The following is a 57,186-nucleotide window of genomic DNA, read 5'->3' on the forward strand; positions in this document are numbered from 1 at the left end:
GACGTCCTGTGGGCGATGCTGCGTGACAAAAGGCTGTTCACCTCCGCCCCGCCCGTCACGCAAGCAGCTTGACACGATCATTGAGATTCCTCCTGCTCACCGGCTGGGTGGTTCGTCGGCTGCGGGCCGGCGGGCGCCGGTCGCGCCCCGCGGCGGAGCCGCACATCGATACAGTCCCGCGCCCCTCCAGGGCGCGTCGGTCGGTCGGTGTTCTCCCGCTCGGACCCTGACATCAGCTGGGCGTACTCCGTGTTCGTCCGCAGGAGTTCCTGGTGGGTGCCGACCGCCGTGATGCGGCCGTCCGACAGGAGGGCCACGCGGTCGGCCAGGAGGACCGTGGACGGGCGGTGGGCCACGATCAGCGCCGTCGTGTCGGCGAGGACGTGACGCAGGGCGGCCTCGACCGCCGCCTCGGTGTGGACGTCCAGTGCGGAGAGCGGGTCGTCGAGGATCAGGAAGCGGGGCCTGCCCACCACCGCTCGGGCCAGGGCGAGGCGTTGGCGCTGGCCACCGGAGAGGCTGAGGCCCTGTTCGCCGACCTGGGTGTCCGTGCCCTGGGGGAGCGTGTGCACGAAGTCGGCCTGTGCGACGGCCAGTGCTCGCTCCAACTCCGCTTTCCCCGCGGCTTCTTCGGCTCCCATGAGGACGTTCTCCCCGACGGTGGCCGAGAACAACGTGGGTTCCTCGAAAGCCACGGCCACGAGGGCGCGCAGCGATTCCCTCGGCATGGCGGTGATGTCCTCGCCGTCCAGGGTGATCCGTCCCGACGTGACCTCGTGGAGGCGCGGGACAAGGGCGGTGAGGGTGGTCTTGCCGGTGCCGGTGGCGCCCACCAGGGCCATGGACTCGCCGGGTCTGATGTGCAGGTTGATGTCGTCGAGGGTGGGCGGGGAGTCCGGTGGGGCGTCCGGGTAGCGGAAGGTGACTTCGGTGAAGCGGATGCCGTCGTCGCCGGGGTCGGACCGGTGGGGGCCGCTCGCGCTGGTCGCGTCCCCGCAGGGCGTCTCCGCCTCCGGGGATTCGTCCATCACCTCGAAGTAGCGCTCCGTCGCCGTGGCCGCCTCCTGGCTCATGGCGAGGAGGAAGCCGATCGACTCGACCGGCCAGCGCAGGGCCAGGGCGGTGGAGAGGAAGGCCACCAGGGTGCCTGCCGACAGGTCGCCGTCCGCCACCTGGACCGTGCCCAGGACCAGGGTGGCTCCCAGCGCCAGTTCGGGGAGGGTGACGATGACGCCCCAGATGGTGGCGAGGAGTTGGGCCTTGTGGAGTTCCGTGCCGCGCAGGGTGCGGGAGAGCTCGCGGAAGGCCCGTGCCTGGGTGCGGTGGCGGCCGAAGCCCTTGATGATGCGGATGCCGAGGACGCTCTCCTCGACGACCGTCGTGAGGTCGCCGACCTGGTCCTGCGCGAGGCGGGCCACGCGCGCGTACCGCTGCTCGAAGATCACGCAGGTGACGACCACCGGGATCGCGGGACCCAGGATCACCAGCCCGAGCGTCCAGTCCTGGAGCAGCATGATGATCACGCCCGCCAGGATCGTCACCGCGTTGACCAGCAGGAACGTCAGCGGGAAGGCGAGGAACATGCGGAGCAGCATGAGGTCCGTGGTGCCCCGGGAGAGGAGCTGGCCCGAGGCCCATCTGTCGTGGAAGGAGACCGGCAGGCGTTGCAGATGGCGGTACAGGTCCGCCCGCATCTCCGCCTCGACATGGGACAGCGGCCGGGCGACCAGCCATCGGCGCAGCCCGAACAGGCCCGCCTCCGCGATGCCGAGCAGCAGCAGGTACAGCGCCCCGAGCCACACGCCCGCCGCGTCCCGGTCGGCCACCGGGCCGTCCACCATCCACTTCAGGACGAGCGGGAACACCAGTCCCGTACAGGACGCGACGACGGCGACACCGGCCGCGCCGAACAGGCGCACCCGCACCGGCCGGACGTAGGGCCAGAGCCGGGCGAGGGTACGCAGGGCGGATCGGTTCTCGGTGGTTGCACGCGTCGTGGACATCACGGGCGAGCCTACGGACCGGCACTGACAGTGCCCACCGGGTTTTGGCCGGACCCGGATCGGCCGCTGGTCCTACGACCTGGGTGTCCTGGGGTCGTAGCGGCGTGGCCGGGGGAGTCGTAGGCGCGCATCAACCGATCGGTTGATGTCCCTTCGAGCGCGATGGCCGATGTGGCGGACCCCGCCCCGGCGGGACCCTCGGTACATGCCAGCCACACCAGTCATCGAAGTCAGCGCACTACGGAAGTCCTACGGCGGCCGGGCCGTCGTGGACGGGGTGTCCTTCGCCGTCGAGGAGGGCGAGATCTTCGGCATCCTCGGCCCGAACGGCGCCGGCAAGACCACCACCGTCGAGTGCGTCGAGGGTCTGCGGGTCCCCGACGCGGGCCGGGTCCGGGTCACCGGACTCGATCCGGTGGCCGACCACGAAGAGGTCGCCCGGGTCCTCGGCGCCCAGTTGCAGGAGAGCGAACTCCAGGCCAAGCTCACCGTCCGTGAGGCGCTGGAGCTGTACGCGTCGTTCTATCCGCACCCCGCCGACTGGCGACCGCTGGCCGAACGCCTGGGCCTGACCGCGAAGTTGACCACCCGCTTCGCGAAGTTGTCCGGCGGCCAGAAGCAGCGTCTGTTCATCGCGCTCGCGCTGATCGGCAACCCCCGGGTCGTCGTCCTCGACGAACTGACCACCGGCCTCGACCCGCGTGCCCGCCGTGACACCTGGCAGCTGATCGAGGACGTGCGGGCGAGCGGGGTGACCGTGCTGCTGGTCACGCACTTCATGGAAGAGGCGCAGCGGCTGTGCGACCGGATCGCCGTGATCGACAAGGGGCGGGTGGCCGCCCTGGACACCCCGGACGGGCTGATCCGGCGCTCGGCGGGCTCCACCGTCATCAGTTTCACGCCCTCCGCGCCGCTGGACGACGGTGATCTGAACGCGCTTCCCGCGCTCACCTCCGTGGCCCGCAAGGACGGCCGGATCACGCTCTCCGGCTCGGACGAGACCGTCAACGCGGTCATCACGCTGCTCGCCCGCAACCACATCACCGCCCACCAACTCCGCGTGTCCGACGCCACGCTGGACGACGCGTTCCTGGACCTGACGGAGGTCTCCGCATGAACACCGCCGTGCTGCGCGCCGAGTTGAGGCTCTTCCGCCGTGAACCCGGCGCGCTCTTCTGGATCTTGTTGTTCCCCACCCTGCTGCTGGTGATCCTGGGGTCCATCCCGGGCTTCCGGCACCATGAGGCGGACCTCGGAGGGCTGCGCACGGTCGACGTGTACGTCCCGGTCGCCGTCCTGCTCGGCATGATCGTCGGCGCGCTCCAGTCGATGCCGCAGAACCTCACCGGCTACCGCGAACGCGGCATCCTCCGCCGCATGTCCGCCACCCCGGTCCGCCCGACCGCCCTGCTCGCCGCCCAGATGGTCGTCTACGGCGCGGCGGCCCTGGCCTCCGCCCTGTGCGCGCTGATCGTCGGCCGGCTCGCCTTCGGTGTACGGCTGCCGCAGCAGCCCGGCGGCTATCTCCTCGCCCTGCTCCTCGCGGTCCTGGCCGCGCTCGCGCTCGGCGCGGTGGTCTCGGCGCTGTCCCGGACCACGAAGATCGCCGGCGCCATCGGGTCGGCGGTGTTCTTCCCGATGATGTTCTGCGCGGGCGTGTGGATCCCGGTGAACTCCATGCCGGACGTCATGGCACGCATCGTCGGGTACACCCCGTTCGGCGCCGCCGCCGAGGCCCTGAACCGGGCCGCGGCCGGCGACTGGCCGGGCTGGACGCACCTCGGCGTGATGGTGGCCTGGACCGTCCTGCTGACCGCCGGCGCCTCGCGCTGGTTCCGCTGGGAGTAGGGCGAGCGGCCGTGCAGACTGGTGAGATGACCACGAGGGACAGGCAGATCGACCGGCGCTGGGAGCAGCTGCACACCTGGGGACCGTACGGACTGCTCGGTATCAGTGTCGTCCTCGCGGTCGCCTCCTCGGGGCTGTTCGACCACACCTCCGCCCAGTGGTGGACCGGCTGGTCCCTGGCCGGTGCCGGGCTCGTCCTCCAGTTGTGGTGGCACGGCACCCGTTCCCGCCGCCCCGGCCGCGGCCGGGTCCCGTCGCGGGCGGGGGCCGTGTACTACGTCGTCCGCTGGGCCCTCGCCTTCGCCCTCACCTGGATCGACCCGTTCTTCGCGTTCTACGCCGCCAGCGGCTTCATGGACGCCGACGAGCTGATCCCGGGCAAGGCGGGGCAGCGCATCGGACTGTTGGCGAGCGCCGTCACCGTGGCCGGTGCGCAGGCGGGCGGGATGCCGTTCGGGAGCGCGGTCCAGTGGATTCTGTTCGCGGCGCTGGTGGCCGCCAACTCCGGTCTTCAGCTGGCCATCGCGCACCTCACCGAGCAGGAGACGCTGCGCTCCCACGAGCGCGGCGAGACCATCACCGAACTCGAACGCACCAACACCGCCCTGCAACAGGCCCTCGACGAGAACGCCGCCCTGCACGCCCAACTCCTCGTCCAGGCAAGGGAAGCAGGGGTCGCCGACGAACGCCGGCGACTCGCCGCCGAGATCCACGACACCATCGCCCAGGGCCTCACCGGCATCATCGCCCAGCTTCAAGTCGTGGCCGGCGCACCCGACTTGACGACCGCCCGCACCCACCTCGAACGCGCCTCCACCCTCGCCCGGCACAGCCTCGGCGAGGCCCGCCGCTCCGTGCAGAACCTCGCCCCCGTCGCCCTGGAGCACGACGGACTCCCCGAGGCGCTGAAGAACACGGTCGCGGAGTGGGGCGAACGCACCGCTGTCCGGGCCGAGTTCACCGTCACCGGCGTCACCGAGCAGCTCCACGACGAGGTCTCCGCGACCCTGCTGCGCATCGCCCAGGAGGCCCTGTCGAACGCGGCCCGGCACGCCCGCGCCACCCGTGTCGGCGTGACCCTCTCCTTCCTCGGCGAGGAGGTCATCCTCGACATCCGCGACGACGGCCGGGGCTTCGACCCGCTGGCCCTTCCCGAACGCACCCGCACCGGCGGCTTCGGCCTCGACGGCATGCGCGCCCGCGCCGAACGCATCGCGGGCTCGCTGGCGATCGAGTCCGAGCCCGGCCAGGGCACGGCCCTGTCGGCTCGCGTACCGTTGGTCCGCCATGAGTGACCAGTTGCTGATCTCCCTGTTGATCGTCGACGACCATCCCGTCGTACGGGACGGTCTGCGCGGCATGTTCGAGTCCGCGCCCGGCTTCCGAGTCCTGGGGGAGGCGGCCAGCGGGGTCGAGGCCGTGGAACGGGCCGCCGACCTCGACCCGGACGTGATCCTGATGGACCTGCGCATGCCGGGCGGCGCGGGCGTCGACGCCATCCGCGAGCTGACCCGCCGCGCCGCCCGCGCGAAGGTGCTCGTCCTGACGACGTACGACACCGACTCCGACACGCTCCCCGCGATCGAGGCGGGCGCGACCGGCTATCTGCTGAAGGACGCCCCGCGCGACGAACTCTTCACCGCCGTCCGCGCGGCGGCGGAAGGCCGCACGGTCCTCTCGCCCGCCGTCGCCTCCCGCCTGGTCTCCGCCGTCCGCGCCCCGCAGACCCCCGGCAACGAACCGCTCTCCGCCCGCGAACGCGAGGTCCTCGCCCTGGTCGCCAAGGGCACCTCCAACCGCGAGATCGCCCGCGAGCTGTTCATCAGCGAGGCCACCGTCAAGACCCATCTCACCCACCTGTACGGCAAGTTGGGCGTCAAGGACCGCGCGGCGGCCGTCGCCGTCGCCTACGACCGGGGCATCCTCGGCTAGGACGGGCAGGGGAGAAGGCCGGAGGCGGTCCGCTCCCGGGCCACCCAAGTCCAGCCATTCGCCCGGGAGTTCACGGACCCGGAACGTCGTCCCTCAGCCGATCACCTTCAGCAACAGCACCGCCCGCGCCGGCACCGTGATCGCCGCCCCCGCCCGGTGCACGACCCCCGGCGCCTCCCCCTGCTCCTCCCGCGACGTGTCGACGACCACCTCGTACCGCTCCGCCCACGGCGGCCCCGGCAGCACGAAGCCCACCGGCCGGTCACCGGCGTGCAGCACGGCGAGGAAGCTGTCGTCGAGGATCGGGGCGCCGCGTTCGTCGCGGCCGGGGATGTCCCGGCCCGAGAGGTACATGCCGAGGGTGGCGGCGGGCGCGTACCAGTCCCTTTCCGTCATCTCCGTGCCGCGCGCGGTGAACCACGCCAAGTCCCTTATGCCGTCCGCCGAACGGGCCCGCCCGGAGAAGAACGCCCGGCGGCGCAGCACCGGGTGGCGGTGGCGCAGGTCGATCAGGCGGGCGGTGAGGTCGGTCAGCGCCCGCCAGCCGGGGTCCTCCTGGAGACCCCAGTCCACCCAACTGATCTCGTTGTCCTGGCAGTAGGCGTTGTTGCTGCCGCGCTGCGTCCGCCCCAGCTCGTCACCGGCGACCAGCATCGGCACGCCGGTGGACAGCAGCAGCGTGGTGAGGAGGTTCCTCAACTGCCGTCGCCGCAGCGCCTTCACCCGCTCGTCGTCCGTCTCGCCCTCGACCCCGCAGTTCCAGGAGCGGTTGTCGTCGGTCCCGTCCCGATTGCCCTCGCCGTTGGCCTCGTTGTGCTTGCGCTCGTACGACACCAGGTCCCGCAGGGTGAAACCGTCGTGCGCCGTGATGAAGTTGACCGAGGCGTAGGGACGGCGCCCTCCCCACGCGTACAGGTCGCTCGACCCCGACAGCCGGTACCCGAGGTCCCGTACGTCCGGCAGCGCACCCCGCCAGAAGTCCCGGACGGCGTTGCGATAGCGGTCGTTCCACTCCGTCCACAGGGGCGGGAACGCGCCCACCTGGTAGCCGCCCGAGCCCACGTCCCACGGCTCGGCGATCAGCTTCACCCGTCGTAGCACCGGGTCCTGGGCGATCACCGCGAGGAACGGGGAGAGCATGTCGACGTCGTGCATCGAGCGGGCCAGCGCCGCCGCGAGGTCGAAGCGGAAGCCGTCGACGCCCATCTCGGTGACCCAGTAGCGCAGGGAGTCGGTGATGAGCCGGAGCACGTGCGGCTGGACGACGTGCAGGGTGTTGCCGCAGCCGGTGTAGTCCGTGTAGCGGCGGGCGTCGCTCTGGAGGCGGTAGTAGCCGCGGTTGTCGATGCCCTTCAGCGACAGCATCGGCCCCAACTCACCCGCTTCGGCGGTGTGGTTGTAGACGACGTCGAGGATGACCTCGATCCCGGCCTCGTGCAGCGCCCGCACCATCCGCTTGAACTCGCCGACCTGCTGGCCGGCCGTGCCGGTCGCCGCGTAGCCCGCGTGCGGGGCGAAGTAGCCGATCGAGTTGTAGCCCCAGTAGTTCTTCAGGCCCCGGCGCAGCAGATGGTCCTCGTGCGCGAACTGATGGACGGGCAGCAGCTCCACGGCCGTCACGCCCAGCTTCACCAGGTGCTCGATCGCCGCCGGGTGCGCCAACCCGGCGTAGGTGCCCCGGAGTTCCTCCGGTATCCCGGGGTGCAGCTTGGTGAAGCCGCCGACGTGGAGCTCGTAGATCACCGAGTCCGCCCACGGTGTCTTCGGGCGGCGGTCGTCCATCCACTCGTCGTCGGTGGTGTCGTCGTGCACGACGACACCCTTCGGGACGTGGGGCGCGGAGTCGCGGTCGTCGCGCACGGTGTCCGCGACCTGCTGCTGCGGCCAGTCACGGACGTGCGCGTACACCTCGGGCGGCAGCCCGAACTCGCCGTCCACCGCCCGCGCGTACGGGTCGAGGAGCAGCTTCGCCGGGTTCCAGCGGGCGCCGGTCCACGGGTCCCAGCGGCCGTGCACCCGGAAGCCGTAGCGCTGTCCCGGCATGACGCCCGGCAGGAAGCCGTGCCAGATCTCGTGCGTCAGCTCGGTCAGCGGGGCGCGCGTCTCCACGCCCTCCGGGTCGAACAGACACAGCTCGACCGCCTCCGCACCCCCCGCCCACAGCGCGAAGTTGGTGCCCGCCACCCCGTCGGGGCCGACCCGGTACCGCGCCCCCAACGGCATCGGCGCCCCCGGCCACACCGGCAGGGGCGGTCCCGTGTGCGGGGCGCCGTTCAGCACGGGTGCGGCACGCGGCGCCGGTATGGCCGCCTCGTCGACGGATCGCTCCACCGGCACGTCGTCGTCGACGCGCTCCTCCTGCACGGCCTCCTGCTCGGCTGCGCTCGACACCGTCCGGCCTCCCGCGGCTCGTGGAACGACGTGGTGAAGGGCAGTTGGCGTCCCGGCCGCGTGTGCCTGTCATGTCGTTCTCCCCACTGTTCTGCCCAGAGCTTGGGTCGCACTCACGTTTCCCCGGAGCGTGCCCGCTCGTTGGGCACCCCGTGAGGCATGCACAAGGGCGCGCGCGGCGCGCAGGGGTCGCTCTGGCCGCCGTACTGACGTGGGCAGGACTGCTGGCCGGAGCCACCGGCTGTACTTCGGACGGCTCGGGCGGGGGCGGTATCGGCGAGATCTTCGGCAAGGCACCGGCGCCCGAGGATGTGATCCGGATCTCGCCCGAAGACGCCAGCAAAGGCGTCAGACCCGGCCGCCGGCTCGAAGTCCGGGTGCCCGACGGACGTTTGGAGTCCGTGCAGGTGGTGAAGTCGCAGGACGCCCAGGACACCCCCGTCCCCGGCCGTATCTCCGACGACGGACTGCGCTGGGAACCCGAGGACCCGCGGCTCGCGCTCGCCGCCGAGTACACCGTCGACGCGGTCGCCCTCGACGGCGACGGCCACCGCTCCGCCCGGCACACCACGTTCACGACCCTCGTCCCCGACGAACGGTTCATCGGCTACGTCACCCCCGAGAACCGCGCCACCGTCGGCACCGGGATGATCGTCTCCCTCGGCTTCAGCCGGGACATCGTGAACCGGGCCGCCGTCGAGCGCGCGATCCACATCACCGCGAAACCGGCCGTCGAGATCCGCCCGCACTGGTTCGGGAAAACCCGCCTCGACTTCCGCCCCGAGACCTACTGGAAACCCGGCACCCAGGTCACCGTCTCCCTCCGCCTGCGCGACGTGGAAGGCGCCCCCGGCGTCTACGGCCTCCAGTACAGGACGTTCTCCTTCACCGTCGGCCGCAGCCAGGTCTCCCTCGTCGACGCCGCCAGACACACCATGGAAGTGCGGCGCGACGGCGACCTGCTGGCCACCGTCCCGATCACCGCGGGCGCCCCCGGGAAGACCACGTACAACGGGAAGATGGTGGTCATGGAGATGCTGGAGGTGACCCGCATGAACAGCCGCACGGTCGGCTTCGGCGGCGAGTACGACATCCCCGACGTCCCGCACGCCATGAAGCTCACCGACTCCGGCACCTTCCTGCACGGCAACTACTGGGCGCCGGACGCCCCCGGGCACGTCAATGTCAGCCACGGGTGCGTGGGACTGCGGGATGTGAAGGGCGGCGGATCGGACACCCCGGCCGGGTGGTTCTTCGACCGCAGCCTCGTCGGGGACGTCGTCGAGGTCGTGCACAGCGACGACAAACAGGTCGCTCCGGACAATGGCCTCGGCGGATGGAACATGGGTTGGAAGGAGTGGAAGGCGGGCAGTGCCCTCCCGTGACCGGAGAGCGGTGCCCCGACGTGAGCGGAGACGGTTCGCGGAGCCTGTGTCAGGCGGCAGTTGAAGTTGCGACCGAATGGTGACATTCGGCTGACATGAAGCTCAAAACCTGGCGGTTAATATGCGCGGACGTGCACGTCAGATGCGCGAAGGGGTGCGGGCCTGACCGGGCCCGGCGAGGGGAGAAAGTCTTGAACGTGCGACCGATATCGGGGGCGTCGGTTGACGCGCGCGGCCGGAGAAACAAGGGGTTGCTGGCGCTGATCCTGGGCGTGCTGCTGCTCGCCGTCACCGCCTGCGGAGGCGGCGGCTCGGACTCCGGGTCCGGCTCCGGCGACAGCAAGGCCAAGGGGGCGGACACGGCCGAGACCAAGCAGTCGCAGGCGGTCGTCACCATCGCCCCGAAGAACGGCTCGAAGGCCGTCGACACCAGCGGCGCCCTCAAGATCAGTGCCGCGAAGGGCACGTTGACCGAGGTCGAGGTCAAGGACGCCGACGGCGCGAAGGTCTCCGGCGCCATCACCGGCGGCGGCACCGGCTGGACGCCGGCCACGCACCTGGCCGCCGCCACCAAGTACACCGTCCACGCGGTCGCCAAGGACTCCGACGGCCGGGTCGCCGCCGAGGACTCCAGCTTCACCACGCTGACCCCGAAGAACACGTTCATCGGCGACTTCACCCCGGAGAACGGTGCCACGGTCGGCGTCGGAATGCCGTTCTCGGTCAACTTCACCCGGGGCATCACGCACCCGGACGACGTGAAGAAGGCCATCACCATCACGACCGTGCCGCCCGTCGACGTCGAGGGCCACTGGTTCGGCAACGACCGCCTCGACTTCCGCCCCGAGAACTACTGGAAGTCCGGCACCAAGGTCACCGTCAAGCTCAACCTCGACGGCGTGGAGGGCCGCCCGGGCGTCTACGGCAAGCAGGCCAAGACGATCTCCTTCACCATCGGCCGCAACCAGGTCTCCGTGGTCGACGCCAAGAAGCACACCATGAAGGTCACCCAGGACGGCAAGACCATCAAGACCATCCCGGTCACCACCGGCAAGCCCGGCTACGACACGTGGAACGGCCAGATGGTCATGAGCGAGAAGCTCGAAGTGACCCGGATGAACGGTGAAACGGTCGGCTACGGCGGCGAGTACGACATCAAGGACGTCCCGCACGCCATCCGCCTCACCAGCTCCGGCACCTTCATCCACGGCAACTACTGGGGCGGCGGTGCCTTCGGCAACTACAACGCCAGCCACGGCTGCGTCGGCCTCCAGGACGTCAAGGGCGGCTACAGCAGCAGCGTGCCGGCCGCGTGGTTCTACAACCACTCGATGATCGGCGACGTGGTCGTCGTCAAGCACTCCGACGACCAGACGGTCGCGCCGGACAACGGACTCAACGGCTGGAACATGTCGTGGGCCAAGTGGAAGGCGTAGCGGGCTAGTCGACCCTCGGGCCCGGTGCTGTGACACACGGCACCAGGCCCGTTGTCGTTAGCGGCGGTTAACCTTCCGGCATGACCGTGAATCTCGAAGTCGCCGAGGGCGTCGGCACGATCCGCCTCGACCGCCCGCCGATGAACGCGCTGGACGTCGCCACCCAGGACCGCCTCAAGGAACTCGCCGAGGAGGCGGCGCGGCGCGAGGACGTGCGCGCCGTGGTGGTCTACGGCGGGGAGAAGGTGTTCGCGGCGGGTGCGGACATCAAGGAGATGCAGCGGATGGACCACGCGGCGATGGTCGTGCGGTCGCGGGCGTTGCAGGAGTCGTTCAGCGCGGTGGCGCGTATCCCGAAGCCGGTCGTGGCCGCCATCACGGGCTATGCGCTGGGCGGGGGGTGTGAGTTGGCGTTGTGCGCGGACTTCCGTATCGCGGCGGACAACGCGAAGTTGGGGCAGCCGGAGATTCTGCTCGGGTTGATTCCGGGGGCCGGCGGGACGCAGCGGCTGGCCCGTCTGATCGGCCCGTCGAAGGCGAAGGACCTGATCTTCACCGGCCGTATGGTCAAGGCCGACGAGGCACTCGCGCTGGGGCTCGTCGACCGGCTCGTCCCCGCTGCCGATGTGTACACGGAGGCGTTCGCGTGGGCGGCGAAGTTGGCTCAGGGGCCGGCGATCGCGTTGCGTGCGGCGAAGGAGTCGATCGACACCGGGCTGGAAACGGACATCGAGACGGGTCTCGCGGTCGAACGGAACTGGTTCGCGGGGCTGTTCGCGACCGAGGACCGTGAGCGGGGGATGCGGAGCTTCGTCGAAGAGGGTCCCGGGAAGGCGAAGTTCCGCTGAACCGGAGAGTCAAATACCGCTCAACCACTTGCAATTGACGTGATGTCTCATACGGGTCCCTCGGCGGGTCGGTTTATGGGAACCTTAACTCGACCTTAAGCCTGCCTTGTCGAGGGAGCCTGTCGATTGCCTCCAACAGAGCCTTCACCGCAGGTCGGAGGGGTTGTCGCCGACCCTGAAATGACCCTGGCATATGTCGATCGGATGTCGCGGAACGAGGGCTTCCGGGGGGCGTATTCCTCCGGAACCGCCACGGAGGCCGGTCGGGGCGGCCATGATGGACGCATGGCGGGGCTGGAAGGTATCGGACAGCCGCGGGGACAAGGCCGTGCGACCGCGGCGCGCTGGTCGCCTGCGGTCGAGGACGAGCGGGCGCTCAAGGCGATCGAGTTGTTCGGCAATCCCACGGAGGCGGAGGTTCCGCTGCCGTCCCGGCCGGAGTCCGCGGCGGCGGCCCGCCGACTCACCCAGATCGTGGTGCTGCGGCACTGGGGGCTCAGTCCGAAGCTGACCGAGGACGCCGTCCTGCTTGTCTCCGAGCTGGTCGGGAATGCCGTGCGGCACACCGGGGCGCGGGTGTTCGGGCTGCGGATGAAGCGGCGGCGGGGATGGATTCGGGTCGAGGTCCGTGATCCCTCGCGTGGGTTGCCGTGTCTGATGCCGGTTCAGGAGATGGATCTGAGCGGGCGGGGGCTGTTCCTCGTCGACAAGCTCTCCGATCGGTGGGGTGTGGATTTGTTGCCGCGTGGCAAGACCACCTGGTTCGAGATGCGTGTCTCTGATCGTTGAGCGGGCTGTTGTTGACGCCGGGTCAGGTTGTCCGTTGTCTGCGGGCCCGCTGTGGCTGGTCGCGCAGTTCCCCGCGCCCCTAGGGGGTGCCCCTCGGCCGGAGTCGGTTGCGTCCCGCCGGCGCGACCCGGGCTCGTCGCTCATACGGGTTAATGCCCCGGTTTCTTACCCGACGCCCCTTAAATGGGACGGGTGACCACGACCGACCGCCGTACGGCGTTGCTTGCGGGTGCCGGGCTCGTCGCCGGGGGTGCGCTCGCCGCCGGGTGTGCCACGACCGGCTCCGCCACAGCCCCCGCCGCCACCCATGCCTCCGCCGGTGGACCGGCGCCCGCCGCCAGGCCGACGCCGCTCACCGCACCCGCCCCCCGCGCCTTCCCCCGGCAGCCCGCGCAGATCACCCACGGGCCCCGCGACCACCCCCGCGTCGCGCTCACCTTCCACGGCCAGGGCGACCCCAAGATCGCCACCGCCCTCCTCGCCGAGGCGGAGAAGCGCGGCGCCCACGTCACCGTCCTCGCCGTCGGGACCTGGCTCGACACCCACCCCGAGATGGCCCGCCGCATCCTCGACGGCGGCCACGACCTCGGTAACCACACCCAGCGGCACATCGCCGTCAACACCCTCTCCGAGGCCGACGCGCTCGCCGAGATCACCGGCTGTGCCGACCGCCTCAAGCGGCTCACCGGGTCGATCGGCACCTGGTTCAGGCCCTCGCGCGCCCCGGCCGCGTCCCCGCTCGTCCAGCGCCTGGCCCACCGCGTGGGCTACCCGCACGTGCTGTCCTACGACGTCGACTCCCTCGACTTCACCTCGCCCGGCGCCCCCGCCGTCACCCGCAAGGTGCTCGCCGAGGTCCGCAACGGGTCGGTCGTCAGCATGCACTTCGGGTACGCCGACACGGTCGCCGCGCTCCCCGCCGTACTGGAAGAACTCGACCGCCGCGGACTGCGCGCGGTGACGACCACGGAGCTGCTGAGCTGATGCGACACATCCCCCTCACCCGTGCCCTCGTCGCCGGGACCGCACTCGCCGCGCTGGCCGCCCTCGCCGGCTGCGGATCGCAGGACCACGCCGACGAGGCCCTAGGCACCAAGGCCGCCCTCCATCCGCAGCAGGAGAAGAAGGCGCAGACGGAGCGGGCGCTGCCCGGTATGCCGCCGGTGCTGAACCCGTCGGACCTGTACGCGGCCGACCGGCCCGGCCAACTCTCCCCGGTGGTCCGGGACTTCCCCTCCCGGGTCTACGTCCCCAACACCACCTCCAACACGGTTTCGGTGATCGACCCGAAGACGTACAAGGTCATCGAGACCATCCCCGTCGGGGTGCAGCCCCAACACGTCGTCCCCTCCTGGGACTTGAAGACGCTGTGGGTCAACAACGACCGGGGCAACACCCTCACCCCGATCGACCCGCGAACGGGCCGGGCCGGCAAGCCCGTCGACGTGCACGACCCGTACAACCTGTACTTCACGCCCAACGGCAAGTACGCGATCGTGATGGCCTCGCTCGACCGGCAGCTGGTGTTCCGGGACGCGCACACGATGAAGACGGCGAAGGCGGTCCACGTCGGCTGCTACGGCGTCAACCACGCCGACTTCTCGCCGGACGGGCGGTACTTCATCGTCTCCTGCGAGTTCAGCGGTGAGCTGCTGAAGGTCGACACCGAGAAGATGAAGGTCGTCGGGCAGCAGAAACTGCCGTTCCACGGCTCGATGCCGCAGGACGTCAAGATCTCGCCGGACGGCAAGAAGTTCTACATCGCCGACATGATGGCCAACGGCATGTGGGTCCTGAACGGCGACACCTTCGCCAAGCCGGACTTCCTGCCCACCGGCAAGGGCTGCCACGGCCTGTACATCAGCCGGGACTCGCGCGAGATGTACATCTCCAACCGGGGCGAAGGCACCATCTCCATCTTCGACTTCACCAAGAACAAGCTCACCAAGAAGTGGCACCTCCCGAACGGCGGCAGCCCCGACATGGGCGGCGTCTCGGCCGACGGCAAGGTCCTGTGGCTCTCCGGCCGCTACAACTCCGAGGTCTACGCCATCGACACCCGCACCGGCACCCAGCTCGCCCGCATCAAGGTGGGCGGCGGCCCGCACGGCCTCGCGGTGTACCCGCAGCCGGGCCGCTACTCGCTGGGCCACACGGGCATCTTCCGCTGACCGGCCCCAAAAACGACTGAAATCCAGTCAGTTGGACACGCCCCCGTACGAGTGATGATCCACAGCCCGCCGCCGCGGAACCGGAATCGTGCCCCGCATGATCACCCTGCATCTGCGGCGGCGGACCGCTGCCGCCGTCCTGTCCTTCGCGGCCGTCCTCGCCACGACCGCCGCGACCGTCCCCGCCCACACCCTCACGCACGCCCCGGCCAGGGCCGCCGCGCCCGCCTGTCCCGTGGTCGCCGACCCGGCGATGGCCGCCGTCGACCAGCGCGTGGACGTCAGCCGCATCACCCCGGACCCGGTCTGGCGCACGAGCTGCGGCACCCTCTACCGCAGCGACAGCCGGGGCCCCGCGATCGTCTTCGACCAGGGCTTCGCCCCCAAGGACGTCGTCGACGCCAGTACGACATCGAGAAGTACGTCCTGGTCAACCAGCCCTCGCCGTACGTCTCGACGACGTATGACCACGACCTGTACAAGACCTGGTACAAGTCGGGCTACAACTACTACATCGATGCCCCGGGCGGTGTGGACGTCAACAAGACCATCGGCGACACCCACAAGTGGGCCGATCAGGTCGAGGTCGCCTTCCCGGGCGGTATCCAGCGGCAGTACGTCATCGGCGTCTGCCCGGTCGACAAGAAGACCAAGACCGAGATCATGAGCGACTGCGAGAGCAACCCGAACTACCGCCCGTGGCACTGACGTTCAGCGCGCGCTGAGCAGTACCGCCTCCGACCCCACCGGACGGTAGCCCGCCGCCAGGAACGCCCGCATGGAGCGGGCGTTCCCCGGCGCGACCTGCGCCCACAGCGGCTCGGCGGTGAGACGGCGGGCCGCCGCCACCAGAGCCCGCCCCAGCCCCCGGTGCCGTACGTCCTCGTCGATCTCGACGGAGACCTCCATCCGGCCGCCGACGCCGCGGCCCAGCACCACCACACCGCCCTCCGTCGTCCACGCGCGCACGTCGTCGCGGCGGCCGCGGGCGTACACGATCCGCGGATGGCCGCCGTCGGTGATCTCCCGCAGGGGGAGCGGGGGTTCGCCCGGCAGCGGGGTGCCCACGAGCATCGCGTCGATCGTCTCCGCCCTGCGGCCCGTGCGGTCGAGCAGGGCTGTCAGGAAGTACGGGTTCATCGGCGCCGCGAGCGCGTCGCACGGGACGGCGGCGAGGGTGTCATGGACCCACCGCGGGTCCTCGTCGGTGAAGACGACGGCGTGCGCGGTGAAGGCGAGGACCCCCGCGTCCCGTTCGCACTGCTGCGGTACGACTCTCACGCGGCCGTCCGCCGGAGGGAGGTCGTCCCGGGCCACCGCGTCGAGAATGTCCCGCAGAGTCTCCATCACCGTGCTCCTCGCGCCGCTTGAGTCTCCACCCACTGGAAGGCCCACACTCACGACATGATCGACGACGGCACCGGACTTCTCACCATCGGGGAACTGGCCAGAGCCACCGGACTGACCGTGCGCACCATCCGCTACTGGTCCGACGAGGGCGTCCTCACCCCGGTGACCCGCTCCGCGGGCGGCTACCGGCTCTACGACGCCGAGTCCGCGGCCCGGCTCGAACTGATCCGCACCCTGCGGGAGTTGGGCCTCGGCCTGGACGACGTACGCAAGGTGCTGGCCGGTGAGACGACCATCGCGGAGGTGGCCGCCGCGCATGTGGTGGCACTGGACGCCCAGATCCTCCCCCAGAGGGGGGACCCCCATCTGAGGGTGACCCGGGCGGTGCTGTCGACCGTCGCGAGACGCGGTTCGACCGCGGAGGAGATGACGTTCATTCTGAACCTTCTGGGGGATACCCCCAGACCCCCGCACTGGCACGGCTGTCGGCGGCCGAACGCAGGCGGATCATGGAGGAGTTCGTGGAGGAGCTGTTCCACGGCCTCGACACGGTGGACCCGTGCATCAAGGAGCGGATGCGGTCCCTGGCGGTGGACCTGCCGGACGACCCGACGCCCGAACAGGTCGACGCCTGGGTGGAGTTGGCGGAGTTGGTGCAGGACCCGGGGTTCCGGGCGCAGATGCGCAGAGCCGTTGAGTTCAACGCCTCGGACCAGGAGCGCGCCGCCGTCCGTGGGCGCTCCACCTGGTTTCCCATGCGGCTGGTGCAACTGGGCGCGGAGGCCAGGGAGCGGGGGGTCGACCCCGGGTCGCCGGAGGCCGAGGGGATTCTGCGGGAGGTGCTCGGCGAGGGCGGCGACCCGGCCGTCGTACTCGAACGGATGGTGTCCGCGTCCAACGACCGGCTCGCCCGCTACCGGGAGTTGCTGGCCACGGTGAAGGGCGGTGGGCCCGCGGCGGCGCACCGGGAGGAGTTCGCGTGGGTGGTCGCCGCACTGCGCGCTCGCCTGGCCGGTTAATCTGACCTCCGTCAACAGGCAGTAAAGCGTTACGAAGGGGCGGATCCGGTGGCGGACATCGAGGAAGCACGTAAGCAGTTCGAGCGGATCGACACGGACGGTGACGGCTTCATCACCGCGGCCGAGTTCAAGACCGCCCTGGCCCAGGGAGGCGACTGGAACGTGACCGAGACGGTCGCCGAGGCCATCATCAAGAGCCGGGACCTCAACGGGGACAAGGTCCTCTCGTTCGACGAGTTCTGGGCCCACCTGAACAAGTGACCCGGAAGTGATCTCCGCCTGAGCGGAAGGGGCGCCCGTCCTGTGCCGGACGGGCGCCCCTTCCGTCCGGGTCCTGCGCGAGCGGGCGGTCGCCGAGTGCCGGCGGACCCGTTCGGGGAGTAGGCGGCGCGGCGCGGGGTCACTCGTACGGCGGAGGGTCCGGAATAGGTGACGGGCGGTGGAGGTTGAGCCCCCAGGCGCATGCGCGTGCATGGAAGAAGCGCGGAACAGGCGTGGATCGCGCAGGCGTCGGATCATGGTTCCGGATCATGAATTTCCGATCGAAGGGTCTGTCATGAAGATCGGCATCATCGGCGCGGGCAACATCGGCGGCAACCTCACCCGGCGGCTCACCGCTATCGGGCACGACGTCTCCGTCGCCAACTCGCGCGGCCCGCAGACACTCAGCGCGCTGGCCGAGGAGACGGGAGCGACTCCCGTACCGGTCGAGGAGGCGGCACGCGGGGCCGACGTGGTCGTCGTCACCGTGCCGTTGAAGGCGGTACCGGACCTGCCCAAGGGCTTCCTGGACGGCGCGGCGGAGAACGTCGCGGTCATCGACACCGGGAACTACTACCCCGGGCGGGACGGCCGGATCGACGCCATCCTCGACGACGGTCTCACCGAGAGCCGCTGGACGGCGCAGCAGATCGGCCACACCGTCATCAAGGCCTTCAACGGCACCTTCGCCCAGGACATCGTGGACCGCCCCCGCCCGGCCGGCGACCCCGACCGCCTGGCCCTCCCGGTGGCCGGCGACGACGAGGCCGCGAAGCGTGTGGTCAGGGCCCTGATCGACGACCTCGGCTTCGACACGGTCGACTCCGGCAGCCTCGACGACTCCTGGCGCCAGCAGCCGGGGACGCCGGTGTACGGCCTGCGCGAGGGCGTGGACGGGATCGTGAAGGCGCTGGCGGAGGCCTCGCCGGAGCGGACGGGCGACTTCAAGGGCTGAGGGTGTTTGCCGCCGGCCCACGCGACCGTCAGGCGTCCTTGGCCCACTTCTGAAGGGCCGCCTTGGTCGCGAAGTCGGCGACGTCCTTGTCGTGCGGTTCCGAGGTGTACTGGTGGAACTTCCAGGCGGCCTTGACCCGGGGCTTGCCCGCCGTGACGTAGTCGGCGATCCAGAGACCGTCGCCCGCGTAGGACGTCGTGTCGATGTTCAGCCAGAAGTCGCGGTTGGTGTACAGGACGACCCGGTTGTTCGGGCGCAGGGACTTCACCTTGCGGATGAAGCTGTCCTTCTCCGCGTTCGTGGCGTGGGTGCCGTCGCCCGTGGTCTCCCAGTCGACGGCCAGCAAGTCCCCTGCTTTCTCAGGGGACTTGCTGACGAAGTACTCCGCCTGGGCCGTGATGTTGCCGGGCCACAGGAAGTGGTAGAAGCCGACGACCAGTCCCGCGTCACGGCCCCTCTTCGTCTGGGCGGTGAGTCTGGGGTTGACGTACGTGTGCCCCTCCGTCGCCTTGATGAAGACGAAGGAGGAGCCGCTTGTGTCGTACGACGTTGACTGGAACGCGCTTACGTCGATGCCATGCAACATGGGGGACTTGTGCCCCGTCCCCGGCATCCGGAACCTCAGCTTCTGGTGGCCACCGACGACAGCACCGACGCCGATTTCGCCGACCAGTCCGAGGTGATCACGCTCGCGTGGTCCGCCGCGAGGAGGGCCAGTCTGGCGGCGACTTCGGCGTCCGTCGGGGCAGTTGAAGAGATCGCCGGGGCCACCGCGTACGCGTCCGTCATGATCAGGATGTAGTGGTTCGTGGAGTAGAACGACGTGTCGTAGCTGTTGTTGACGTACGTCGCGGCGTCGCCGTCGAAGAACACGAACCATGGCCGGATCGAGGTGTCCGAGGTCCAACGGGTCGCCCTGGGATCGCCGTTGGCCGCGCCGAGCACCGCCGGGAAGGCCTGGGCCTGGGAGATCGTGCCGGCCGCGTACAGGTCCCGCAGATGGTCGCCGTACTCCTGGTCGGTCCAGTAGTGGTCGAAGGGGTTGGACTGCTCGACCGTGCCGGGGATCAGTTCGAAGATGAACTTGCCCTTGAGGGCGTCACGCGAGGGCCAGGCGTTGGCCTGGGCCGCCGCGTCGAGCGTGGAGTACGAGGACCCCAGCAGGTCGGACGGCTTGTAGACGCTGCTGCCGAGCTTCTGCGAGACGAGGGTGTCGAAGGCGGTCGGGCCGAGGCCGATGGTCTGGTTGAAGCCGACCTTCATCTCCACCTTGATGATGACGGGTGCGTGGTCCGGGTGCAGGGTGTTCCAGGCGGCCATGTTGTCCAGGCAGCTGCCGAGGTCCTGGTTGCGGTCCTTGCTGTACAGGTCGGCCGGGGTGCTCGCTTTCTCGCAGTTGTTGTCGTTGGCGAACAGGTCGCTGTGGCTGACCCGCCACCGCTTGCTCAGACTGTCGACGTAGACGTCCAGTTCGAGCAGCGAGGCCCCCGAGTCCAACGCCTGCGCCCAGTACGTGTACTTGTCCTTCTCGTACGCGTTGTGCGTCCCGATCGTCGTCGTCCCGGAGAACTTCGGCGCCGCCGCATGGGCGTTCCCCGCGGCCCCCGTCACCAGCAGGGCCGTGGCGCCGAGCAGCGCCGCCAGCCGTCTTATCGCCTTCATGGGTGTCAAGTCCCCTTCGCCGTGGCCTGGTTGGCGCTGTGTTGGCGGCAGCAGCGTAGGGCGAAGGGGTTACTGCTCGGTAGAGGCCGGGGGAACAACAGCTTCCGCCGATCGGGTAAAGGTTGTCCCCGGGCACGGGACCGTGACCGCACTCGCCCCGGTGTGCTCGGCGATGACCTCGCTGAGTTGCCGGGCGCTCTGGCGGGCGACTCGGGGCTCCGTGGCCGCGACCCGCGCGTAGGCGGCGACACCGGCGGCCAGCGCCCAGCCCGTGCCACGCGTCCAGGTCGCCTCGTCCACGCCGAGGGAGGCGCGGAAGAGCGAGCGGGTCGTGGCCGACAGCAGGGTGTAGGCGATGACCAGGTCGCACGCGGGGTCGCCCATGCCCAGGCCGCCGAAGTCGATGACGGCGGAGATCCGGCCGCCGGCGGTGAGCAGGTTCCCGGCGTGGAAGTCCCCGTGGCACCACACCGGTGGGCGGTCCCAGGCCGGGGCCGCGAGCGCCTTCTCCCAGATCTCCGTCAGGGCCGCGGTGTCGAACACCCCGTCCACCGCCTTGATCGCCGCCCGGGTCGCGCGGTCGCGGGCGGCCAGCGGGGCGCGGACCAGCTCGGGGTGGGGACCGGGGCGTAGGGAGTCGGCGGCGGGGATCGCCCACAACGACCGCAGGAAAGCCGCAAGTTGACGAACCATCAGGTCAGGAGTGCTGTCGAGGTCGTCGGTCGTCGCCGGGGTTCCGTCCAGCCAGCGGGTGACGGACCAGTGCCATGGGTAGTCGGGGGTCGGTGTGCCGAGGGCCAGCGGGTCCGGGACGGTGAGGGGGAGGTGCGGGGACAGGAGAGGGAGCCAGATGTGTTCCTTGGCGGCCTCGCCGTCCGCCCATTCGCTGCGGGGGAGCCGTACAGTCATGGTGTCGCCGAGCCGGTGGATCACATGGTCGGAACCGGCCGGTTCGAGGAGGGTCAGGGGCAGCCCGGACCACTGTGGGAACTGTGCGGTGAGCAGGTCGCGGACGAGTGCGGGGGTGATGATCATCTCTCCCTTTCCTGTTTCCCCGTCCGTTCCCTCTTTCCGGCTCTCCGATCTTCCGGGCGGGGGATCACTCGGTGGCGTAGGACCCGGCGGGGCGGGAACTCGTGCAGGTGTGCGGCGGGATCGACCGGTTGCGGCGGGTGCGGCCCGCCACCGGTGGGCGGCCGCCGGAAGGAGAAGGCAATGATTCACTCAGCCGATGTCCGCGAGTGGCGTGAGCGCGACGTCGTGGACCCGGATTCGCACAAGATCGGTGTGCTCGAGGCTGTGTATGTGGACACCGCCACCGACGAGCCGGCCATGGCCACCGTGCGGGTCGGGCTGCCCACACGGCACCGGTTGATCTTCGTCCCGCTCGACGACGCGATCGTGGGACCGGACTACGTGAAGGTCGGCTACGCCAAGACGCTCGCGAAGGAAGCCCCCTCGATCGGCACCGATGACGTGCTGCCCGCCGAGCAGGAGGAAGCGATCTTCAAGCACTACGGGCTGCCCTACCGGCCGGGTGCCAACGGCGAACGCCAGCTGGCCCGCCGCTGACGGTTCCGGACGCCGGGAGGTTTCGAATCGGCGTTCGGGGCCATCCGATGAACATGTCCAGACGCTACGGCGGAAGCCCCGCGGGGACGGTCATCTCCGTCATCGCGGATATCGCGGCACTGATCCTGATCCTGTGGATCGCTCTCTATTTGTTCGAGGCCAACACCGCGAACAACTCGGTCGACTGGGTCCACCACGCGGCCAACTGGCTCTCCGGCTGGTCGCACAACCTGTTCACCATCCACTCGGCGGACTGGCGCACCGTGGTCAACTACGGCCTGCCCGCCCTCGTCTATCTGTTCATCGGCCACGCGGTGGCCACCGGGATCAACCGGGACTGACCGGGGCCATCGGGTTCGCGGGGGTGCGCTCGGCGAGGGCCGCGGCATTCCGGTCCCCGAAGGGCCGGACTCCACCGGTCAGGCCGCCAGCACCCCCGCCGAGCCCACCCCCCGCAGCGCCATCCGTTCCACCCGGCGGGCCTGGTCCAGGCCGCCGGTGTCGGCGTAGGTGTAGGGGGTCGGCGCGCACAGGGCCAGGAAGGCCCGCTTCGCCTCCGGGGCGTCGGAGACGACGTGGATCGTGGGGACGGACGGGTCGGGCGTGCCGGTGAACGTCTCCCACCAGACGTTCTTGAAGGCGCCGACCAGGAGGGCCCCGGGGAACGCGGCGGCCAGGTCCGTGCTGCCGCCCGTCGCCCAGGGACCCACGAAGTCGACGTGGCCGCCGGTGAACGGGTTGGTGATGTCCACCAGGATCTTTCCGCGCAGCCCGGCGCGCCAGGGGCGGAGCTGCTGCACCGCTCCCTGGACGCCGAGGACGGCGGGGATCACGACGGACGACTTCGCTACGACCTCCTCGTAGCCGCCGGTGAGCACCCCCGGCGGTGCGACCGTCCGGCCGGTGGCCGGTGTGCCCAGGCGTACCTCGTGCCCGGCGCGGGCGAACATCGTGGCGAGTGCCACGGCGATGCCGCCCGTGCCCAGGACGCCGATCGTCGGCCGCTCCCCCTCCCCGCTCATGGCGTCCGCTTCAGGACCAGGCTGACGTTGTGGCCGCCGAAGCCGAAGGAGTTGGCGAGCGCCGCGTCCCAACTGCCCTCGCGGTTCGAGCCGTTGACCACGTCGAGGTGAATCCCCGGGTCGAGGGTGTCGAGGTTGCGGGTGGCCGGGACCACGCCGTGGCGGAGCGAGAGCAGGGCCGACATCGCGCCGAACGCGCCCGACGCGCCCAGCATGTGGCCCGTCATCGACTTGGTCGCCGTCACCACCGGATGCTCACCCAGCGCCTTCGCCACCGCGTCGGCCTCCGCGAGGTCGCCGCCCGGTGTCGAGGTGGCGTGGGCGTGCACATGGCCGATGTCGGAAGGACCCAACTCCGCGTCCCGCAGGGCCCCTTGGATCGCGAGGACCTGTCCCTCGGTGTCGGACGCCGAGATGTGCCGGGCACTGGAGGTGACCGCCGCGCCGGCCACCGCGCCGTAGACCCGGGCACCCCGGGCGCGGGCGAACTCGGCGCGCTCCAGGACCAGTACGGCCGCGCCCTCGGCGATCACGAACCCGGAGCGATCCGCGTCGAAGGGCCGGGACACCGCCGCCGGGTCGCCCTCCTGCCGCGACAGCGCCTTCATCTGCCCGAACGCGGCGACCATCAGCGGATGCAGACTCGCCTCCGTGCCCCCGGCCACCACGACATCCGCGCGGCCGAGCCGGATCAGGTCCAGGGCCAGGGCGATGGACTCGGCGCCCGAGGCACACGCGCTGACCGGGGAACGGGCCCCCGCCCGGGCGCCGAGGTCGATGCTGACCCAGGCCGCGGGCCCGTTCGGCATCAGCATCGGCACGGCGTACGAGGACAGCTTCCGCATGCCCGACCGCTCGTAGACCTCGTTCTGGCCGAGCGTGCTCAGGACGCCGCCGATGCCGGTGCCGACGACCACGGCCAGCCGCTCGGGTTCGACCGGGGGGCTGCCCGCGTCCTGGAAGGCCTCCCGGGCCGCCGCCACGGCGAGTTGCTCACCCCGGTCCAGTTTGCGGGCGTGCACCCGGCCGAGGATCTCGACCGGGTCGGCGGACACGGAGCCCGCGATGCTCACCGGTAACTCCTCGGGCCAGGAGCCCTGTTCGTCATGCAGGGTGCGCACGCCGGAGCGTCCGTCGAGCAACCCCTGCCATGACTCCGGTGCCGTCCCGCCGAGCGGGGTCATGGCGCCCAGCCCGGTCACGAGCACGTCCGCGTCCCTGAGTCGGGTCATCGCCGTGCCCTCCTTTCCGTTCCTGTCGCCGTTCCTGGCGCTGTCCTTGGGGTGTTCACGCGAAGACGATCGTGTGGTTGCCATGCCGGATCACACGGTCCTCGGCGTGCCACTGAACTGCCCTGGTGAGGACGGCCCGTTCGACGTCGGCACCGCGTCGTTGCAGTTCGGCGGCGGTGTCGGCGTGGCTGACCCGGACCACGTCCTGCTCGATGATCGGGCCCTCGTCGAGGTTCTCGGTGACGTAGTGGGCGGTGGCGCCGACGAGTTTCACGCCGCGTTCCTTCGCCTTGGCGTAAGGACCCGCGCCGATGAAGGCCGGCAGGAACGAGTGGTGGATGTTGATGATCGGCACGCCCACCCGCTCGATGAAGTCCGCCGACAGGATCTGCATGTAGCGCGCGAGCACGATGAAGTCGACGTTGCCCCGCAGCAGCTGCAACTGGGCAGCCTCGGCCGCCGACTTGTCCGTCCCCTCGGACGGCACATGAAAGAACGGGATGCCGAACGACCGGACCTCCTCCGCCGTGTCGGGGTGGTTGGAGATCACCATCGCGACGGAGACGGGGAGTTGACCGCGCCGGTGCCGCCACAACAGGTCCAGCAGACAGTGGTCGGACTTCGACGCGAAGACCGCCACCCGCTTGGGCACCGACAGGTCCCGCAGGGTGAACTCCAACTCGAAGTCCCCGGACAGCCGTTGGCGCAGTCCGTCCTCGATCGCGGGCAGCGCCGCCCCGAGGTGGTCCAGGCCGAACACGGTCCGCTGGAAGAACGCGCCGCCCTGCGGATTGTCCGAGTACTGGTCCAGGGAGACGATGTTCGCGCCGTGCTCGCCGAGCACCCCGCCGACGGCCGCGACGATCCCCGGCCGGTCCTTGCCCCGGACGGTCAGCGAGGCGTGCCGGTGACCGCCGCGCGCGGCCGGCACGGGACCGGGCTGAGAGCGAACCGCCGTGTCAGCCACCAGAGTTGACGACACGTCACTTCACCTTCTCGGCGCGGAAGGTCAGGGCCACGTTGTGGCCGCCGAAGCCGGCCGAGTTTTTGACCGCGACGATCTGCTCGGGGCCCAGCTTGAGCGGGCTGCCGTGCACCACGTCGACGGAGAGTCCCTCGTCGAGGCGGGTGAAGTTCCGGGTCGGCGGGACCAGGCCGTGGTGGAGAGCGAGGATCGTGGCGATCGACTCGATCGCGCCCGCCGCGCCGAGGCTGTGCCCGGTCATCGACTTGTTCGCGGAGAGCGCCGGGCCCTGGGTGGCGTCGCCCTCCGCGTCGCCGAACACCGACATCACCGCGCGCGCCTCGGCCGCGTCGCCGGGGGCGGTCGCGGTGCCGTTGGCGTTGAAGTGCGCGACGTCCGCGGGGGTGACACCCGCGTCGGCGAGCGAGGCACGGACGGCCGCCGCGGTGCCGGTGCCGTTCGGCTCCGGCTGGACCATGTGGTACGCGTCGGAGGTGATCCCGACCCCCGCCAGCTCGGCGTAGATCCGGGCGCCGCGCTCGCGTGCGTGCCGCTCCGATTCGAGTACGAGGATGCCGGCGCCCTCGCCGAGGACCATGCCGTCGCGGTCCGCGTCGTAGGGGCGGCAGGCGGACGCGGGGTCGTCGAAGCGCTGCGACAGCGCCCGCATGGCCGCGAACGACGACAGCACCATGGGGTGCAGGGGCGCCTCCGCGCCGCCCGCCACGGCGATGTCCGCGTCGCCGCGCCGGATCAACTCGGCGGCCGTGACCAGGGCCTGGGTCCCGGAGGAGCAGGCGTTGACGGTGGCGTGCACGCCCAGGCGCGCGTTCACCAGCAGGGCCACGGCCGCCGCCGAGCCGTTGCCCATCGACATCGGGACGGTCATGGGCGGCACGCGCCGCCAGCCCCGGGTCTTGAGGGTCTCCCAGCCGTCGATGATCGAGGTCATGTCGCCGAGGGCGGCCGAGACGACCACGGCCACCCGGCGCGGGGCGACGGAACCGTCGTCGAGACCGGCGTCCGCCCACGCCTCCGCCGCCGCCACGACCGCGAACTGCGCGGAGCGGCTCAGGCGTCGGCGCTGCTGGTGGTCGAGTCCCGTACCGGGCTCGGACCGTGCGCGCCCGCCGAGCAGCGGCGGCAGGTCCTTGGCCCAGGACTCCTCGTCCAGCAGGCCGAGTCCGCTCTCGCCGCGCAGCATCGCGTCCCAGGTGTCGGCGACGTTCCCGCCCAGCGGGGTGGTCTCGCCGAGGCCGGTGACGACGACCTTGTGGTTCTCTTCCAGACGGTTCTTCATCGGTTCCGCGCTCCCTGTCCGAGCTGTGTCGCGAGCTTTCCGGAGTCCTTCTTGACCGAGTTGACGAGCACCTTGCGCAGCAGGGACTTCGGCATGATCCCGAAGTAGTCCCCGGGGTCCACCTCGAACGTCCAGTGGACGGTGGTGGTGCCGTCCTCGCGCTCCACGTACTCGTAGGTGCCGACGTAGCCGAACGGCCCCTCGACGGTGTGGAACTTCGAGCGCCGGCCGGGCTGGAACTCGCTGATCTCCACGGTGAACTGCATCCGCTTGCCGATCAGCTGGAACGTGATCTCGTACCGGCCGCCGGGGCGCGGCTCGCCGTTCAGCAGCGTCACGTCGACGCAGGCCGCCTGCCACACCGGGTCCTGGGCCGGGTCGGAGATCAGGGCGAACGCCTCGTCGGGCGGCACCGGGAGGTGGAACGCGTACTCGGCCGTGACCTGCTCAGTTTTCGTCATCGTCGGTGGGTCCTTCCATGTGGGGAGCGATCGCGCGGGCCGCCAGCTCCGCGTGCGGCGGGTACATCACCGAGTTGTGGTCCCCGGAGACGTCGATGACCTGCAACTCGCCCTTGATCAGGGCCTCCCAGCCGAGCTTCGGCCCGTAGTCGGCCTCCTCGTCGGCCGCGCGCAGCAGCACCAGGTCGAGTTCGGCGGGCTCGGGGAGGTAGGTCTGGAGGGCGATGCCGTTGGCGAGGTACGCCTCGAAGTAGCGCAGGATCTGCGCGCGGTCCGCGTCCTCGGCCAGCACCCCGATGGCCGCGGCCTCCTGGAGGATGTGGTCGAACGCGGCGTCACCACCGAGCGCCCGCAGCTCGTCCGCCGGGATGTCCAGGGTCTTCCCGGCCGGTACGGCGAGGTCGCGGGCGAACCAGGACAGGATCGTCGAGTCGTCCGCGGACTCCGGGATGTTCTCCTCGACCGGCGCCCGGCTGTCGATGCCGATGATGAACTCGATCTCCTCGCGCTCGGCGCGCAGTTGACCGGCCACCTCGTAGGCGATGACTCCGCCGAAGCACCAACCGCCCAGTGCGTACGGGCCGTTGGGCTGCACCTCCTTGAGGAGGTCGATGTAGCGGGTGGCCATGGCCTCGACGCTGATCTCGGCCTCGCCCTCGTTCTGGATGCCGGGCGCCTCGATCGCCAGCACCGGCCTGCCGGGCGGGAGATGGCGGGTCAGCTCGACGTAGCAGAAGACGGTGCCGCCGAAGGGGTGGAAGAGGAACACCGGGCGCTGCTCCGGCTCGCCCTCGCGCAGCGTGACGAGCGGGCCGCGCGCGGTCTCCTGGCCGCCCGACCGGACGATCGCGGCGAGTTCGGCGACGGTGCCCTGCCGACCGAGCATGACCGAGATCGGGATCTCCACGTCCCACTCGGCGCTGATCGCCGAACTGAGCCGGACGGCGAGCAGCGAGTGGCCGCCCACGTCGAAGAAGTGGTCGTGGACACCGACCTGGGAGACGCCCAGGATCTCCGTCCACATCCGGGCGAGGGTGATCTCGGTGGCGTCACGCGGCTTCTCGAACCCGGCGTCCGAGGAGACCACCGGCTCCGGCAGCCGGTTGCGGTCGATCTTCTTGTTCGCCGTCAGCGGCAGCTCGTCCAGCACCATCACGATGCCCGGCACCATGTACGGCGGCAGGGACACCCCGGCCGCCGACCGGACCTCGGACGGCTTCAACTCGGCGCCGTTCTCCGCGAGCAGATAGGCGACGAGCCTGTCGTCACGGACCACCACGACAGCCGTGGAGACGCCGTCGACCGCCTCGAGAACCGTCTCGACCTCGGAGAGTTCGATGCGGTAGCCGCGCAGCTTGACCTGGTTGTCCAGCCGCCCGTGGTGCAGCAGCCGCCCCTCGCTGGTCCAGCGCGCCCGGTCGCCGGTGCGGTACAGCCGTCGCTCCGGCGCGGCCGGCAGCCCGGTCACGAACCGCTCCTCCGTCAGCTCCGGCCGGTCCCAGTACCCGACGGCCAGACCCTCGCCGCCGATCCACAACTCGCCCGGGAAGCTGGGCTCGACTTTCCGGCCCTGCGGATCAAGGACGTACAGCTGCGTGTTGTCGAGGGGGACACCGATGTCGATGCCCGAGGCGGGTTCCACCAGACCGGCGGTGGACCAGATCGTCGTCTCGGTCGGCCCGTACACATTGCGCAGGCTCGCCACCCGGGAGGAGAGGAACTCGGCCAGATCCAGGGGGAGTTCCTCGCCGCCGCACAACACGTTGAGCCGCGGTGCGCCCGTCCAGCCGGCGTCGCGGAGCATGCGCCACGAGGTGGGCGTCGCCTGCATCCAGGTGGCACCGGACTCCTCGATGCGCACCGCGAGCGCGGCACCGTCGGCGGCCGTACCGCTGTCGCACACGATGACCCGGCCGCCCGCCACCAGGGGCAGATACAGCTCGAGTCCGGCGATGTCGAAGGAGATCGTGGTGACCGCGAGCAGACTGTCCGCCGCGTCGAACCCGGTGGTCTCCCGTATCGACAGCAGCAGATTCGTCAGCGCGCTGTGCGGGATCGCCACGCCCTTGGGGCGCCCGGTGGACCCCGAGGTGTAGAGGATGTACGCGAGATCGGCGGGGCCGGTGGCGGGGGCGGGCGCGGCCGGGGCATCGGCCGGGAGGTCGTCCAGGTCCAGTACCGGAAGCCCCGGCAGCCAGCTCTCCCGCAGGCCGCCCTGGCTCAGCAGCAGCCGGGCCCGGGAGTCCTCCGCCATGTAACTCAGCCGCTCCGCGGGCAACTTGGGGTCGAGCGGGACATACGCGGCCCCGGACTCCAGCACCCCCAGCAGCGCGGCCAGCAGCGGCGCGCCGCGCTCCACCATCACCGCGACCCGGTCACCCGGGGCGATCCCGGCCGCCCGCAGCGCCGCCGCCGTCCGCTCGACGGCGGTGAGCAGCCGGCCGTAGCTCCACTCCTCGCCGTCCGCGACCAGCGCGACCGCGTCCGGCGCGCTCCGCACCCGCTCACGGAACAGCTGCGGCAACTGGCCTGCGGGCAGGGCGCGTTCGGGCCCCGCACCCCACTCGGCGAGCAGCGTCCGCTGCCGTTCGTCGCCGCGTGCCAGCTGGTGCAGCGGCTCGTCGGGGCGGTCGACCAGGGTCTCCACCGTGGTGACGAACGTGGCCGCCAACTCCCGTGCCGTACCGGCCTCGAAGATGTCGGTGTTGTAGCGCAGCACCCCAGCGAAGGCACCGTCGCGCTCCGCGCCCATCTCGACCCAGAGATCGGTCTGGCCCTCCTGCTGCGGCAGCGGATACGGCCGCAGGGTCGCGCCCGCGATGCCCAACTCGGCTCCGGGGCCCGGCTCCAGGAGGAAGAACGCGTCCATGTCGTTCAGGAACGGCAGCCGGTCCCAGGCGAAACCGGCCTGGTACAGCGGCGTCCGGCTCGGGTCGCGCGGCGGCGCCAACTCCCGTACCAGCCAGGGGAACGGCAGCTCCTGCGCCCGCATCGCCTCCGACACCCGCTCACGCGAGGACGCGAGCAGCTGACGGTACGTCACCTCCTCGTCCACCTCGCCCCGTACCACCACGGTGTTCACGAAGTTGCCGAGCGCGTCCCGGAACTGGCGGTGCAGCCGCCCCGAGGTCGGGGTGCCGACCAGGATCTCCTGCTGGCCGCTCAACCGGCTCAGCAGCACGAAATACGCGGACAGCAGCACCGAGTACGGCGTCGACGAGGTCTCCCGCGCCAGCCGCCGTACCGCCTCGGTCGCGGTGACGGACAGCGCGAACGGGGCCGAACCGCCGTCGTAGGACGGCACGGGCGGGCGCGGTCGGTCGCCGTACAGGTCGAGCGCGGGCGGTACGTCCGCCAGCCGCTTGGCCTCGCTGTCGAGCAGTGCCCGCGCGTTCTCGCCGCGCAGGAAGGCCTGTTGGCGCTCGGCGTACGCGGCGAAGGCGCCGCCGTCGAGCGTGAACCGGTTCGGTGTGCCCTCCAGGCGGCTGCGCACCTCGGAGAGCAGCAGGGCCAGCGACCAGAAGTCCGCCGCGATGTGGTGCATCACGACGGTGAACACCCAGGTGCGCTCACCGGTGCGGTACAAGTGCACGCGCCACAACGGGGGTTGGGAGAGGTCGAAGGGGCTGCGGCTGTCCGTGCGGACCAGGTCGCGCAGTGCCTCGGGGGCCGTCTCCCGTGCGTCGGTGTGGCGGATGTCGAGGGGTACGTCGTCCCGCACGAACTGCTCGGGACCCTCGGGACCGGCGCGGAAGCCGATCCGCAGGGCGTCGTGCTCGCGGCTCAGGTCGGCGAGTATCTCCCGTACCTGGAGGCCGAGTTGGGGATCGGCCGTGACCTCGGCGCCGAACACGATGTGGTAGGCGGAGCACCCCGGATCGGTCTCGTGGATGAACCAGAGGCCGGTCTGCTGGGCGTTGACGGAGTTCGCTGTGGTCATCGCAGACCGTCCGCTGCGGCGGTGGCGGCGACGGGCTCGGCGTTCATCAGCTTCCACAGCGCCTCGGCCAGGGTGTCGACCGTGGGGTGGTCCCAGAGGAGGTCCACCGGCGGGTCGGCGAGACCGCAGACGTCCTCGATCTCCATGCCCACGGAGAGCGCGGCCATGGAGTCGAGGCCGTAGTCGGTGAAGGGCCGGTCGGTCGCCAACTCGGCCGGGGCGACGCCGGCTTCGGCGGCCACCGCGTGGACCAGGACCTGCTTCACGTCGTCGAGAGTCATACGGGTGCTGCCCTTCGTGTCGGTCGTGCCCGGGGTGGTGGTCGTGTCGGTCGTACTCATCGCAGGTCGATACCTTCCGGCCGGTATGCGGTGGTGATCAGGGATGTCGTTCATGCGGCTGTCGTGGACGCGGCGTCGTCGCGGCCGGTCTCACGGGCTCCGGGCGCGGCCATGCGGACCGGGCGGACGGAGAAGAACTCGTGGTCGGCGCGCTGGGCGTTCATCCGCGTGAACAGCCGCCGGGCGGTGTCCTGTTCGAGGTCGCCGACCTCGTACTGGTGGACCTGGCGGCGCTCCAGCGCGGCGTGCAGCCACTCGCCGTCCGCGAAGAACGCGTCGAGGTGGTCCCGGTTGAACAGCCAGACACCGAGGGCCGCGACCTTGGCGTGCAGGGAGCTGAGTTCCTCCGCGACCCGGATGAGGCGGGGTGCGGTGGACTTGCTGGTCTTCGTCGTCGGCGAGGGCCGGCCCGCCGTCGAGCGGCGGATCTCGGTCACGCGGGCCAGCAGCTCGTCCAACTCCAGCCGCAGGTCCTGCGCTTGGGCGCGCAGTGCGGTCAGCCGGTCCTCGTCGAGGCCGTCGGACGGTTCCAGTTCCGCGAGGCGCTCGATCAGCGCGGGCAGGCTGGCGAAGGTGGCGTCCCGGCCGCGCCCGAAGACGCTCACCCGGTGCGGCTCGAACGCGGGCAGCTCGGCCCGCAGGTCGTACAGCGGACGCCAGTCCTCGTCCCGGTCGTGCCCATGTGCCTTGGCCAGCGCGGGCAGTTGGAGCGCGAGCGAGTCCAGGCAGACCGGCTCGCTGCCGTCGAAGACCGAGACGACGGCGCCGTCGCGGAGCATCTTCTGGAACGTGCCCACGTGTTCGGCCGCGCGCAGGAAGTACCGGGCGCCCAGGGTGCGCGCCAGCACCTTGCTGTTGGTGTCGACCAGGCGGGCCACCTGCACCTTCGCGAGGTTGCCCCAGATGCTGAACTGCTCGGTGTACAGGTGCAGTCCGCGCATCGCGACCAGGCTCTCGCACTCCGCGACCAGCAGGCTCAGATACGCGTTGGCGAGGGACTCGGTGACGTACGGGATCTCGTTGGCGGGACCGTCGTAGAGGATGCGGTCGGAGAGGAAGCCGGCGACGGTGCGGAGCATCGTGTCGCCGGTGCCCAGGGACAGGCCGGTGCAGAAGGTGCGGGTGATCAGCAGCCCGCGCAGGGCGAGTTCGAGGCCCTCGCCCTCGGCGCCGAGCCGGGCCGTGGCGTCCACGCGGGCGTTGTCGAAGGCCACGCCGCTGATGTCGCAGCCGCGCAGACCGTAGGTCGGGACGCGCGGGACGCCTCTCACCTCGCCGGAGATGACCTGCTCGCGGTCCACCAGGAACATGGACTGCTGCCGCTTCGCCGGGGTGTGCTCGTCGCCGGTGGTGCCGAGCAGGACCACGTGGGTGGAGGTGCGGCCCCGGTTGATGGGCCACTTCTCGCCGGACAGCACGTACTGGTCGCCGTCCGGGGCGGCCGTGAACCGGTTGGCGGCCAGGTCGGCGCCGTGCCCCGGCTCGGAGTAGGCCAGACACGGGACGACCCCGCCGCGCAGCACCGTGGCCGCGTACTTCGCCTGCTGCTCGGCGTCGCCGCCGATCCACGCGAGCATCATCCAGACCTGGGTGCTCTCGCTCACCGCGACGTTCATGTCCCTGCGGGCGATCACCCGGGTCAGCATGAGGATGTCCTCGGCGGCCCGCAGATCACCGCCCAGCCACTCCGGGACGAAGTACCGGTTGAAGCCGAAGGCGCGCACCTGGTCGATTCCGGCGGCGGGCAGTTCGTCCCGCTCGTCGAGCGCGAGTGCGCCGGCGAAGGACAGGGCGTTGGATTCCACTTCGGGGTCCCCGAGCCAGCCCTCCAAGGCCTCCGCGAGGGCAGTGCTCGACTGGTTCCTTGAGCTTTCCATGAGCTTTCCATTCCATGCCGGAGAGGGCAGTGGCGTGTGAATACAGCCCTGCCCGATAAACGGACCTGAAAGTGGACGTGCGGAAGTGACGAACGAATACACGTCGCAGTGGAGAATGCAGGCGAAAGAAGCGCACGGCGCGATACGCAAAAAGCGCAGCACTGTGCGAAAGAGTCAGTTCAGTAGTGTCTGACCTGCGCCGATGGGCGCGTTGTCCTCGTCGTCAGCGTTGTCCGATACAACAGCCGGCCGAATGCATAAACATGTTGAAACCCCCGTTGCGCGAAGCGCGGTTTCTTCCCCGTGTGTGGCCCGGTCGCAGACTGCAATGTTCTGGCCAGGCGCTTCGAGAGCGTAGCAGGCGCGCTACTTGGTGCCACGTGACTCAGGTCACGCGGCGTTTCCGAAGCCCTTGCCGAACGTTCGATTCTGTGATCGATCACCTGGTGGCTGACCTCGAAGATCACTGGAGAACGACCAGTTCCATTTCCCCTTATGCGGATGGCCGGATTCCGCTCGATTTTGCATCGCGATAACCATCCGAGGGCTTGCCTTCTGAGGCGGACTGATGAATTCCATGTGACCCCGGGTTCGCCGCCTGGCGACCGGGGCTCCGCGCCGGCGGGCCGCGGTCCGGCCGATTCCCCTGGCGGAGGGGGGTGCCCTCGCGGAAGAACGTTGTATCTTCGATGGTGGAGATTGCAACGATCGAAGGAGTCGGCTCATGGTGCGCACCGCAGGCACGGAGCAGAACGGGATGTCCCCCCGGGAGGACTTCCTCATCGCCGAACGTCCCGGGTACCTGCTCCACAAGGCGGGGCTGGTGCTGGTGGAGGACGTGGAGAAGGCGCTGGGCTCGGTCGGCATGCGCATCCGCTACTTCTTCGTGCTGGCCGCGCTGGCCGGCGGACCCGAGCTGTCCCAGCAGGACTTGAGCCGGCTGCTCAACCTCGACCCGACCACCGTGGTGACGGTGATCGACGAGATGGAGCGCGACGGACATGTGGAGCGCCGCCGCAACCCCGCCGACCGGCGCCGCTACAACCTGATCCTCACCGACTCCGGCCGCGAGGCGCTCGCGACGGCGGACCGGGTGGCCACGGAGGTCGAGTCGGCGTTCTTCGGCGCGCTCTCGGAGGACGAGCGCGGGGTGCTGCGCAAGATGCTGGGCGTACTGATGGCCGGGCGCTGGCCCGCGTCGGTGTGTTCGGACTGACCTTGAGTGGTGGGTCGTTGGCGTAGCGCGGGCGTGAACTGACTTGGTGTGCAGGCGAGTTGACGCGTTGCTCATGCGAGTTGGCGCGGTGCGCAGTGAGTTGACTTGGTGCGCATGCGGGTTGAGGTGTGGCACATGCGAGTTGGCGCGGTACGCCGACGAGTTGACGTGGTGCGCCTGTGAGTTGACGTAGGACATCCCTGGATTCGGGCAAGCCCGCGGTGCCGGTCGGCGCCGCGGGCTTTGGCGTGCCCGGAGGCCGTCACTCAGGGTGATCGCGTGCGGCGCGCCGGGGCGATGCGGCATTGACTCGCGGCTTTCCAATCATCTAGATTTCCATCATCTAGAGATCCCAAGGTCCAAAGTTCCTGTTGATTGGAAGGTCCCCGCATGTCCGCAGAACGCGCACCATCTCCCACTAGGTGGTGGACACTCGGGATCGTCGCGTTGGGCTCGTTCATGCTGATGCTCGATCTGAGCGTGGTCTCCATCGCGCTGCCGCAGATCCACAAGTCCCTGGGCAGCAGCTTCGCCGACCTGCAGTGGGTGTTCGACGCCTACGCCCTCACGCTGGCGATCTTCCTCGTCGCGGCGGGCTCGCTCGCCGACCGGATCGGCCGCAAGAAGGTCTTCCAGGTCGGCTTCGCCATCTTCACCGTCGCCTCGCTGGCCTGCGGACTGGCCAACGGAGCAGGGGAGTTGAGCTGGTTCCGGGCTATCCAGGGCGTCGGCGCCGCCATCATGTTCGCGGTCGGCCCCGCCATGCTCAGCCATGAGTTCCACGGCAAGGAGCGGGCCACCGCGTTCACCGCGTTCGGTGCCGCCGTCGGTCTCGCCGTCGCCACCGGACCGCTCATCGGCGGCTCGCTGATCAACGCCCTGTCCTGGCGCTGGATCTTCTACATCAACGTGCCGGTCGGCGTGATCGCCATCCTCATCGGCGCGCTGCGGGTCCGCGAGTCCCTCAACAAGAAGGCCCACCCCACCGACTGGGCCGGTCTCGCCACGTTCAGCCTCGCGCTGGGCGCCCTGGTGTACGCCACCATCCGTGGCCCGGTGGAGGGTTGGACCAGCGGCACCACGCTCGGCCTCTACGCCGCGAGCGTCGTCTTCCTGGTCGTCTTCGTCGCCATCGAGCGCCGTCTGGGTGAACGCGCCCTGATCGACCCGGCGTTCTTCCGCAACCCGACCTTCGTCGGCATCTCCCTCGTCGCGATGATCGGCAACGCCGGCGCGCTGCCGTCGGTGTTCTTCGAGACCAGCTACCTGGAGAACATGCTGCACGTCGACGCGTGGGGCACGGGGCTGCGGTTCCTGCCGCTGACCGGTGCGATGTTCGTCGCCGGCGCGCTCGGCGGCGGTCTCATCGGCAAGGTGCCGTTCCGGTTCCTGCTGGGCGGTTCGACCCTGGTCATGGCCATCGGCATCCTGTGCCTGCGCCTGACCGAGGCCGACTCGTCCTGGACCGTGCTGATCCCGGCGCTCGTCATCGCGGGCCTCGGCATGGGCGCCTTCAACCCGGCCCGCGCGGCCCTCGCCATCGGGGTCACCGAACCGGCCAAGTCCGGTGTCGCGTCCGGCATCAACGAGACCTTCCAGCAGGTCGGCATCGCGGTCGGCATCGCCGGCATCGGCGCGTTCTTCCAGCACACCGTGACCCAGGACTTCACCTCCTCGGCCGCCGGGAAGCAGCTCGGCGCGGACGCCGCGGAGACCGCCTCGCACGGCATCAGCGCCGGTGGCCTCGACGCCGTGGCCCAGGCCGCGGGACCGCTGCGCGAGAAGGTACTGGCCGCCGGACAGGACGCGTTCATGAACGCGTTCCACGGGGCGATGACCCTCAGCGCGATCCTCGGGTTCATCGCCGCGATCATCGGCTTCACGATGCTGCGCACGAAGGACCTGCACGCCACGGCCCTGTCGACGATCCCGCCGGACGTCGACGAGGACGGCGAGGTGCGTCCCGACGACGCGTCGGACCTCGCGGTCGGAGCGCCGGCCTAGCACCGACGCCCGCCCGAACCGCACCCCTGGAGACGTCCTCGCGACCCGAGTCCCCTCCCGATGCACCGTCCCGGTGGCCACATCCCCCGCGCCACCGGGGCGGTTTCGGCGTGCCCGGGGCTGGTCGGCCGGGGCGGCTCGGCGGAGGGATCAGGTGCAGGCTCGGCGGAGGGACTAGGGGCGGGCTCGGCGGAGAGATCAGGCGCGGGCTCAGCGGAGGAACTCGGTGTCGGCTCGGCGGATGGACCCGCTGTCGGCAATCCCGCCTTCTTCACCGGCTACGGCCGCCGCCTCCTCCCGGAGGAGAAACGCGCCCTGTTCTGCTGACGGCCCCGCACTTGGCCGGAGAAGCCGAACACGGCCACGAGGCACGGGAGTTGCTGTCCAGCCGCAGCGAAGGGGCAGCCCGCTGATCCCGACCCCGGATCGGCTCGCGCGTCCCGGCGCCGCACTCCGCGCGGATGGCATGGGGATCGACCGGGCTGCCGTGCTGTTGCTCAGCGGGTGCCAGGTCGCGGTCGGGGCCGGCCCTGTTGTGGTGCAGTTGTCCACGGCGCGGGGGATGCGTCGTCATGCGCCACGGCCGTATCGCCGAACACGGCACCTACGACGAACTCGCGCACGGCGGCCGCCTGTTCGCGGAGCCGCTGGCCCTGTCGGACGACCGCTGAGCACCGCGCCCGCTGTCCGGCGCCTCGAAGGGAGCACACCGACACCGTGACCGACGTATGGGACGCGCACTACGCCGACGGCAACACCTTCAGCCCGCTGAGCGGCACCGAACGGGCCCTGCTCGCCGAGCACGCACCGGTCCCGGAAGGGGGTGGACGCGCCCTGGACGTCGGCTGCGGAACGGGCGAACTCGCGCACCGTCTGGCCGAGTTGGGGTACGTGGTCGATGCCGTCGACTTCGCCCCCGCAGCTCTCGCCCGCGCCGAAGCCCAACCCGGCGCGGTGGCCTACCACTTGCTCGACATCGAGCGGGGCAGCCTCGACGTCCTCTCGGCCGCCTACGACCTGATCACCTTCCGGCTCAGCTGGGCCTTCGTGCACGATCGCACCCGGGTGATGAACCGGCTCCGTGAACGGTTGCGGCCGGGCGGGGCCGTCTGTGTGATCACGCCCGTCGCGGAGGGCGTGGCGGACGGCAAGCGTTCCATCGCCCTGGACGACGACGAGTTGGGTGTGCTGTGCGCGGGGTGGGGGAGCGCCGAGCGGTACGACGTGGGCGGGCTCGCGTTCGTCGTCCTGCGTGAACCCGTCGCCGGGCCCGTCGTCTGCGGCGGCAAGAAACGGCCCACCCCGCACGCTCTCACCGGCGCCGGTGTCGTCGTGACGGACACGGCGGGGCGGGTCCTGCTGGGCTGGTCGGTGCGCGGGGTGTGGGAGTTGCCCGGCGGCAAGAACGAACCCGGTGAGGGCTTTCTCGAGGCGGGCGTACGGGAGTTGGCGGAGGAGACGGGGCTGCGGGCCGAGCCGGGCGGGGCGCGGCTGCTGGCGCTCCTGATGGACTCCACCCATGGCATCCCGCGACTGACCGGCGCCGTGCGAGTCGACGCCTTCTCGGGTGAACCAGCTGTCACCGAGCCGGAGTTGGTCCACCGGTGGGAGTGGCACGAGGTCGCCGACCTGCCCACGCTGCCCCAACCGCTGTTCACGCCGAGCGCGCATGTCATCGACACGGTGTGGCCCGGCCTGCTGCCCGGCCTGCCACCCGTCCATCGCTACCCGGTCGCCGTCGACTGCCCCTCGGGCACCGCGTAGTGGCGCATCAGCACTCGATGATGTTCACAGCCAACCCACCCCGAGCCGTCTCCTTGTACTTCACGCTCATGTCCGCCCCCGTCTCCTTCATCGTCTTGATGACCTTGTCGAGGGAGACCTTGTGCGACCCGTCCCCCCGCATCGCCATCCGCGCGGCGGTCACCGCCTTGACCGCGGCCATGCCGTTGCGTTCGATGCAGGGGATCTGGACGAGGCCGCCGACGGGGTCGCAGGTGAGGCCGAGGTTGTGTTCCATGCCGATCTCGGCGGCGTTCTCGACCTGTTCGGGGGAGCCGCCGAGGACTTCGGCGAGGGCGCCCGCCGCCATCGAGCAGGCGGAGCCGACCTCGCCCTGGCAGCCGACCTCCGCGCCGGAGATGGAGGCGTTCTCCTTGAAGAGCATGCCGATGGCGCCCGCGGAGAGCATGAAGCGGACGACGCCCTCCTCGTCGGCGCCGGGCACGAAGTTGATGTAGTAGTGCAGGACGGCCGGGATGATGCCGGCGGCGCCGTTCGTGGGGGCGGTGACCACCCGGCCGCCCGCCGCGTTCTCCTCGTTCACGGCCATCGCGTAGAGGGTGATCCACTCCATCGCGTGGGCCAACGGGTCGCCCTCCGCGCGGAGTTGGCGTGCCGACATGGCGGCCCTGCGGCGGACCCGGAGGCCGCCGGGCAGGATGCCCTCCCGCGACATGCCCCGCGAGACGCACGCCCGCATCACGTCCCAGATCTCCAGCAGCCCGGCCCGGATCTCCTCCTCCGTGCGCCAGGCGCGCTCGTTCTCCAGCATCAGCGCGGAGATCGACAGGCCGGTCTCCTGCGTGAGGCGCAGCAGCTCGTCGCCGGTACGGAACGGGTACTTGAGGACCGTGTCGTCCAGCTTGATGCGGTCGGCGCCGACCGCCTCCTCGTCGACGACGAAACCGCCGCCCACCGAGTAGTACGTCTTGGAGAGGAGCTCGGTGCCCGCCGCGTCGTACGCCCACAGCGTCATGCCGTTCGCGTGGTAGGGCAGCGCTTTTCGGCGGTGCAGCTTCAGATCGGCGTCGTAGGAGAAGGGGATCTCGTGCTCGCCGAGGAGGCTGAGGCGGCCCGACTCCTTGATGTGCTCGACCCGTTCGTCCGCCTTCTCGACGTCCACCGTGCGCGGTGACTCGCCCTCCAGGCCGAGCAGCACCGCCTTCGGGGTGCCGTGGCCGTGGCCGGTCGCGCCGAGGGAGCCGTACAGCTCGGTGCGGACGGAGGCGACGGAGTCCAGCAGCTCCTCGTTGCGCAGACGGCGCGCGAACATGCGGGCGGCCCGCATCGGGCCGACCGTGTGGGAGCTGGACGGGCCGATGCCGATCGAGAACAGGTCGAAGACCGAGATGGCCACGGTGACTCCTCAGAACGCGGGCAAGCAGGGTGGTGCGGGATCAAAGGGCGCGAAGCGCTTCGAACAGGGTGGTGGTGGGCGGGACACCGGCGCGCACCTCCCAGTGTGCGCCGGTGCCCCCGCCGGGCGGCTACAGCCCGGGGTACAGCGGGTACTTCTCCGCCAGCGCGGTCACACGGGCCTTCAGGCCCTCCACGGCGGCCTCCCCGAAGGGACCGGGCGCCATCAGCGTCTCCGCGATGATGTCCGCGACCTCGGCGAAGTCCTCGGCCCTGAAGCCGCGGGTCGCCAGCGCCGGCGTACCGATGCGCAGGCCGGAGGTGACCATCGGGGGCCGCGGGTCGTTCGGGACGGCGTTCCGGTTGACCGTGATGCCGACCTCGTGGAGCCGGTCCTCGGCCTGCCGGCCGTCCAGCTCGGAGTTCCGCAGGTCGACCAGGACCAGGTGCACGTCCGTACCACCGGACAGCACGTCGACCCCTACGGCCTTCACGTCGTCCCGCACCAGGCGCTCGGCCAGCAGCCGCGCCCCCTCCACGGTACGCCGCTGCCGCTCCTTGAAGTCCTCGCCCGCCGCGACCTTGAAGGAGACCGCCTTCGCGGCGATCACATGCTCCAGCGGACCGCCCTGGAAGCCGGGGAAGACCGAGGAGTTGAGCTTCTTGGCGAAGGACTGCCTGGCGAGGATGATCCCGCCGCGCGGGCCGCCCAGCGTCTTGTGGGTGGTGGACGTGACGACGTCCGCGTACGGCACGGGGTTCGGGTGCAGCCCCGCCGCGACCAGGCCCGCGAAGTGCGCCATGTCGACCCACAGGAAGGCCTCGACCTCGTCCGCGATCCGGCGGAACTCGGCGAAGTCCAGCTGGCGCGGGTACGCCGACCAGCCCGCGATGATGACCTTCGGCCGGTGCTCCTTGGCGAGCTTCTCCAGCTCGGCCATGTCGACGAGACCGGTCGTCGGGTCCACGTGGTAGGCGACGACGTCGAACTGCTTGCCGGAGAAGTTCAGCCGCATCCCGTGGGTCAGATGACCGCCGTGCGCGAGGTCCAGGCCGAGGATGGTGTCGCCGGGCTGGGCCAGCGCGAACAGGGCGGCCTGGTTGGCGGAGGCGCCCGAGTGCGGCTGCACGTTGGCGTACTCGGCGCCGAACAGCTCCTTGACCCGGTCGATCGCGATCTGCTCGGCCACGTCGACGTGCTCGCAGCCGCCGTAGTAACGACGGCCCGGGTAGCCCTCCGCGTACTTGTTGGTGAGGACCGAGCCCTGCGCCTCCATGACCGCGACCGGAGCGAAGTTCTCCGAGGCGATCATCTCCAGCGTGGACTGCTGCCGACGCAGCTCCGCGTCGACGGCGGCGGCGATGTCCGGGTCGAGCTCGTGCAGGGGCGTGTTCAGGACGGACATGTTTCTACGACTCCTCAGCCGGCGGAAAACGCGGTGTACTCGTCGGCTGAGAGCAGGTCGCCCGGCTCCTCCGTGACGCGCACCTTGAACAGCCAGCCGCCCTCGAAGGGGGCCGAGTTCACCAGCGACGGGTCGTTCACGACATCCTCGTTGATCTCGGTGACCTCGCCGCCGACGGGCGAGTACAGGTCGGACACCGACTTCGTCGACTCCAGCTCACCGCAGGACTCGCCCGCGGTCACCGTGGAGCCGACGTCGGGGAGCTGGGCGTAGACGACATCGCCGAGCGCGTTGGCCGCGTACTCGGTGATGCCTACCGTCGAGACGCCGTCCTCGGCGACCGACAGCCACTCGTGCTCCTTGCTGTAGCGCAGCTGCTGGGGGTTGCTCATGGCCTGAATTCTCCTGTACGCGGGGGAGTGCTGGTGAATGGGGGACTACGAGGGGCAACGGCGGACAGGGGCGATCCGCCCCAGGTCACACACGAGACGCTACGACGACTGTCACTTCTCGCGCTTGTAGAACGGCAGCGCCACGACTTCGTACGGCTCGTGACTGCCCCGGATGTCCACGCCGACACCGGCCGTGCCCGGCGCCGCGTGCGCCGCGTCGACGTAGGCCATGGCGATCGGCTTGCCCAGGGTGGGGGAGGGGGCGCCGGAGGTGACCTCGCCGATGACCTGGCCGTCGGCGACGACCGGGTAGCCGGCGCGCGGGACCCGGCGGCCCTCGGCGACGAGTCCGACGAGGACACGCGGGGGCTGCGAGGCGGCGCGCTCGGCGGCGGCCTCCAGGGCCGTACGCCCGACGAAGTCGCCGTCCTTCTCGAACTTCACGACCCGGCCGAGCCCGGCGTCGAACGGCGTGAGGGACGTCGACAGCTCGTGGCCGTACAGCGGCATCCCGGCCTCGAGGCGCAGGGTGTCGCGGCAGGACAGGCCGCACGGGATCAGCCCGGCCCCCGCCCCGGCCCCGGTCAGCGCGAGCCACAGCTTCTCCGCGTCGGCGGGGGAGACGAACAGCTCGAAGCCGTCCTCGCCGGTGTAGCCGGTGCGGGCGATCAGCGCGGGGACGCCCGCGACCGTGCCGGGCAGACCGGCGTAGTACTTCAGGCCGTCGAGGTCGGCGTCGGTCAGCGACGCGAGGATGCCGGAGGACTCGGGACCCTGCACGGCGAGCAGCGCGTACGCGTCACGGTCGTCGCGTACGACCGCGTCGAAGCCCGCGGCCCGCTCGGTGAGCGCGTCCAGCACCACCTGGGCGTTGGAGGCGTTGGCGACGACCATGTACTGCGAGGACGCGTCCTCGGTGTCCGCCAGCCGGTAGACGATCAGGTCGTCCAGGATGCCGCCGTCGGCGCGGCAGATCATGGTGTAGCGGGCGCGGCCGGGGCCCACGGAGGCGATGTTGCCGACGAGGGCGTAGTCGAGGAGCTGGGCGGCCTGCGGTCCGGTGACGGTGATCTCGCCCATGTGGGAGAGGTCGAAGAGGCCGGCCTTCGTGCGGACGGCGAGGTGCTCGTCGCGCTCCGAGCCGTAGCGCAGCGGCATGTCCCAGCCGGCGAAGTCGGTCATCGTCGCACCGAGCGAGCGGTGCAGCGCGTCGAGCGCGGTGCGGCGCTTCTCAGGGGTGGCGGTACTGCTCATCGGTCGGTCTCCCAGGGCATGACGGCGAGGTCGTTCCTCCCCATCTGTCATCGGGACCTGAGAGGTTCGCCATGACCGCTTCGGTCACGGGTTGCACCTTGGGTGGGACCACCGGGAACGGCGGTCCGCTTTTCAGATGTGCCTCGCCCGCGCGGTAACGGGGCCTGAGAGATTCAAGGGAGGGACTTGCTCCTTCGGCGCCCCGGCAACAGTTGCCTGGGGACTCTCCCGCGCGGATTCAAGCGGCCGGTATGCAGTTAGGCGGGCACATCATCGCACAGGCTTTGTAACAGGCCTGTGGCCGGACGCGCACCCAACCGCGAGACACCGTGCATTACCTTCTCTTTACGTTCAGTGGGGAGAACCTTTCCTGACCCCGCAGGGAGGACGATCACGGTGACAAGGACCACGGTGTACGCCACGACCTCGGCCGTAGCGCTGCCCAAGCAGCCTTCCGCCCCCGCAGGAGAGGCATGCCGGGCCCGCCCGGCACCGGTCGTCCGCGACCTCCGCGAGCGCGCCGGGCGCAGCCCGCACGGACTCCGCTTCGGCACCCGCGACCTCGTCGTGGTCACCGGCCTGCCGGGCAGCGGCAAGTCCACGCTGATGCGGCGCGCGGTGACGGCCGACGGGGTCCGCGTCGACAGCCAGGACACCCGCGACCGCTGGGACACCCGCACGGCCGGCCTCCTCCCGTACGCGGTGTACCGCCCGTTGGTCCGCCTCGCCCACTACGCCGGACTGCACCGCGTGCTGCGCTCCGCGTCCGGAGCCGTCGTGCACGACTGCGGCACGCAGAGCTGGGTGCGCGGCTGGCTGGCCCGCGCCGCCGGGCGCCGGGGCGGCACCCTGCACCTGGTGTTCCTCGACGTCACCCCGGACACCGCGCTCGACGGCCAGCGCGCGCGAGGGCGCGGAGTCTCGCGCTACGCGTTCCTGCGCCACCGCCGGGCCGCCGCCCGGCTGTTGCGGTCGGTGGAGCGCGGCGAACTGCCGCACGGCGTGGGCTCGGCGGTCCTCCTGGACCGGGACGCGGCGGACGTGCTGCGCCGGATCGACTTCGCGGACTGAGCCGCTAGCCTTTTCAGCCACAGCAGGGTTACAGCAGGCGGTTTCACCAGCAGGCGGTAGGTAGATGGACTTCCCGGCGGACTTCCCCGGACAGGCGTACCCCCACCCGCATCCGCACGGCGGATGGCCGGGCAACGAGCTGGAGGAGGTGCTCTCGGTGTCCCTCGGCATGCCCTCGGCGGGCGGCCGGATCGTCGAGGTGCTCGGCCGCAGCTTCGTCTGGGTCCCGCTCCCCAGCGGCGGCGGCCCGCAGAGCGGTCCCCTGGACCTGCCCACACTCGACATCGAGGGGCAGGCATACGTCCCGGTCTTCAGCTCCGAGGAGCAGTTCCGCCAGGTCGTCGGCTCGCATCTGTCCTTCACCATCGCGCCGGCGGTGGAGTTCGCCCGCGGCCTGCCCCCGCAGGTCGGCATCGCGGTGAACCCCGGCGGCACGGTCGGTGTCCCGCTCCCGCCGCTCGCGGTGGCCGAGCTGTGCCGCTTCGGCCGCACCGCCCTGGACGGCCCCACGAGCGGCGGCCGTGTCCGCCTCTTCGAACCCGACTGGCAGGACGACCCGGTCGACTTCCTCGCCGCGGCCTCCGCCGAGTTCGCCGCCATCGGCGTCGTCGCCACGGCCCGGCGCTGCCTCGCCGCGATCGAGACGTCCGAGCCTGTCATGTTCGTGGGCGTGGAACTCACCAACTGGGACGGCGACTTGAGAGCGGCCCCGATGGAGGCCCTGGCGAAAGCGCTGGGCCGGGTGACGGTTCAGTGGCAGGTCAACCTGGTGCTCCTGGACGTCACGCAGGACCCGGTGGCCGACTGGATGAGGCAGACCGTGCGTCCCTTCTATACACAGGGTCACTAGCGATCTCCGCGAGGGCGGCCGGCCCGGGGTGCGGGGCTGTGCCGATGTGCGGCTCCGCCGCGCGGTCGCCACCAGCCGCACTCGACCGCCACTCGCGAACGCACCACGGGCCCGCACCCCCTGGGCGCTTAAGCTGTTTCCCAACGCAGGCCAACTACCAGAAGGGGCGGTACACGTGAGCGCCAGCGGCACCGCGACCGGCCAGGTCGAGCACATGCTGCGCCAGGTGACCCCCGGGCGCTACGACGCCTACGAGGCGCTCCTGCGCGCCCTCGCGACCCCCCACTCCGGTCAGATCTGGATGCTGCTGTGGCACGGCCAGTCCGGCTCCCCGGACGCCCAGTACGGAAACATGCAGGTGGACGGCCACGGCTACGCCCCATGCGTCACCTCGGCCCAGGAACTCTCCGCGAGTGGCTGGAACCGCTCGTACGAGGTGGTCGACGGCCTGGACGTGGCCCGCACCCTGTACCCCGACCACTTCGGCCTCTGGCTCAACCCGCACGCCCCCGGCGGCGGCGTCGGCATCCCCTGGCTCGACCTCCGCAGAATCGCCACCGGCCTGGAACGCCAGCCGGCGGGCCCCCTGCGCCTGTCGGAGCCGAGCATCGAGATCCCCCAGTTCTACGCCCTGCTCACGCAGAACGCCCACCGCACCCCGGCGGTCAGGGCGCTGCGCCGCGCCTGGGTGCAGCCCGCGCTCGGAGCGCCGTATCTCGCGATCGGTCTGGACGTCTACGACACCAGCCCGCCCGCCGTGGACTCGGTGCGCGGCATGATGCAGCAGTCGATCGGCGCGGTCCCCGAGGGGCTGCCGGTGTCGACCGTCGCGATGTCCGACGAGTACGACCCGGTGGCGCTGTGGCTGCGCGCCAACTCCCGCCCGTTCTACGACCGTGAGGCCCATGCGGCGCCCGCTCAGGCGGGCGGGTACGGATACCCCCCTGTCCGTGGTGGATACTGAACCCGCGAGTCCTCTTCTCAGCTTCTCCGCAGGATTTACGTCTACGACACATTTCTTCGCGCGTAGACGGCGGTGGGTTGCCCCAAAAGACGCCGAATCTCCCTTGTGTCCCAAGTGCCCGGCGTCCGGGGGGCATTACCCACTGTTCGGATAACGGAATCCCTAGTTAAGCATCACGGTTGCGCATACTTTCGCCGTCAGACCTGGCGGGTGATCGCAGCCACGCTGAAGACTCGCGACTCAGACACAGGGTCCAGGTACCCGTGTCCACTGCAAGTCGACAAAGCCGCTAATCCGCGGCAGGCGTAAGCCGGTAACCACCGGCGAGAGGGGTCGGGTCACAGTGACCGCACCGATCGAGACCACGGGGGCGGAAGCCGGGGCGCAGCCGGAGGCTGTGCTGGCCGGCGCCGACAAGGCACAGATCGAGGGCCGTTCCCTTGGACAGATCGCCTGGACCCGCTTCAAGAAGGACAGGGTCGCCGTCGCCGGCGGCGTCATCGTCGTCCTGCTGATCCTGGTCGCGGCTCTCTCCCGTCCCATCCAGGCGCTGTTCGGCCTGGACCCGGACGCCTTCCACCAGAACCTGATCGACGCCAACACCTCACTGCCCACGGGCGGTTGGGGCGGCATGAGCTGGGACCACCCGCTCGGCGTGGACCCGCAGTTCGGCCGTGACGTGGCCACCCGCATCCTCGAAGGCTCCTGGGTCTCCCTGGTCGTCGCCTTCGGCGCCACGATCCTGTCGAACGTGATCGGCACCATCCTCGGCGTCGTCGCGGGCTACTACGGCGGCCGGGTCGACTCGATCATCAGCCGGCTGATGGACACCTTCCTCGCCTTCCCCCTCCTGCTCTTCGCCATCGCCATCTCGGCGACCCTTCAGGGCGGCGCCTTCGGCCTCAACGGCCTGCCGCTGCACCTGTGCGTGCTGATCTTCGTCATCGGCTTCTTCAACTGGCCCTACCTGGGCCGGATCGTCCGCGGCCAGACCCTCGCCCTGCGCGAGCGGGAGTTCGTGGACGCCTCCCGGGGGATGGGCGCCAAGGCGCCGTACATCCTCTTCCGGGAGCTGCTGCCCAACCTGGTCGGCCCGATCATCGTCTACTCGACGCTGCTCATTCCGACGAACATCCTCTTCGAGGCGTCCCTCAGCTTCCTCGGGGTCGGTATCCAGCCCCCGCAGGCTTCCTGGGGCGGCATGTTGCGGGACGCGGTCACCTACTACGAGGTCGACCCCGCGTACATGATCGTTCCCGGCCTCGCCATCTTCGTGACCGTCCTGGCGTTCAACCTGCTGGGCGACGGTCTCCGCGACGCTCTCGACCCCCGCAGCCGCTAGGGCCCGCACCCGAGAGTTCATCAAGTTTCCGACAATGGAGGAAGCAGACCATCATGCGAAGGTCAGCGCTGGCCGCAGTTGCGGCCATCGGCTCTGCGACACTGCTCGTGGCAGGTTGCAGCAAGGCCGATGACAGTAAGAGTGACAACGGTGGGACGAAGGCGGCTGGGGCCAACGCAGCGACCAAGGACGTCGTCAACGCCTCTACCCACAAGGGCGGGACGGTCACCTACGAACTGTCCGACGTTCCGGACTCGTTCGACCCGGGCAACACGTACTACGCCTACATGTACAACTTCAGCCGGCTGTACGCCCGTCCGCTGATGACGTTCGAGCCCGGCCCCGGTTCCAAGGGCAACACCCTGGTCCCGGACCTCGCCGCGAGCAAGGGTGTCTCCAGCGACGGCGGCAAGACCTGGACGTACAAGCTGCGTTCGGGCCTGAAGTACCAGGACGGCTCGGCGATCACGTCCAAGGACGTCAAGTACGCCGTGGAGCGTTCGAACTTCGCGCGTGACGTGCTCTCCCTCGGCCCGAACTACTTCCAGCAGTTCCTGGTCGGCGGCAAGGACTACAAGGGTCCGTACAAGGACAAGAGCGCCGAAGGCCTCAAGTCCATCGCGACCCCGGACGACACCACGATCGTCTTCCACCTGAACACGGCCTTCCAGGAGTTCGACTACCTGGTCGCGGCGCCGCAGACGGCTCCGGTGCCGCAGGCGAAGGACACCGGCGTCGACTACGTCAAGAACATCGTGTCCTCCGGCTCGTACCAGTTCCAGAGCTACCAGGACGGCAAGCAGGCCGTCCTCGTGCGCAACAAGAACTGGAACGCGGCGTCGGACCCGCTGCGCAAGCAGTACCCGGACAAGATCGTCGTGAACCTGAAGGTCAACGCCGACACGATCGACAAGGATGTCCTCGCGGGCAACGCGATCGACATGGGCGGTACGGGTGTCCAGGCCGCGACCCAGGCGCAGCTGCTCACCTCGGCCGACAAGAAGGCCGGCACGGACAACACCTTCGGTGGCCGTCTCGTCTACATGGCGATCAACACCAAGGTGAAGCCGTTCGACAACATCCAGTGCCGCAAGGCCGTCGAGTACGCCATCGACAAGGTCTCGGTGCAGACCGCCGAGGGCGGCCCGATCCGCGGCGAGATCGCCTCCACCGTCCTGCCGCCAGACATCACCGGCTACCAGAAGGACGACCAGTACGCCACCACCGGCAACAAGGGTGACGTCACCAAGGCCAAGGACGCCCTGAAGGCCTGTGGCAAGACGTCGATCTCGACGAACCTGTCGGCCCGCAGCGACCGTCCGCAGGAGATCTCCGCGGCCACCGCGATCATCAACTCGCTGAAGGCCGTCGGCATCAACGCCAGCCTGAAGCAGTACCCGTCGGGCAAGTACTTCACCGACTACGCGGGTGTCCCGAAGTTCACCGAGCAGCAGAACATCGGCCTGATCATGATGCAGTGGGGTGCCGACTGGCCCTCCGGCTACGGCTTCGAGCAGCAGATCCTGAACGGTGAGGCGATCGGTGCCTCGGGTAACACCAACCTGTCGCAGTACAACAACAAGACGGTCAACAACCTCCTCGCCAAGGCCATCGGCACGGAGGACGTGTCCACCCGCAACAGCATGTACGCCCAGATCGACAAGCAGACCATGAGCGACGCGGCCCTCGTTCCGCTGACCTACTTCAAGGTCCTGCTCGCCCGTCCGGCGAACTACAGCAACCTGGTGTCGACGGCGGCCTTCAGCGGCCAGTACGACTACCTCAACATCGGCACCACGAAGTAGTCGTAGCCCCGGAAGGCAGGTGAAGGCATTGGTGCCCGCGGGCTTGACGGCCCGCGGGCACCAGCGCCGATCCCCGTGATCTCGTACATTCTCCGTCGGACGGTCGCAGCGGTGATCCTGCTGCTGGTCGTCTCCGCGGTCACCTTCGGCATCTTCTTCCTGCTGCCACGGCTCGCCGGCCAGACCGCGGACCAACTGGCCCAGCAGTACATCGGGAAGAGCCCGTCGGCGGCGGACATCGCCGCCGTCAAGCACAACCTCGGTCTGGACCAGCCCCTTTACCAGCAGTACTGGCACTTCATCAAGGGGATCGTGGCGGGCGCCACCTACAACCTCGGCCCCACCACGGTGCACTGCAACGCGCCCTGCTTCGGCTACTCCTTCAAGGACCACGTCGAGGTCTGGCCGCAGCTCACCTCCCGCCTTCCGGTCACCATCTCGCTGGCCGCCGGCGCCGCCGTGCTCTGGCTGCTGTCCGGTGTCACGGTCGGTGTGATCTCCGCGCTCAAGCCGCGGTCGTTCTTCGACCGCGCCTTCATGGGTGTGGCGCTCGCGGGTGTCTCGCTGCCCATGTTCTTCACGGGCAACCTGGCCATCCTGCTCTTCACCTACCAGTGGCCGATCTTCGGCCGCACCTACGTCCCGTTCACCGAGAACCCGGCGCAGTGGGCCAACACCCTCTTCCCGGCGTGGTGTTCGCTCGCGCTCCTGTACTCCGCCATCTACGCGCGGCTTACCCGCTCGGGCATGCTGGAGACGATGAACGAGGACTTCATCCGCACGGCCCGCGCCAAGGGCCTGCGGGAACGCAACGTCGTCGTCAAGCACGGTCTGCGGGCCGCCCTGACGCCGATCATCACCGTCTTCGGCATGGACCTCGGTCTGCTGCTCGGCGGCGCTCTGATCACCGAGTCGGTGTTCTCCCTGCACGGCATCGGGCAGTACGCGGTGCAGTCGATCGAGAGCAACGACCTGCCCCCGATCCTCGGCGTGACCCTGCTCGCAGCGTTCTTCGTAGTGATCGCAAATCTCCTGGTGGACCTTCTGTACGCCGCCGCCGACCCGCGGGTGAGGCTCTCGTGACCGACCTTTCCAAGACTGGCGCCGCGGTCGGCGAACCCGTCGACTCGGCCAAGAGCGCCCCCAACGCGTTCCTCGACGTCCGCGACCTCAAGGTGCACTTCCCGACCGACGACGGCCTGGTCAAGTCCGTCGACGGGCTCAGCTTCACGCTGGAGAAGGGCAAGACCCTCTCCATCGTGGGCGAGTCGGGCTCCGGCAAGTCCGTCACCTCGCTGGCGATCATGGGCCTGCACCGGCTCGGCCCGCGCGGCAAGAACGTGCAGATGTCCGGCGAGATCTGGCTCGACGGCCAGGAACTGGTCGAGGCGCAGCCGGACGAGGTGCGCAAGCTCCGCGGCAAGCAGATGTCCATGATCTTCCAGGACCCGCTGTCCGCGATGCACCCGTACTACAAGATCGGCGACCAGATCGTCGAGGCGTACCGGGTCCACCACGACGTCAGCAAGAAGGCCGCCCGCACGCGCGCCATCGAGATGCTCGACCGGGTCGGCATCCCCGAACCCGCCAAGCGTGTCGACGGCTACCCGCACGAGTTCTCCGGCGGTATGCGCCAGCGCGCCATGATCGCGATGGCCCTGGTCAACAACCCCGAACTGCTCATCGCGGACGAGCCGACGACCGCCCTGGACGTCACCGTCCAGGCGCAGATCCTCGACCTCATCCGGGATCTGCAGAAGGAGTTCGGCTCCGCGGTCGTCCTGATCACGCACGACCTCGGTGTCGTCGCCGAGATCGCCGACGACGTCCTGGTCATGTACGGCGGCCGGTGCGTGGAGCGCGGTCCCGTCGACGAGATCTTCGAGAAGCCGCAACACCCGTACACCTGGGGCCTGTTGGGTTCGATGCCGCGCATCGACCGGGAGACCTCGGAGCGGCTCATCCCGGTCAAGGGCCAGCCGCCGAGCCTCATCAACGTCCCTTCGGGCTGCGCCTTCCACCCGCGCTGCCCGTACGCGGACATCCCCAAGGGCGATGTCACGCGAACCGTGCGTCCCGAGCTGGCGCAGGTCGCCGGCGGGCACTGGTCCGCCTGTCACCTCCCGGCCGAGGACCGTACGCGGATCTGGACCGAAGAGATTGCGCCGAAGCTGTGAGCGATACGAAGAAGCAGACCGCGGCCGTGCCCGGGCAGGCGGCCTCCCCGGAGGACCGCGAGGTGCTGCTCAAGGTCGAGGGACTGAAGAAGCACTTCCCCATCAAGAAGGGGATCCTGCAACGCCAGGTTGCCGCGGTGAAGGCCGTCGACGGCATCGACTTCGAGGTGCGCAAGGGCGAGACCTTGGGCGTCGTCGGTGAGTCGGGCTGCGGCAAGTCGACCATGGGCCGGGTCATCACCCGGCTCCAGGACCCGACGGGCGGCTCGATCCACTTCGAGGGCCAGGACATCACGACCCTGAACTCGGCCGGGATGCGTCCGCTGCGGCGGGACATCCAGATGATCTTCCAGGACCCGTACGGCTCCCTGAACCCCCGGCACACCATCGGCTCGATCGTCTCGGCGCCGTTCCGGCTCCAGGACGTGGAGCCCGAGGGCGGGGTGAAGAAGGAGGTCCAGCGCCTCCTGGAGCTGGTGGGCCTGAGCCCCGAGCACTTCAACCGCTACCCGCACGAGTTCTCCGGCGGCCAGCGCCAGCGCATCGGCATCGCCCGCGCGCTCGCGCTCAAGCCCAAGCTCGTGGTGGCGGACGAGCCGGTCTCGGCGCTCGACGTGTCGATCCAGGCGCAGGTCGTCAACCTCATGGACGACCTCCAGTCGGAGCTCGGCCTGACGTACGTGATCATCGCGCACGACCTCTCCGTGGTCCGGCACGTCTCGGACCGCATCGCGGTGATGTACCTCGGCAAGATCGTCGAACTCGCCGACCGCACCTCGCTGTACGAGGCGCCGATGCACCCGTACACCAAGGCCCTGATGTCGGCCGTGCCGGTGCCGGACCCCAAGCGCCGGGGCGCCAAGAGCGAGCGCATCCTGCTCAAGGGCGACGTTCCCTCGCCGATCTCGCCGCCCAGCGGCTGCCGTTTCCACACCCGCTGCTGGAAGGCGACGGAGATCTGCCGGACGAAGGAGCCCCAGCTGATCGAGCTGCGGCCCGGCCAGCAGGTCGCCTGCCACCACCCGGAGAACTTCGCGGACCAGGCCCCGCAGGACACCGTCCTGCTGAGCGCCGCGAAGGAAGCGGTGGAGCTGGTGGGCGCGGCGGTCCTGGAGAAGCCGGCGGAGACACCGGAGACGGTGGCTCCGGAGGCGGAGGCCCCCGAGGCCGTGGCTCCGAAGGCGACGGCTCCCGAGACGGAGGCTCCGAAGTCGGTGGCCCCCGAGGCGGAGGCCCCGGAGGCGACGGCTCCTGAGGCGGAGGCCCCGGAGGCGACGGCTCCCGAGGCGGAAGCTCCGAAGACGGTGGCTCCGGACGTGGAGGCTCCGAAGGCGACGGCTCCCGAAGCGGAAGCCCCGGAGACGGTGACTCCCGAGGCGGAAGCCCCGGAGGCGACGGCTCCCGAGGCAGCGGTTTCCGAGGCCGGGACCCCCGAGGCGGAGGCTCCGAAGAGGGTGGCCCCGAAGGCGGAGACTCCCGAGGCCGAGTCCGGTGACCAGGAGTCAACTGCCAAGTAGCACATGACGAGTTGGTAAAGTCATGGTCATGGCAAAACGGGAGAGTGCAGAGTCTGGCGTGTCCGTCTGATCGGAAACGCACCCGAAGGGACGACTCATGGCACTCTCCCGTTCGGCACGTCTAGGGTCCCACCCGTCTCCCACCACCACCCTTAGCCGACGCGCTTCGCGCGCAGCCTTGATTGCAACCGCGGCGGCCTCTTTTCTTGTCATCGCCGCCTCATCAGCCCCCACCCCCGGCGCCGACGGCATCGGCGACCCCTACTTCCCCCAGCTCGGCAACGGCGGCTTCGACGCCCGGCACTACGCCCTCGACGTCGCCTACAACCCGGACACCGACCGTCTCGACGGCCGTACGACCCTCACCGCGCGCGCCACCCAGAACCTCTCCTCCTTCGACCTGGACCTCCAGAAGCTGGAGGTCACCGCGGTTCAAGTGAACGGAAGACGGGCCCAGTTCACCCGCTCCGGCGACGAACTGCGCATCACGCCACGGGACTTCCTCCGCAAGGGCAGGGACTTCACGGTCACCGTCACCTACGGCGGTGTCCCCGAACCCCTCAACGGGCCCATCGTGTTCGGCTCCGACTACGGCTGGATGAAGACCCCCGACGGCGTCTTCGTCGCCTGCGAACCCAACGCGGCCTCCACCTGGTTCCCGTCCAGCGACCACCCCTCGGACAAGGCCACCTACGACATCCGCATCAAGGCCCCCAAGGGCCTCACCGGAGTCTCCAACGGCCGGCTCGTGTCGACGTACAGCAAGGGCGACTCGACGTACACCCACTGGCGCGAGAGCAAGCCCATGGCGACCTATCTCGCGACCGCCACCATCGGGAAGTTCGACGTCAAGACCGGGAAGACGCCCGGCGGCATACCGATCTACGTCGCCATCGACCCCGTCCTCGCCAACAGCAACAGCGTCGACGTGTACGCCGTGACGGCCGCCGCCACCGACTACTGGTCGCAGCTGTTCGGGCCGTACCCCTTCGAGGAGACCGGCGCGATCGTCGACGACATGCCGCAGGCCGGGTTCTCGCTGGAGGTGCAGAGCAAGCCCGCCTACTCGGCCGTGCGCAACGAGACGACGATCGTGCACGAGCTGGCCCACCAGTGGTTCGGCGACTCCGTGTCGGTCGCGCACTGGAAGGACATCTGGCTCAACGAGGGCTTCGCGACCTACGCCCAGTGGCTGTGGGCCGAGCACCAGGGCACCCGCACCGCGCACGACTCGTTCCTGGCCGGCTACAACTCCCGCCCCGCCGACAGCGCCTTCTGGGGGACCGTCGTGGCGGACCCGCAGCGCGACACGATGTTCTCGTCCGCCGTCTACCAGCGCGGCGCGATGACCCTCCAGATGCTGCGCGAACGCATCGGTGACACCGCGTTCTTCAAGCTGCTCCCGGCCTGGACCAAGCTCCACCGCTACGGCAACGGCGACACCGCCGGCTTCATCAAGCTCGCCGAGAAGATCAGCGGGCAGCAGCTCGACGACCTGTTCCAGACCTGGCTGTACACACCGGGCAAGCCCACCCTGTAGCTCCACGGGAGACCGGCCGACCGATCCCCACGAGTAACAATGTGGGGTGCTTCAGCAACTGTTCAGCCCCTCCGTCCAGCACACGCTCGACCTCGTCGGCATCTTCGTGTTCGCCATCTCCGGCGCGCTGCTGGCCGTCCGCAAGAACTTCGACGTGTTCGGCATCGCCGTGCTCGCCGAGGTCACCGCGCTGGGCGGAGGGGTGTTCCGCGACCTCATCATCGGGGCGGTGCCCCCCGCCGCCTTCACGGACCTCGGGTACTTCAGCACCCCGCTCTTCGCCGCGCTCCTCGTGTTCTTCCTCCATCCGCACGTGGAGCGCATCCAGTCCGGCGTCAACGTCTTCGACGCGGCAGGACTCGGCCTCTTCTGCGTCACCGGCACGGTGAAGGCCTACGACTACGGGCTCGGCCTGACCTCCTCGGTGGCCCTCGGTCTCGGGTCCGCCGTCGGCGGCGGTGTGCTGCGGGACGTGCTGGCCAACGAGACCCCGTCCCTGCTCCGCTGGGACCGCGACCTGTACGCGGTCCCGGCGATCGTCGGCGCCACCATGGTCGCCGTGTGCATCCGCTACGACGCGGTGACCCCGTTCACCAGCGGGCTCGCGGTCGTCACCGCTTTCGTGCTGCGCCTGCTCGCGATGCGCTTCCACTGGCGAGCTCCGCGTGCGTGGAACCGGCGGTCGACCGTCCGTGAGGAGTAGTCGTCGTGGCCTTCGCGTGCGGATGGTTCTTGCCCATCTCCAGGGTCAGCCAGCGGAAGACGGTCTTCACCTGAGGCCGCCACAGCGCCATCGTGTGCCCGCCCGCGCTGCGCGGCAGGAACACCACGTGCACGGTCGTCGGCGCCGCGGCGACGGACGCCAGCGCGGTGCCCGCCTGGTAGCCGTCGCGGGACTCGCCGGAGATGTACAGCGCGATCGGCGGCGGGGTCTTCTTGGCCTTCAGCAGCAGGTACGGGTTGTTCGCGGCACGCAGGGCCGGGCTCGCGGCGGCGAGTGAATTGCGTTCCGCGATCGGGTCGTTGTAGCCGGACATGCCCACGGCGGCGCGGTAGCGGTCCGGGTGCGCGACGGCGAGCTTGACCGCGCAGTGCGCGCCGGCCGAGTAGCCGGCCACCGCCCAGCCCGAAGGGGCGGGCTCGGCACGGAAGTTGTCCATGACCATCTTCGGCACGTCGACGCTCAGCCAGGTGTCGGCGTTGACCGTGCCGGTGATGTTGGCGCAGCCGGTGTCGACACCGGCCAGCAGGTTGGTGCGCGGGGCGACCAGGATGAAGGGCGCGACCCGGCCGCTCTTCATCAGCGGCATCAGCTGCTCGTTCGCGTGCAGCGACCCGAACCAGGCCTTCGCGGAGCCGGGGTAGCCCGGCAGCAGTTCGACGACCGGGAACTTGTGGTGGCGGTAGGCGGGCTCCTTGTACTGCGGGGGCAGCCAGACGTACACCTCGGCGTTGACGCCGGACACCCGTCCCTTGAGCTGGGTGACCTCGACCCCGCCGGCCGCGCGCATCCCGGGCCCGTCGGCGGGGGAGAAGTCCTGCCTGACCTTGGGCAACCGCTTCAGCGAGATGTTCCCGGTGCCGTTCCTGCCGAGGTTCGCCGCCTGCTGGACGTGGTTGCCGGTGCCGAGGAGGTCGGCCCAGTTGTCGTAGAGGTTGTTCTGGTTGTTGACCATGACGAAGACCAGGGTGACGGCTGTCGCCTGGGCGAACAGCAGCATCAGGGCCCTTGCCGCCACGCGTACGGCCTGGGGGCCGCGCATCCGCGACCACAGCACGAGCGGCAGTATGAGGGCGACGATCGTCAGCACGACTGCGGTGTAGAGGAACGGAGTCCCGGTGAGGCTCATGTCCCCAAAGAGGGGGATCACGGCCCGCGGGTCACGGACGAGTTCGGACACTTACCAAGAAATTGCCGGTTCCTCACCCGTGTGGCCCAGGCTCGGCCGATGGTTTCATATGCCCGCAACAACAAAGCTACCGCTTAGTAATTACCTGTTGTACGGTTCATCCATGCCAGAAGCAGCATCCGCACCGGTGGCCACCGAGGCTCGCCGGGCCACGATCGGCGACAGCGAGTTCGACCGCGACACCGCGGTCGTCCGCCGCGCGCCGGGCGTCTACGACATCGACCTCTCGGCCGGCTGGACGATCATCAGCGCCGTCAACGGCGGCTACCTCCTCGCCGTCCTGGGCCGCGCCCTCGCGGACGCGCTGCCGCACGGCGACCCGTTCACGATCTCCGCGCACTACCTCACCGCGTCCCAGCCCGGCCCCGCGGTGATCCGCACGGACACCGTCCGCACCGGCCGCACCCTCTCCACCGGCCAGGCCTCCCTCTTCCAGTACGACGACGAGGGCCACGAGGTGGAACGCATCCGCGTCCTCGCCTCCTACGGCGACCTGGACGCCCTCCCCGACGACGTCCGGACGACGGCCCGCCCGCCGGTGTTCCCGCCCATGGACCAGTGCTTCGGCCCCGAGGACGGGCCGGCCCCCGTCTCCGGCAGCTCGGCCATCGCCGACCGGCTGATGCTCAAGCTCGACCCGTCCACCCTTGGCTGGGCCCTCGGCGCGCCCTCCGGCAAGGGCGAGATGCGTTCCTGGTTCGGCCTCGCGGACGGCCGCGACGCGGACCCGATCTCCCTGCTCCTCGCGGTGGACGCGCTCCCTCCGACCGCCTTCGAGATCGGCCTCAAGGGCTGGGTCCCCACGGTCGAACTCACCGTCCACGTCCGAGCCCGCCCCGCACCGGGACCGTTGCGGGTGTCGATCACCACCCGCAACCTGGCCGGTGGCTTCCTGGAGGAGGACGCGGAGATCTGGGACAGCGCGGACCGACTGGTCGCGCAGTCACGGCAGTTGGCGCGGGCCCGGCTCAGCTGACCGGCTTCCGCCCCAGCCAGGCCGCCAACCGTCCGTAGGCGTCGGCCCCTTCGGGCGCGGTCCGGGCCGCGGCGAAGGGCGTGTCCGCGTCCCGCTCGGGGTCGGGCAGCACCCGGCGGGCGATGGCGAGCGCGAACTCGGCCAGCTCCGGGTCGAGTCGGACCGGGTGACCCAGCGCCTCGGAGAGATCCCAGGCGTGGGTGACGTTCTCCATGACATAGCCCGAGAGCGCGATCCGGCCCGGTGCCTCCCCCCACGGGACCCGGACCGGCGCGTCCAGCCGGGCGTCGTCCACCCAGGCCTGCCTGACCCGGACGCGGGCCTCGTCGTAGGCGGCCGTCCAGCCCTCGTCGTCGACGCCGTCCACGAAGGGGTGGACGGCCATGCCGTCGCCGCCCTCGCCGACGGTCGCGATGCGGTGGGTGCCGCCGACGAGATGGCTCAGCAGGGTCCGTACGTCGAACTCCGCGCAGGGGGTCGGGCCGTCCAGCTGCTCCGGACGTACCGTCCCGATCAGGGCGGCGGCCTGCTCGGTGGCGCGGGTGTACAGGGGGCGGGGGTCGTTCGCGTTGGTGTTCATGGCACCGATGCTGGACCCATAACCTGACAGTTTCCGTCAACATTTGCGCGGGCTTCCCGGGAGGCGGATTCTGGGGGAGTGAAGGCCGACCGACTCCTCTCGATCCTGTTGCTGTTGCAGACCCGGGGGCGGGTTCCCGCACATGAACTCGCCGACCGCCTCGAGGTGTCGGTGCGGACCATCTACCGGGACGTCGAGGCGCTGTCCGCCTCCGGGGTGCCGGTGTACGCCGAGCGCGGGCGGCACGGCGGGATCGAGCTGCTCGCCGGGTTCCGCACGGACGTC

At 70.0% G+C, this 57,186-nt stretch carries 49 protein-coding genes, 2 pseudogenes and 1 riboswitch (1 of these 52 only partly in view); of the genes and pseudogenes, 31 read left to right on the forward strand and 20 right to left on the reverse strand.

Translation table 11 applies throughout. The annotated features are described in order from the left end of the window. Positions 1-77 precede the first annotated feature (77 nt). Positions 78-2,003: an ABC transporter ATP-binding protein gene (locus ACIRB1_RS38275; RefSeq protein ID WP_403468772.1), complete on the reverse strand. Its 1,926-nt coding sequence runs from the start codon at positions 2,001-2,003 to the stop codon at positions 78-80. A gap of 205 nt (positions 2,004-2,208) precedes the next feature. On the opposite strand from ACIRB1_RS38275, the gene ACIRB1_RS38280 reads away from it, so the two are divergent. From ACIRB1_RS38280 to ACIRB1_RS38295, 4 genes are read left to right on the forward strand one after another with little or no spacing between them, the layout of a single operon-like run. Next, on the forward strand, positions 2,209-3,120 hold the full coding sequence (locus tag ACIRB1_RS38280) for an ABC transporter ATP-binding protein (RefSeq protein WP_352182414.1): 912 nt from the start codon (positions 2,209-2,211) through the stop codon (positions 3,118-3,120). Continuing rightward, entirely contained in the window at positions 3,117-3,851 is a 735-nt protein-coding gene (locus ACIRB1_RS38285; protein ID WP_403468773.1) for an ABC transporter permease, read from the forward strand. Before ACIRB1_RS38280 ends, ACIRB1_RS38285 begins: the two co-directional genes overlap by 4 nt. Before the next feature lie 26 nt (positions 3,852-3,877). After that, the gene (locus ACIRB1_RS38290) at positions 3,878-5,146 is read left to right on the forward strand and encodes a sensor histidine kinase (protein ID WP_403468774.1); all 1,269 of its coding nucleotides are present in this window, start codon (positions 3,878-3,880) and stop codon (positions 5,144-5,146) included. After that, on the forward strand, positions 5,139-5,783 hold the full coding sequence (locus tag ACIRB1_RS38295; protein WP_352182411.1) for a response regulator transcription factor: 645 nt from the start codon (positions 5,139-5,141) through the stop codon (positions 5,781-5,783). Before ACIRB1_RS38290 ends, ACIRB1_RS38295 begins: the two co-directional genes overlap by 8 nt. Positions 5,784-5,876: 93 nt before the next feature. Here ACIRB1_RS38295 and glgX read toward each other — a convergent pair whose 3' ends face one another. After that, positions 5,877-8,174 (reverse strand): glycogen debranching protein GlgX, encoded by a 2,298-nt coding sequence (gene glgX / locus ACIRB1_RS38300; protein ID WP_403468775.1) that lies wholly within the window; start codon positions 8,172-8,174, stop codon positions 5,877-5,879. 152 nt (positions 8,175-8,326) lie between these two features. On the opposite strand from glgX, the gene ACIRB1_RS38305 reads away from it, so the two are divergent. The 7 genes and pseudogenes from ACIRB1_RS38305 to ACIRB1_RS38335 all read left to right on the forward strand — a co-directional run bounded on the left by ACIRB1_RS38305 (position 8,327) and on the right by ACIRB1_RS38335 (position 15,511). Next, positions 8,327-9,559, forward strand: coding sequence for an Ig-like domain-containing protein (locus ACIRB1_RS38305; protein ID WP_403468776.1), 1,233 nt, complete (start codon positions 8,327-8,329; stop codon positions 9,557-9,559). A 191-nt stretch (positions 9,560-9,750) separates the two neighbouring features. Further along, on the forward strand, positions 9,751-10,995 hold the full coding sequence (locus ACIRB1_RS38310) for an Ig-like domain-containing protein (protein WP_352182408.1): 1,245 nt from the start codon (positions 9,751-9,753) through the stop codon (positions 10,993-10,995). Between the two features lie 80 nt (positions 10,996-11,075). Further along, positions 11,076-11,843, forward strand: coding sequence for an enoyl-CoA hydratase/isomerase family protein (locus ACIRB1_RS38315; RefSeq protein WP_403468777.1), 768 nt, complete (start codon positions 11,076-11,078; stop codon positions 11,841-11,843). Between the two features lie 285 nt (positions 11,844-12,128). Continuing rightward, positions 12,129-12,632 carry an ATP-binding protein gene (locus ACIRB1_RS38320; RefSeq protein WP_323185436.1) on the forward strand — a complete coding sequence of 168 codons (504 nt, stop codon included), beginning with the start codon at positions 12,129-12,131 and terminating at the stop codon, positions 12,630-12,632. 183 nt (positions 12,633-12,815) lie between these two features. Further along, positions 12,816-13,616 carry a polysaccharide deacetylase family protein gene (locus ACIRB1_RS38325; RefSeq protein WP_403468778.1) on the forward strand — a complete coding sequence of 267 codons (801 nt, stop codon included), beginning with the start codon at positions 12,816-12,818 and terminating at the stop codon, positions 13,614-13,616. After that, a complete protein-coding gene (locus ACIRB1_RS38330) occupies positions 13,616-14,803 on the forward strand; it encodes a YncE family protein (protein WP_403468779.1) in 1,188 nt (395 codons plus the stop codon). The genes ACIRB1_RS38325 and ACIRB1_RS38330 overlap by 1 nt, the downstream gene beginning before the upstream one ends. Before the next feature lie 97 nt (positions 14,804-14,900). Next, positions 14,901-15,511: pseudogene (locus ACIRB1_RS38335) on the forward strand (ADP-ribosyltransferase). Positions 15,512-15,514: 3 nt separating this feature from the next. On the opposite strand, the gene ACIRB1_RS38340 reads toward ACIRB1_RS38335, so the two are convergent. Next, complete coding sequence (locus ACIRB1_RS38340) at positions 15,515-16,150, reverse strand: GNAT family N-acetyltransferase (protein ID WP_403468780.1); 636 nt, start codon at positions 16,148-16,150, stop codon at positions 15,515-15,517. A 57-nt stretch (positions 16,151-16,207) separates the two neighbouring features. Here ACIRB1_RS38340 and ACIRB1_RS38345 point away from each other — a divergent pair. The 3 genes and pseudogenes from ACIRB1_RS38345 (at position 16,208) to ACIRB1_RS38355 (ending at position 18,388) form a co-directional block, all read left to right on the forward strand. After that, positions 16,208-17,172, forward strand: a pseudogene (locus ACIRB1_RS38345) (MerR family transcriptional regulator). A gap of 48 nt (positions 17,173-17,220) precedes the next feature. Beyond that, on the forward strand, positions 17,221-17,433 hold the full coding sequence (locus ACIRB1_RS38350; RefSeq protein WP_266772742.1) for an EF-hand domain-containing protein: 213 nt from the start codon (positions 17,221-17,223) through the stop codon (positions 17,431-17,433). A gap of 256 nt (positions 17,434-17,689) precedes the next feature. After that, positions 17,690-18,388, forward strand: coding sequence for an NADPH-dependent F420 reductase (locus ACIRB1_RS38355; RefSeq protein ID WP_403468781.1), 699 nt, complete (start codon positions 17,690-17,692; stop codon positions 18,386-18,388). A gap of 28 nt (positions 18,389-18,416) precedes the next feature. On the opposite strand, the gene ACIRB1_RS38360 is transcribed toward ACIRB1_RS38355, so the two are convergent. The 3 genes from ACIRB1_RS38360 to ACIRB1_RS38370 all read right to left on the reverse strand — a co-directional run bounded on the left by ACIRB1_RS38360 (position 18,417) and on the right by ACIRB1_RS38370 (position 21,085). Next, positions 18,417-18,974 (reverse strand): glycoside hydrolase family 25 protein, encoded by a 558-nt coding sequence (locus ACIRB1_RS38360; protein ID WP_403468782.1) that lies wholly within the window; start codon positions 18,972-18,974, stop codon positions 18,417-18,419. Between the two features lie 35 nt (positions 18,975-19,009). Beyond that, positions 19,010-20,050: a phosphatidylinositol-specific phospholipase C domain-containing protein gene (locus ACIRB1_RS38365; protein WP_403468783.1), complete on the reverse strand. Its 1,041-nt coding sequence runs from the start codon at positions 20,048-20,050 to the stop codon at positions 19,010-19,012. Positions 20,051-20,119: 69 nt separating this feature from the next. Further along, complete coding sequence (locus ACIRB1_RS38370; RefSeq protein ID WP_403468784.1) at positions 20,120-21,085, reverse strand: aminoglycoside phosphotransferase family protein; 966 nt, start codon at positions 21,083-21,085, stop codon at positions 20,120-20,122. Between the two features lie 180 nt (positions 21,086-21,265). Between ACIRB1_RS38370 and ACIRB1_RS38375 the strand changes: the two genes are divergently transcribed. Then, a complete protein-coding gene (locus ACIRB1_RS38375; protein WP_403468785.1) occupies positions 21,266-21,622 on the forward strand; it encodes a PRC-barrel domain-containing protein in 357 nt (118 codons plus the stop codon). 53 nt (positions 21,623-21,675) lie between these two features. Beyond that, complete coding sequence (locus tag ACIRB1_RS38380; RefSeq protein ID WP_403468786.1) at positions 21,676-21,963, forward strand: hypothetical protein; 288 nt, start codon at positions 21,676-21,678, stop codon at positions 21,961-21,963. 78 nt (positions 21,964-22,041) lie between these two features. Here ACIRB1_RS38380 and ACIRB1_RS38385 read toward each other — a convergent pair whose 3' ends face one another. Genes ACIRB1_RS38385 through ACIRB1_RS38420 form a run of 8 tightly spaced genes read right to left on the reverse strand, consistent with a single transcriptional unit; the run spans position 22,042 to position 32,759 of the window. Beyond that, complete coding sequence (locus ACIRB1_RS38385; protein ID WP_403468787.1) at positions 22,042-22,644, reverse strand: NADPH-dependent F420 reductase; 603 nt, start codon at positions 22,642-22,644, stop codon at positions 22,042-22,044. Beyond that, positions 22,641-23,876 (reverse strand): beta-ketoacyl-[acyl-carrier-protein] synthase family protein, encoded by a 1,236-nt coding sequence (locus ACIRB1_RS38390; RefSeq protein ID WP_403468788.1) that lies wholly within the window; start codon positions 23,874-23,876, stop codon positions 22,641-22,643. Before ACIRB1_RS38390 ends, ACIRB1_RS38385 begins: the two co-directional genes overlap by 4 nt. 55 nt (positions 23,877-23,931) lie before the next feature. Beyond that, complete coding sequence (gene purU, locus ACIRB1_RS38395; RefSeq protein WP_403468789.1) at positions 23,932-24,807, reverse strand: formyltetrahydrofolate deformylase; 876 nt, start codon at positions 24,805-24,807, stop codon at positions 23,932-23,934. A gap of 52 nt (positions 24,808-24,859) precedes the next feature. Next, the gene (locus ACIRB1_RS38400; RefSeq protein ID WP_403468790.1) at positions 24,860-26,140 is read right to left on the reverse strand and encodes a beta-ketoacyl-[acyl-carrier-protein] synthase family protein; all 1,281 of its coding nucleotides are present in this window, start codon (positions 26,138-26,140) and stop codon (positions 24,860-24,862) included. After that, positions 26,137-26,601 (reverse strand): SRPBCC family protein, encoded by a 465-nt coding sequence (locus tag ACIRB1_RS38405; RefSeq protein ID WP_403468791.1) that lies wholly within the window; start codon positions 26,599-26,601, stop codon positions 26,137-26,139. Before ACIRB1_RS38405 ends, ACIRB1_RS38400 begins: the two co-directional genes overlap by 4 nt. Next, complete coding sequence (locus ACIRB1_RS38410) at positions 26,588-30,541, reverse strand: amino acid adenylation domain-containing protein (RefSeq protein ID WP_403468792.1); 3,954 nt, start codon at positions 30,539-30,541, stop codon at positions 26,588-26,590. The genes ACIRB1_RS38405 and ACIRB1_RS38410 overlap by 14 nt, the downstream gene beginning before the upstream one ends. Continuing rightward, on the reverse strand, positions 30,538-30,882 hold the full coding sequence (locus ACIRB1_RS38415) for an acyl carrier protein (RefSeq protein ID WP_352182391.1): 345 nt from the start codon (positions 30,880-30,882) through the stop codon (positions 30,538-30,540). Before ACIRB1_RS38415 ends, ACIRB1_RS38410 begins: the two co-directional genes overlap by 4 nt. 50 nt (positions 30,883-30,932) lie before the next feature. After that, positions 30,933-32,759 (reverse strand): acyl-CoA dehydrogenase family protein, encoded by a 1,827-nt coding sequence (locus ACIRB1_RS38420; protein ID WP_403468793.1) that lies wholly within the window; start codon positions 32,757-32,759, stop codon positions 30,933-30,935. Between the two features lie 724 nt (positions 32,760-33,483). Here ACIRB1_RS38420 and ACIRB1_RS38425 point away from each other — a divergent pair. From ACIRB1_RS38425 to ACIRB1_RS38435, 3 genes are all read left to right on the forward strand, one after another. Next, on the forward strand, positions 33,484-33,975 hold the full coding sequence (locus ACIRB1_RS38425) for a MarR family winged helix-turn-helix transcriptional regulator (protein ID WP_403468794.1): 492 nt from the start codon (positions 33,484-33,486) through the stop codon (positions 33,973-33,975). 390 nt (positions 33,976-34,365) lie between these two features. Further along, positions 34,366-35,979, forward strand: a complete 1,614-nt coding sequence (locus ACIRB1_RS38430; RefSeq protein WP_403468795.1) for an MFS transporter — start codon at positions 34,366-34,368, stop codon at positions 35,977-35,979. 717 nt (positions 35,980-36,696) lie between these two features. Continuing rightward, positions 36,697-37,743 carry a bifunctional class I SAM-dependent methyltransferase/NUDIX hydrolase gene (locus tag ACIRB1_RS38435; protein ID WP_403468796.1) on the forward strand — a complete coding sequence of 349 codons (1,047 nt, stop codon included), beginning with the start codon at positions 36,697-36,699 and terminating at the stop codon, positions 37,741-37,743. A gap of 7 nt (positions 37,744-37,750) precedes the next feature. On the opposite strand, the gene ACIRB1_RS38440 is transcribed toward ACIRB1_RS38435, so the two are convergent. The 4 genes from ACIRB1_RS38440 to gcvT all read right to left on the reverse strand — a co-directional run bounded on the left by ACIRB1_RS38440 (position 37,751) and on the right by gcvT (position 42,169). Beyond that, positions 37,751-39,118 (reverse strand): L-serine ammonia-lyase, encoded by a 1,368-nt coding sequence (locus tag ACIRB1_RS38440; protein WP_352182386.1) that lies wholly within the window; start codon positions 39,116-39,118, stop codon positions 37,751-37,753. 130 nt (positions 39,119-39,248) lie between these two features. Further along, positions 39,249-40,523, reverse strand: coding sequence for a serine hydroxymethyltransferase (gene glyA, locus ACIRB1_RS38445; RefSeq protein ID WP_403468798.1), 1,275 nt, complete (start codon positions 40,521-40,523; stop codon positions 39,249-39,251). A gap of 14 nt (positions 40,524-40,537) precedes the next feature. Continuing rightward, the gene (gene gcvH, locus ACIRB1_RS38450) at positions 40,538-40,915 is read right to left on the reverse strand and encodes a glycine cleavage system protein GcvH (protein WP_266772778.1); all 378 of its coding nucleotides are present in this window, start codon (positions 40,913-40,915) and stop codon (positions 40,538-40,540) included. 111 nt (positions 40,916-41,026) lie between these two features. After that, entirely contained in the window at positions 41,027-42,169 is a 1,143-nt protein-coding gene (gcvT, locus tag ACIRB1_RS38455) for a glycine cleavage system aminomethyltransferase GcvT (RefSeq protein ID WP_352182384.1), read from the reverse strand. A gap of 142 nt (positions 42,170-42,311) precedes the next feature. Further along, a riboswitch (glycine riboswitch) is annotated at positions 42,312-42,410 on the reverse strand. 149 nt (positions 42,411-42,559) lie between these two features. On the opposite strand from gcvT, the gene ACIRB1_RS38460 reads away from it, so the two are divergent. The 10 genes from ACIRB1_RS38460 to ACIRB1_RS38505 all read left to right on the forward strand — a co-directional run bounded on the left by ACIRB1_RS38460 (position 42,560) and on the right by ACIRB1_RS38505 (position 54,138). Beyond that, entirely contained in the window at positions 42,560-43,240 is a 681-nt protein-coding gene (locus ACIRB1_RS38460) for an AAA family ATPase (RefSeq protein ID WP_403468871.1), read from the forward strand. A gap of 64 nt (positions 43,241-43,304) precedes the next feature. Further along, positions 43,305-44,090, forward strand: coding sequence for an enhanced serine sensitivity protein SseB (locus ACIRB1_RS38465; protein WP_403468799.1), 786 nt, complete (start codon positions 43,305-43,307; stop codon positions 44,088-44,090). Positions 44,091-44,265: 175 nt separating this feature from the next. After that, a complete protein-coding gene (locus ACIRB1_RS38470; protein ID WP_403468800.1) occupies positions 44,266-45,054 on the forward strand; it encodes an enhanced serine sensitivity protein SseB C-terminal domain-containing protein in 789 nt (262 codons plus the stop codon). 343 nt (positions 45,055-45,397) lie between these two features. Beyond that, positions 45,398-46,396, forward strand: coding sequence for an ABC transporter permease (locus tag ACIRB1_RS38475; protein ID WP_266772784.1), 999 nt, complete (start codon positions 45,398-45,400; stop codon positions 46,394-46,396). A 53-nt stretch (positions 46,397-46,449) separates the two neighbouring features. Continuing rightward, the gene (locus ACIRB1_RS38480) at positions 46,450-48,201 is read left to right on the forward strand and encodes an ABC transporter substrate-binding protein (protein WP_403468801.1); all 1,752 of its coding nucleotides are present in this window, start codon (positions 46,450-46,452) and stop codon (positions 48,199-48,201) included. A gap of 75 nt (positions 48,202-48,276) precedes the next feature. After that, a complete protein-coding gene (locus tag ACIRB1_RS38485) occupies positions 48,277-49,284 on the forward strand; it encodes an ABC transporter permease (protein ID WP_352182380.1) in 1,008 nt (335 codons plus the stop codon). Then, positions 49,281-50,378 carry an ABC transporter ATP-binding protein gene (locus tag ACIRB1_RS38490; protein WP_352182379.1) on the forward strand — a complete coding sequence of 366 codons (1,098 nt, stop codon included), beginning with the start codon at positions 49,281-49,283 and terminating at the stop codon, positions 50,376-50,378. The genes ACIRB1_RS38485 and ACIRB1_RS38490 overlap by 4 nt, the downstream gene beginning before the upstream one ends. Continuing rightward, the gene (locus ACIRB1_RS38495) at positions 50,375-51,895 is read left to right on the forward strand and encodes a dipeptide ABC transporter ATP-binding protein (RefSeq protein ID WP_403468802.1); all 1,521 of its coding nucleotides are present in this window, start codon (positions 50,375-50,377) and stop codon (positions 51,893-51,895) included. The genes ACIRB1_RS38490 and ACIRB1_RS38495 overlap by 4 nt, the downstream gene beginning before the upstream one ends. Before the next feature lie 97 nt (positions 51,896-51,992). Then, positions 51,993-53,435, forward strand: coding sequence for a M1 family metallopeptidase (locus ACIRB1_RS38500; RefSeq protein WP_403468803.1), 1,443 nt, complete (start codon positions 51,993-51,995; stop codon positions 53,433-53,435). A 46-nt stretch (positions 53,436-53,481) separates the two neighbouring features. Next, positions 53,482-54,138, forward strand: coding sequence for a trimeric intracellular cation channel family protein (locus ACIRB1_RS38505; protein WP_328828671.1), 657 nt, complete (start codon positions 53,482-53,484; stop codon positions 54,136-54,138). Here the strand turns inward: ACIRB1_RS38505 and ACIRB1_RS38510 are convergent. After that, positions 54,047-55,285, reverse strand: a complete 1,239-nt coding sequence (locus tag ACIRB1_RS38510; protein WP_403468804.1) for an alpha/beta hydrolase — start codon at positions 55,283-55,285, stop codon at positions 54,047-54,049. The two genes, ACIRB1_RS38505 and ACIRB1_RS38510, sit on opposite strands and share 92 nt — an antisense overlap. 163 nt (positions 55,286-55,448) lie before the next feature. On the opposite strand from ACIRB1_RS38510, the gene ACIRB1_RS38515 reads away from it, so the two are divergent. Beyond that, on the forward strand, positions 55,449-56,321 hold the full coding sequence (locus ACIRB1_RS38515) for a thioesterase family protein (RefSeq protein WP_403468805.1): 873 nt from the start codon (positions 55,449-55,451) through the stop codon (positions 56,319-56,321). Here ACIRB1_RS38515 and ACIRB1_RS38520 read toward each other — a convergent pair. Beyond that, on the reverse strand, positions 56,314-56,901 hold the full coding sequence (locus tag ACIRB1_RS38520) for a TIGR03086 family metal-binding protein (protein WP_352182374.1): 588 nt from the start codon (positions 56,899-56,901) through the stop codon (positions 56,314-56,316). The two genes, ACIRB1_RS38515 and ACIRB1_RS38520, sit on opposite strands and share 8 nt — an antisense overlap. Positions 56,902-56,979: 78 nt before the next feature. On the opposite strand from ACIRB1_RS38520, the gene ACIRB1_RS38525 reads away from it, so the two are divergent. Further along, positions 56,980-57,186, forward strand: the start of a protein-coding gene (locus ACIRB1_RS38525; protein WP_403468806.1) for a helix-turn-helix transcriptional regulator. The gene runs 771 nt beyond the window's last position; 207 of the gene's 978 nt are visible here — the first part of the coding sequence; the start codon lies at positions 56,980-56,982; the stop codon falls past the right edge of the window.

Origin of the sequence: Streptomyces sp. NPDC096013, assembly GCF_044763565.1 — a bacterium.
Taxonomy (GTDB): domain Bacteria; phylum Actinomycetota; class Actinomycetes; order Streptomycetales; family Streptomycetaceae; genus Streptomyces.

Bases quoted from the DNA above. Each gene is read 5' to 3' on its own strand.
- ACIRB1_RS38275 (WP_403468772.1), bottom strand. From the start codon at position 2,003: ATGTCCACGACGCGTGCAACCACCGAGAACCGATCCGCCCTGCGTACC.
- ACIRB1_RS38280 (WP_352182414.1), top strand. From the start codon at position 2,209: ATGCCAGCCACACCAGTCATCGAAGTCAGCGCACTACGGAAGTCCTAC.
- ACIRB1_RS38285 (WP_403468773.1), top strand. From the start codon at position 3,117: ATGAACACCGCCGTGCTGCGCGCCGAGTTGAGGCTCTTCCGCCGTGAA.
- ACIRB1_RS38290 (WP_403468774.1), top strand. From the start codon at position 3,878: ATGACCACGAGGGACAGGCAGATCGACCGGCGCTGGGAGCAGCTGCAC.
- ACIRB1_RS38295 (WP_352182411.1), top strand. From the start codon at position 5,139: ATGAGTGACCAGTTGCTGATCTCCCTGTTGATCGTCGACGACCATCCC.
- ACIRB1_RS38315 (WP_403468777.1), top strand. From the start codon at position 11,076: ATGACCGTGAATCTCGAAGTCGCCGAGGGCGTCGGCACGATCCGCCTC.
- ACIRB1_RS38320 (WP_323185436.1), top strand. From the start codon at position 12,129: ATGGCGGGGCTGGAAGGTATCGGACAGCCGCGGGGACAAGGCCGTGCG.
- ACIRB1_RS38325 (WP_403468778.1), top strand. From the start codon at position 12,816: ATGGGACGGGTGACCACGACCGACCGCCGTACGGCGTTGCTTGCGGGT.
- ACIRB1_RS38330 (WP_403468779.1), top strand. From the start codon at position 13,616: ATGCGACACATCCCCCTCACCCGTGCCCTCGTCGCCGGGACCGCACTC.
- ACIRB1_RS38340 (WP_403468780.1), bottom strand. From the start codon at position 16,150: ATGGAGACTCTGCGGGACATTCTCGACGCGGTGGCCCGGGACGACCTC.
- ACIRB1_RS38355 (WP_403468781.1), top strand. From the start codon at position 17,690: ATGGTTCCGGATCATGAATTTCCGATCGAAGGGTCTGTCATGAAGATC.
- ACIRB1_RS38360 (WP_403468782.1), bottom strand. From the start codon at position 18,974: ATGTTGCATGGCATCGACGTAAGCGCGTTCCAGTCAACGTCGTACGAC.
- ACIRB1_RS38365 (WP_403468783.1), bottom strand. From the start codon at position 20,050: ATGAAGGCGATAAGACGGCTGGCGGCGCTGCTCGGCGCCACGGCCCTG.
- ACIRB1_RS38370 (WP_403468784.1), bottom strand. From the start codon at position 21,085: ATGATCATCACCCCCGCACTCGTCCGCGACCTGCTCACCGCACAGTTC.
- ACIRB1_RS38375 (WP_403468785.1), top strand. From the start codon at position 21,266: ATGATTCACTCAGCCGATGTCCGCGAGTGGCGTGAGCGCGACGTCGTG.
- ACIRB1_RS38380 (WP_403468786.1), top strand. From the start codon at position 21,676: ATGTCCAGACGCTACGGCGGAAGCCCCGCGGGGACGGTCATCTCCGTC.
- ACIRB1_RS38385 (WP_403468787.1), bottom strand. From the start codon at position 22,644: ATGAGCGGGGAGGGGGAGCGGCCGACGATCGGCGTCCTGGGCACGGGC.
- ACIRB1_RS38390 (WP_403468788.1), bottom strand. From the start codon at position 23,876: ATGACCCGACTCAGGGACGCGGACGTGCTCGTGACCGGGCTGGGCGCC.
- ACIRB1_RS38400 (WP_403468790.1), bottom strand. From the start codon at position 26,140: ATGAAGAACCGTCTGGAAGAGAACCACAAGGTCGTCGTCACCGGCCTC.
- ACIRB1_RS38405 (WP_403468791.1), bottom strand. From the start codon at position 26,601: ATGACGAAAACTGAGCAGGTCACGGCCGAGTACGCGTTCCACCTCCCG.
- ACIRB1_RS38410 (WP_403468792.1), bottom strand. From the start codon at position 30,541: ATGACCACAGCGAACTCCGTCAACGCCCAGCAGACCGGCCTCTGGTTC.
- ACIRB1_RS38415 (WP_352182391.1), bottom strand. From the start codon at position 30,882: ATGAGTACGACCGACACGACCACCACCCCGGGCACGACCGACACGAAG.
- ACIRB1_RS38420 (WP_403468793.1), bottom strand. From the start codon at position 32,759: ATGGAAAGCTCAAGGAACCAGTCGAGCACTGCCCTCGCGGAGGCCTTG.
- ACIRB1_RS38425 (WP_403468794.1), top strand. From the start codon at position 33,484: ATGGTGCGCACCGCAGGCACGGAGCAGAACGGGATGTCCCCCCGGGAG.
- ACIRB1_RS38430 (WP_403468795.1), top strand. From the start codon at position 34,366: ATGTCCGCAGAACGCGCACCATCTCCCACTAGGTGGTGGACACTCGGG.
- glyA (WP_403468798.1), bottom strand. From the start codon at position 40,523: ATGTCCGTCCTGAACACGCCCCTGCACGAGCTCGACCCGGACATCGCC.
- gcvH (WP_266772778.1), bottom strand. From the start codon at position 40,915: ATGAGCAACCCCCAGCAGCTGCGCTACAGCAAGGAGCACGAGTGGCTG.
- gcvT (WP_352182384.1), bottom strand. From the start codon at position 42,169: ATGAGCAGTACCGCCACCCCTGAGAAGCGCCGCACCGCGCTCGACGCG.
- ACIRB1_RS38465 (WP_403468799.1), top strand. From the start codon at position 43,305: ATGGACTTCCCGGCGGACTTCCCCGGACAGGCGTACCCCCACCCGCAT.
- ACIRB1_RS38480 (WP_403468801.1), top strand. From the start codon at position 46,450: ATGCGAAGGTCAGCGCTGGCCGCAGTTGCGGCCATCGGCTCTGCGACA.
- ACIRB1_RS38500 (WP_403468803.1), top strand. From the start codon at position 51,993: ATGGCACTCTCCCGTTCGGCACGTCTAGGGTCCCACCCGTCTCCCACC.
- ACIRB1_RS38510 (WP_403468804.1), bottom strand. From the start codon at position 55,285: ATGAGCCTCACCGGGACTCCGTTCCTCTACACCGCAGTCGTGCTGACG.
- ACIRB1_RS38515 (WP_403468805.1), top strand. From the start codon at position 55,449: ATGCCAGAAGCAGCATCCGCACCGGTGGCCACCGAGGCTCGCCGGGCC.
- ACIRB1_RS38520 (WP_352182374.1), bottom strand. From the start codon at position 56,901: ATGAACACCAACGCGAACGACCCCCGCCCCCTGTACACCCGCGCCACC.